Annotated in this window: 52 protein-coding genes and 2 pseudogenes (2 of these 54 running past the window's edge); 46 read left to right on the top strand and 8 right to left on the bottom strand. The window is 40.1% G+C overall.

What is annotated here, in order from left to right; translation table 11 throughout:
- From QKW49_RS11510 to QKW49_RS11460, 11 genes are all read left to right on the top strand, one after another.
- Window positions 1-246 carry the 3' portion of a Na+/H+ antiporter NhaC family protein gene (locus QKW49_RS11510; protein ID WP_282867676.1) on the top strand. It extends 1,083 nt beyond the left edge of the window, so the window shows 246 of its 1,329 coding nt (coding positions 1,084-1,329); its start codon lies beyond the left edge, outside the window; it ends in the stop codon at window positions 244-246.
- Window positions 247-309: 63 nt separating this feature from the next.
- Window positions 310-1,296 (top strand): zinc-binding dehydrogenase, encoded by a 987-nt coding sequence (locus QKW49_RS11505; protein ID WP_282867675.1) that lies wholly within the window; start codon window positions 310-312, stop codon window positions 1,294-1,296.
- A 265-nt stretch (window positions 1,297-1,561) separates the two neighbouring features.
- Window positions 1,562-2,467, top strand: a complete 906-nt coding sequence (locus tag QKW49_RS11500) for an AEC family transporter (RefSeq protein ID WP_282867674.1) — start codon at window positions 1,562-1,564, stop codon at window positions 2,465-2,467.
- A gap of 155 nt (window positions 2,468-2,622) precedes the next feature.
- Window positions 2,623-3,471, top strand: coding sequence for a sugar diacid recognition domain-containing protein (locus QKW49_RS11495; protein WP_282867673.1), 849 nt, complete (start codon window positions 2,623-2,625; stop codon window positions 3,469-3,471).
- A 116-nt stretch (window positions 3,472-3,587) separates the two neighbouring features.
- Window positions 3,588-3,857, top strand: coding sequence for an ACT domain-containing protein (locus QKW49_RS11490; protein WP_282867672.1), 270 nt, complete (start codon window positions 3,588-3,590; stop codon window positions 3,855-3,857).
- Window positions 3,858-3,870: 13 nt separating this feature from the next.
- Complete coding sequence (locus tag QKW49_RS11485; protein WP_282867671.1) at window positions 3,871-5,229, top strand: PFL family protein; 1,359 nt, start codon at window positions 3,871-3,873, stop codon at window positions 5,227-5,229.
- Window positions 5,230-5,304: 75 nt separating this feature from the next.
- Window positions 5,305-5,481, top strand: coding sequence for a hypothetical protein (locus QKW49_RS11480; RefSeq protein ID WP_282868243.1), 177 nt, complete (start codon window positions 5,305-5,307; stop codon window positions 5,479-5,481).
- 401 nt (window positions 5,482-5,882) lie between these two features.
- Entirely contained in the window at window positions 5,883-6,005 is a 123-nt protein-coding gene (locus tag QKW49_RS11475; RefSeq protein WP_282867670.1) for a hypothetical protein, read from the top strand.
- A gap of 168 nt (window positions 6,006-6,173) precedes the next feature.
- Entirely contained in the window at window positions 6,174-6,401 is a 228-nt protein-coding gene (locus tag QKW49_RS11470) for a hypothetical protein (RefSeq protein ID WP_282867669.1), read from the top strand.
- Window positions 6,402-6,514: 113 nt separating this feature from the next.
- Entirely contained in the window at window positions 6,515-6,853 is a 339-nt protein-coding gene (locus QKW49_RS11465; protein ID WP_282867668.1) for a P-II family nitrogen regulator, read from the top strand.
- Between the two features lie 82 nt (window positions 6,854-6,935).
- Window positions 6,936-8,243: a hemolysin family protein gene (locus QKW49_RS11460; RefSeq protein WP_282867667.1), complete on the top strand. Its 1,308-nt coding sequence runs from the start codon at window positions 6,936-6,938 to the stop codon at window positions 8,241-8,243.
- A gap of 75 nt (window positions 8,244-8,318) precedes the next feature.
- Here QKW49_RS11460 and metG read toward each other — a convergent pair.
- A pseudogene (gene metG / locus QKW49_RS11455) lies at window positions 8,319-9,944 on the bottom strand (methionine--tRNA ligase); the annotation flags it as partial.
- Between the two features lie 593 nt (window positions 9,945-10,537).
- Here metG and QKW49_RS11450 point away from each other — a divergent pair.
- The 4 genes from QKW49_RS11450 to QKW49_RS11435 all read left to right on the top strand — a co-directional run bounded on the left by QKW49_RS11450 (window position 10,538) and on the right by QKW49_RS11435 (window position 16,446).
- Window positions 10,538-12,685, top strand: a complete 2,148-nt coding sequence (locus QKW49_RS11450) for an ATP-dependent helicase (protein WP_282867664.1) — start codon at window positions 10,538-10,540, stop codon at window positions 12,683-12,685.
- On the top strand, window positions 12,679-13,278 hold the full coding sequence (locus QKW49_RS11445) for a rhomboid family intramembrane serine protease (RefSeq protein WP_282867663.1): 600 nt from the start codon (window positions 12,679-12,681) through the stop codon (window positions 13,276-13,278). Before QKW49_RS11450 ends, QKW49_RS11445 begins: the two co-directional genes overlap by 7 nt.
- Window positions 13,279-13,337: 59 nt before the next feature.
- Window positions 13,338-14,615, top strand: a complete 1,278-nt coding sequence (locus QKW49_RS11440; RefSeq protein WP_282867662.1) for a DEAD/DEAH box helicase — start codon at window positions 13,338-13,340, stop codon at window positions 14,613-14,615.
- A gap of 274 nt (window positions 14,616-14,889) precedes the next feature.
- A complete protein-coding gene (locus tag QKW49_RS11435) occupies window positions 14,890-16,446 on the top strand; it encodes an ABC-F family ATP-binding cassette domain-containing protein (RefSeq protein ID WP_282867661.1) in 1,557 nt (518 codons plus the stop codon).
- Window positions 16,447-16,505: 59 nt separating this feature from the next.
- Here the strand turns inward: QKW49_RS11435 and QKW49_RS11430 are convergent, their stop codons facing one another.
- Window positions 16,506-18,413 (bottom strand): ABC-F family ATP-binding cassette domain-containing protein, encoded by a 1,908-nt coding sequence (locus tag QKW49_RS11430; RefSeq protein WP_282867660.1) that lies wholly within the window; start codon window positions 18,411-18,413, stop codon window positions 16,506-16,508.
- 164 nt (window positions 18,414-18,577) lie between these two features.
- The gene (locus QKW49_RS11425; RefSeq protein WP_282867659.1) at window positions 18,578-19,501 is read right to left on the bottom strand and encodes a DMT family transporter; all 924 of its coding nucleotides are present in this window, start codon (window positions 19,499-19,501) and stop codon (window positions 18,578-18,580) included.
- A gap of 537 nt (window positions 19,502-20,038) precedes the next feature.
- Here QKW49_RS11425 and QKW49_RS11420 point away from each other — a divergent pair.
- The 31 genes and pseudogenes from QKW49_RS11420 (at window position 20,039) to QKW49_RS11270 (ending at window position 52,561) form a co-directional block, all read left to right on the top strand.
- Window positions 20,039-20,680, top strand: a complete 642-nt coding sequence (locus tag QKW49_RS11420) for a helix-turn-helix transcriptional regulator (protein WP_282867658.1) — start codon at window positions 20,039-20,041, stop codon at window positions 20,678-20,680.
- 20 nt (window positions 20,681-20,700) lie between these two features.
- Window positions 20,701-21,828, top strand: coding sequence for a M20/M25/M40 family metallo-hydrolase (locus QKW49_RS11415; protein ID WP_282867657.1), 1,128 nt, complete (start codon window positions 20,701-20,703; stop codon window positions 21,826-21,828).
- A gap of 256 nt (window positions 21,829-22,084) precedes the next feature.
- Complete coding sequence (locus tag QKW49_RS11410; RefSeq protein ID WP_282867656.1) at window positions 22,085-22,474, top strand: Rid family detoxifying hydrolase; 390 nt, start codon at window positions 22,085-22,087, stop codon at window positions 22,472-22,474.
- 72 nt (window positions 22,475-22,546) lie between these two features.
- Window positions 22,547-24,316 carry a M28 family peptidase gene (locus QKW49_RS11405; RefSeq protein WP_282867655.1) on the top strand — a complete coding sequence of 590 codons (1,770 nt, stop codon included), beginning with the start codon at window positions 22,547-22,549 and terminating at the stop codon, window positions 24,314-24,316.
- Window positions 24,317-24,691: 375 nt separating this feature from the next.
- On the top strand, window positions 24,692-25,900 hold the full coding sequence (locus tag QKW49_RS11400) for an ABC transporter substrate-binding protein (RefSeq protein WP_282867654.1): 1,209 nt from the start codon (window positions 24,692-24,694) through the stop codon (window positions 25,898-25,900).
- Between the two features lie 81 nt (window positions 25,901-25,981).
- Window positions 25,982-26,854, top strand: coding sequence for a branched-chain amino acid ABC transporter permease (locus QKW49_RS11395; protein ID WP_282867653.1), 873 nt, complete (start codon window positions 25,982-25,984; stop codon window positions 26,852-26,854).
- A gap of 11 nt (window positions 26,855-26,865) precedes the next feature.
- Window positions 26,866-27,741: a branched-chain amino acid ABC transporter permease gene (locus QKW49_RS11390; RefSeq protein ID WP_282867652.1), complete on the top strand. Its 876-nt coding sequence runs from the start codon at window positions 26,866-26,868 to the stop codon at window positions 27,739-27,741.
- Window positions 27,734-28,510 carry an ABC transporter ATP-binding protein gene (locus QKW49_RS11385; protein WP_282867651.1) on the top strand — a complete coding sequence of 259 codons (777 nt, stop codon included), beginning with the start codon at window positions 27,734-27,736 and terminating at the stop codon, window positions 28,508-28,510. Before QKW49_RS11390 ends, QKW49_RS11385 begins: the two co-directional genes overlap by 8 nt.
- Window positions 28,510-29,214, top strand: coding sequence for an ABC transporter ATP-binding protein (locus tag QKW49_RS11380; RefSeq protein WP_282867650.1), 705 nt, complete (start codon window positions 28,510-28,512; stop codon window positions 29,212-29,214). Before QKW49_RS11385 ends, QKW49_RS11380 begins: the two co-directional genes overlap by 1 nt.
- A 47-nt stretch (window positions 29,215-29,261) precedes the next feature.
- Entirely contained in the window at window positions 29,262-30,005 is a 744-nt protein-coding gene (locus tag QKW49_RS11375) for an SDR family oxidoreductase (RefSeq protein ID WP_282867649.1), read from the top strand.
- Window positions 30,006-30,038: 33 nt separating this feature from the next.
- Window positions 30,039-30,791 carry an SDR family NAD(P)-dependent oxidoreductase gene (locus QKW49_RS11370; RefSeq protein WP_282867648.1) on the top strand — a complete coding sequence of 251 codons (753 nt, stop codon included), beginning with the start codon at window positions 30,039-30,041 and terminating at the stop codon, window positions 30,789-30,791.
- 54 nt (window positions 30,792-30,845) lie between these two features.
- Window positions 30,846-31,598: an SDR family NAD(P)-dependent oxidoreductase gene (locus QKW49_RS11365; protein ID WP_282867647.1), complete on the top strand. Its 753-nt coding sequence runs from the start codon at window positions 30,846-30,848 to the stop codon at window positions 31,596-31,598.
- 654 nt (window positions 31,599-32,252) lie between these two features.
- Complete coding sequence (locus tag QKW49_RS11360) at window positions 32,253-32,897, top strand: helix-turn-helix transcriptional regulator (protein ID WP_282867646.1); 645 nt, start codon at window positions 32,253-32,255, stop codon at window positions 32,895-32,897.
- Between the two features lie 331 nt (window positions 32,898-33,228).
- Window positions 33,229-33,618, top strand: coding sequence for a Rid family detoxifying hydrolase (locus tag QKW49_RS11355; protein WP_282867645.1), 390 nt, complete (start codon window positions 33,229-33,231; stop codon window positions 33,616-33,618).
- Between the two features lie 337 nt (window positions 33,619-33,955).
- On the top strand, window positions 33,956-35,725 hold the full coding sequence (locus QKW49_RS11350; RefSeq protein WP_282867644.1) for a M28 family peptidase: 1,770 nt from the start codon (window positions 33,956-33,958) through the stop codon (window positions 35,723-35,725).
- A gap of 65 nt (window positions 35,726-35,790) precedes the next feature.
- Complete coding sequence (locus QKW49_RS11345) at window positions 35,791-36,963, top strand: ABC transporter substrate-binding protein (protein WP_282867643.1); 1,173 nt, start codon at window positions 35,791-35,793, stop codon at window positions 36,961-36,963.
- Between the two features lie 135 nt (window positions 36,964-37,098).
- Window positions 37,099-37,971 (top strand): branched-chain amino acid ABC transporter permease, encoded by an 873-nt coding sequence (locus QKW49_RS11340; RefSeq protein WP_282867642.1) that lies wholly within the window; start codon window positions 37,099-37,101, stop codon window positions 37,969-37,971.
- 12 nt (window positions 37,972-37,983) lie between these two features.
- Window positions 37,984-38,919 (top strand): branched-chain amino acid ABC transporter permease, encoded by a 936-nt coding sequence (locus QKW49_RS11335; RefSeq protein ID WP_282867641.1) that lies wholly within the window; start codon window positions 37,984-37,986, stop codon window positions 38,917-38,919.
- Entirely contained in the window at window positions 38,916-39,692 is a 777-nt protein-coding gene (locus tag QKW49_RS11330) for an ABC transporter ATP-binding protein (protein ID WP_282867640.1), read from the top strand. The genes QKW49_RS11335 and QKW49_RS11330 overlap by 4 nt, the downstream gene beginning before the upstream one ends.
- Window positions 39,692-40,402, top strand: coding sequence for an ABC transporter ATP-binding protein (locus QKW49_RS11325; protein WP_282867639.1), 711 nt, complete (start codon window positions 39,692-39,694; stop codon window positions 40,400-40,402). Before QKW49_RS11330 ends, QKW49_RS11325 begins: the two co-directional genes overlap by 1 nt.
- A 13-nt stretch (window positions 40,403-40,415) precedes the next feature.
- Complete coding sequence (locus tag QKW49_RS11320) at window positions 40,416-41,186, top strand: SDR family NAD(P)-dependent oxidoreductase (RefSeq protein ID WP_282867638.1); 771 nt, start codon at window positions 40,416-40,418, stop codon at window positions 41,184-41,186.
- A 1-nt stretch (window position 41,187) separates the two neighbouring features.
- Window positions 41,188-41,619: pseudogene (locus QKW49_RS11315) on the top strand (alanine dehydrogenase); the annotation flags it as partial.
- A gap of 13 nt (window positions 41,620-41,632) precedes the next feature.
- The gene (gene alr, locus QKW49_RS11310) at window positions 41,633-42,817 is read left to right on the top strand and encodes an alanine racemase (RefSeq protein WP_282867637.1); all 1,185 of its coding nucleotides are present in this window, start codon (window positions 41,633-41,635) and stop codon (window positions 42,815-42,817) included.
- A 101-nt stretch (window positions 42,818-42,918) separates the two neighbouring features.
- The gene (ord, locus tag QKW49_RS11305) at window positions 42,919-43,971 is read left to right on the top strand and encodes a 2,4-diaminopentanoate dehydrogenase (RefSeq protein WP_282867636.1); all 1,053 of its coding nucleotides are present in this window, start codon (window positions 42,919-42,921) and stop codon (window positions 43,969-43,971) included.
- A gap of 6 nt (window positions 43,972-43,977) precedes the next feature.
- Complete coding sequence (gene ortA, locus QKW49_RS11300) at window positions 43,978-44,286, top strand: 2-amino-4-oxopentanoate thiolase subunit OrtA (protein ID WP_282867635.1); 309 nt, start codon at window positions 43,978-43,980, stop codon at window positions 44,284-44,286.
- Window positions 44,279-45,730: a 2-amino-4-oxopentanoate thiolase subunit OrtB gene (gene ortB / locus QKW49_RS11295; RefSeq protein WP_282867634.1), complete on the top strand. Its 1,452-nt coding sequence runs from the start codon at window positions 44,279-44,281 to the stop codon at window positions 45,728-45,730. Before ortA ends, ortB begins: the two co-directional genes overlap by 8 nt.
- Window positions 45,727-46,092 (top strand): ornithine aminomutase subunit alpha, encoded by a 366-nt coding sequence (locus QKW49_RS11290; protein ID WP_282867633.1) that lies wholly within the window; start codon window positions 45,727-45,729, stop codon window positions 46,090-46,092. Before ortB ends, QKW49_RS11290 begins: the two co-directional genes overlap by 4 nt.
- A 2-nt stretch (window positions 46,093-46,094) precedes the next feature.
- Entirely contained in the window at window positions 46,095-48,296 is a 2,202-nt protein-coding gene (oraE, locus tag QKW49_RS11285; RefSeq protein WP_282867632.1) for a D-ornithine 4,5-aminomutase subunit OraE, read from the top strand.
- Window positions 48,286-49,638, top strand: coding sequence for a GlmL-related ornithine degradation protein (locus QKW49_RS11280; RefSeq protein WP_282867631.1), 1,353 nt, complete (start codon window positions 48,286-48,288; stop codon window positions 49,636-49,638). Before oraE ends, QKW49_RS11280 begins: the two co-directional genes overlap by 11 nt.
- A gap of 11 nt (window positions 49,639-49,649) precedes the next feature.
- Window positions 49,650-50,711 carry an ornithine racemase Orr gene (gene orr, locus QKW49_RS11275; protein WP_282867630.1) on the top strand — a complete coding sequence of 354 codons (1,062 nt, stop codon included), beginning with the start codon at window positions 49,650-49,652 and terminating at the stop codon, window positions 50,709-50,711.
- Between the two features lie 104 nt (window positions 50,712-50,815).
- The gene (locus tag QKW49_RS11270; RefSeq protein WP_282867629.1) at window positions 50,816-52,561 is read left to right on the top strand and encodes a HAMP domain-containing methyl-accepting chemotaxis protein; all 1,746 of its coding nucleotides are present in this window, start codon (window positions 50,816-50,818) and stop codon (window positions 52,559-52,561) included.
- Window positions 52,562-52,650: 89 nt separating this feature from the next.
- Here QKW49_RS11270 and QKW49_RS11265 read toward each other — a convergent pair whose 3' ends face one another.
- The 5 genes from QKW49_RS11265 to QKW49_RS11245 all read right to left on the bottom strand — a co-directional run.
- Window positions 52,651-53,457 (bottom strand): FCD domain-containing protein, encoded by an 807-nt coding sequence (locus tag QKW49_RS11265; protein WP_282867628.1) that lies wholly within the window; start codon window positions 53,455-53,457, stop codon window positions 52,651-52,653.
- Between the two features lie 234 nt (window positions 53,458-53,691).
- Window positions 53,692-54,741 carry a BMP family ABC transporter substrate-binding protein gene (locus QKW49_RS11260; protein WP_282867627.1) on the bottom strand — a complete coding sequence of 350 codons (1,050 nt, stop codon included), beginning with the start codon at window positions 54,739-54,741 and terminating at the stop codon, window positions 53,692-53,694.
- A gap of 39 nt (window positions 54,742-54,780) precedes the next feature.
- Window positions 54,781-55,704 carry an ABC transporter permease gene (locus tag QKW49_RS11255; protein ID WP_282867626.1) on the bottom strand — a complete coding sequence of 308 codons (924 nt, stop codon included), beginning with the start codon at window positions 55,702-55,704 and terminating at the stop codon, window positions 54,781-54,783.
- On the bottom strand, window positions 55,691-56,791 hold the full coding sequence (locus QKW49_RS11250; RefSeq protein WP_282867625.1) for an ABC transporter permease: 1,101 nt from the start codon (window positions 56,789-56,791) through the stop codon (window positions 55,691-55,693). The genes QKW49_RS11255 and QKW49_RS11250 overlap by 14 nt, the downstream gene beginning before the upstream one ends.
- Window positions 56,788-57,671 carry the 3' portion of an ABC transporter ATP-binding protein gene (locus QKW49_RS11245; protein WP_282867624.1) on the bottom strand. The gene runs 646 nt beyond the window's last position, so 884 of the gene's 1,530 nt are visible here — the last part of the coding sequence; the start codon falls outside the window, past its right edge — the gene reads right to left on this strand; the stop codon is at window positions 56,788-56,790. The genes QKW49_RS11250 and QKW49_RS11245 overlap by 4 nt, the downstream gene beginning before the upstream one ends.

The raw sequence follows: 57,671 nt of genomic DNA, 5'->3' as shown, positions 1-57,671 counted from the left end.
ACAGGAGCAGCCATTATGCAGCCATTGCTTCCAAACCTTGATATTTCAGCACTAGCAACATTTTTAGCATGTGCATCCGGTGCACAGATATTTAAACATACCAATAGCAGCGGATTTTGGGTGACTGCCAGTTTGTCCAATATGAACCTTCCGCAAGCATTAAGGTCTATAGGTGGAGCAACAGCAGCCAGTGGTATCGCATCATTTATTGCTGTGTTCATACTTAATATAATTGGTTTGATTTAATCAAACAACCTTTGGCTGTCTAAAAAAATGTTAATTTTTCGTAAGAAAAGAAAGGGGAAAATCATGTCAATAAAAACAAGAGCAGCACTATTAAAAGGAGCATATGATATTGGATTAATCGAAAAAGAATTGGTATGCGGGGAAGATGAGGTAATCGTAAAAAACCATTTAATGGGGATTTGCGGGTCCGATAAAAATTTTTACCGAGGGCAAATGCCTCCAAAAACGGCGGAATTCCGGCAAGAACCCAAATTTCCATTTTATTTGGGTCATGAAAGTGGAGGGACGATTGTAGAAGTAGGTTCCAAAGTTACAGAATATAAAGTGGGAGATCAAGTAATGGCTTTTGGTTGGAATAACAATTATGCCGATTACTTTGTATCAAAAACATGGCAGCTTCAACCGGTGCCTGAAGGTCTTGATATGGATATCGCAAGTCTGGGTGAACCTACTGCATGTGCAATGTATTCGGGTATGAATTCCGGGGTTCAGCTTGGTGATTTTGTTGTAGTCATGGGCGGAGGATTTGCGGGACAGATCATTGCGCAATGTGCCAAGAAAAAGGGAGCAGATAAGGTAGTTGTGGTTGATGTATTGGATGGAAAGCTGGAGTTGGCTAAAAAGCTAGGGACAGATATTACGATCAATCTCCAAAAAGAGGATCCTGTGGAAATCGTAAAAGAATTAACCAATGGTCGTGGTGCCGATGTGGTTGTTGAAGCGGCAGGCAGTGAAAGTTCTTTTAATGCCGCAACGGAAATGATTAAGCATAATGGAAAATTTGTATTCTATAGCTGGGTTACACAGCCCATTACTTTAAATATCAGCAGATGGCATGATGACGGATTGCAGTTTATCAATACATGTCTGGTGCACCATACTTGGAGGGAAAGACGCGTATGGACTCCGGAAACATTAAAACCGGTGATTCAAGGGCATATTGATGTTAAATCGCTGATTACCAATGAGTTTAAATTGAATGATATCAAAGAAGGCTTTGATCTGGCTGATAAAGATGACGCCGCTATTAAAATTGTGTTTAGACCATAAGAATATATAACGCATTAAAGAAATTACAGTAACGATAGGTTTGGGGCGGTGTGTGTTTCCGTAAGAGACCGTCCACTGTTTGAACGAAGTGAGTTTGGGCGCGTCTCTGAAGGACACATACACCGCCCCAAAACCGTTTGCCAATGTAAAAACTTTAATGCGTTATATATAGAACCAAATTATAAATGATTTTGAGTAATATTGCAATGTTGGAAATTATATGTTATAATTTCCAACATTGTTTATTATTATGGGGGATATGCTTATGGTACTTTTTAATGTAGTTTTTCCTGTTTTCGCTGTAATATTAATAGGATTTCTTTTTGGGCGCTTTACCGATCTGGATATAAAGCCTTCATCTAAATTAGCATTATATATATTTACACCGGCTCTCTATTTTAACTCTATGCTTACCGCGGAAGTAAACAATGATGAGATTGTGAAAATATTGGGTTACGCTGCTTTACTATTTGCTTTATTTGTAGCAATAGTATATCTTATCAGTACTTTTGTATTAAAATATCCTCCGCAGCTTAGAAGTGCTTTATTCTTAAGTACGGCATTTCCTAACAGCGGCAATTATGGTTTGCCCATTATTTTGTTTGCATTTCAGCAGGCCGGCTTTGAGCGTGCGATTATATTTTCGGTATTCCAATCATTTTTGATGAACTCAGCAGGAGTATATTTTGCATCAAACAGCAATAATAATTTTTTTGCATCTCTAAAAGATGTTATTAAAATGCCGGGTTTCATTGCATTATTGGTAGCAATGATCATGCGGTTTTTCAGCGTTGATCTTCCTGAAGCAGTATTGAGGCCGGTACAATTGATGGGCCAGGCGGCTATTCCGACATTGCTGGTCGTATTGGGTATACAATTGGGAAGGGTTAAAGCGGCGATAAATTGGAAATTTATCGGTACCGCAGTTTTTTTACGGCTGTTTGCCTACCCTTTAATTGGATTATCAATCATACCGCTATTTTTTCAAATGACAAGTTTGACAGCAAAAGTAATGATGATAGTATCTGCAGTACCTTCAGCCGCAACTACAACATTATTGGCAATCCAGTTTGATGCGAAACCGGAATTGGTGTCTACAGTGACTTTAGTGACAACAGTTATTAGCCTGGTAACCGTTTCATTAGCTTTATCGGTTATATTGGGATTGTGAATATATAAATTTATACATATTTATATTATAAAAGATGTAAAAAATCTATTTTTATAGTATAATACTTTATAGCACATTGCATAAAATTTGCTGTCGAAATACATTGCTGGAATTTGTGGGTTCAAAAATGTGTAATCTGTATAGGGGGGGTACATATGGAAAATATCTTATTACATCATATTGATTTTATCAAAGACCTAATATCTTCAATATCATCTGAAATCAATAGTAATATTAATATCATGGGGGATGGTGGAGAAATCATCGCGTCAACTTCTGTTGAACGTATTGGAACAATTCATGAAGGTGCCAAAAGAATCATGGCAGGAGAGGTTCCGGAAATTGCCATTTCACTAGAAGAAGCGCAAAGGCTTCAAGGAGCAAGGCCGGGATATAATACATCCGTTGTTTATGAAGATAGGGTCATTGGGGTTATAGGAATTAGTGGAGATCCCGCTATCGTAAGACCCATTGCTAAAATCGCTTGTTTTTTTATTGTTTCTCAAATTAAGCAATATATGCAAACGCAATTGATTAACAATACATCTGTGCAAGTTTTTTCCAGTATTCAGCAGGTAGCAGCGGCTGTTGAGCAGCTGACGGCAGTATCCCAGGAACAGGCATCCATATTGAACACATTGTCCGGTAACGCTGAAACAGTCAAGTCTAAGCTTAATAACACCAATGATATATTAAACTTCATAAAAAGGATTTCCGATCAAACAAACTTGTTGGGGCTTAATGCTGCTATTGAAGCGGCACGGTCAGGAGAGCATGGAAAAGGTTTTACTGTTGTCGCTAATGAAATAAGAAAATTGGCAAATGACAGCTCAAACTCGGTTACTCAAATTAATAATACCCTCAAAGATTTTCACAGCTATATTACGCAAATCATCAGCACCATCGTAGATATTTCGGATAACTCACATAGCATTTCTCAATCAATGGATAATATTGCAGAAGAAATTGAAAATATCAAAAAAAGTATGAGTGAGCTAGTATAATAGAATAATAAATAAGAGAAAAAATGAGGTTGTTTATCCAACCTTATTTTTTTGTGGAAAAAATAATTGTTTTGTAGTAGTATATATACATATACCATGAAGGAGGTTTGTACATTATGAGAGCAGTAATTACAGTATTAGGTAATGATAGAGTAGGAATTATTGCAGCGATTAGCAATATACTGGCTGATTGCAATGTTAACATATTAGATATATCCCAGACCATTATGCAAGATATTTTTACAATGATCATGTTGGTGGATATTTCTAGTATGGAAGTCGACTTTTCCAAGCTTTCGGATCAGTTGGAGAAAAAAGGGCGGGAGCTTGGCTTGTCAATCAGGATTCAGCACGAAGATATTTTTAACTCCATGCACCGTATATAAGAGGGGGTAAAGCATGATAAGTCCATTTGAAGTTATTGAAACTATAAAGATGATCCAGGAGGAAAACCTTGATATCAGAACCATTACCATGGGGATTTCCTTACGGGATTGCTGTCACTCCGAAGCAAAAATTGCCCGGGAAAAGATATATAACAAAATCACCCGCCTGGCTTCCAATTTGGTAAAGGTTGGGGAAGATATAGAAAAGGAATACGGTATTCCAATCATTAATAAAAGAATCTCAGTGACTCCCATATCTATGATTGCGGAATGCAGTGATGAAGAAAACTATGTTAAATTTGCCGAGATATTGGACAAGGCGGCGGATACGGTAGGTGTAAATTTCATCGGTGGTTTTTCGGCATTAGTACACAAGGGTTTTACTGAGGGGGACCATAGATTGATAAGGTCTATTCCCGAAGCGCTGAGCACTACCAAAAAAGTGTGTTCTTCTGTGAATGTGGCCACTACAAAAGCAGGCATCAATATGGATGCAGTAAGAGATATGGGTTTAATCATAAAAAAGACTGCGGATCTGACCGCTCAGGATGGCGGCCTGGGATGTGCCAAGTTGGTTGTGTTTGCCAATGTTCCGGAGGATAACCCGTTCATGGCAGGCGCATTTCATGGTGTTGGTGAACCGGAATGCGTTATTAATGTCGGAGTAAGCGGACCGGGTGTTGTAAAACATGCATTGGAAAAAGTGCGGGGTGCCGATTTCGGTACTGTAGCCGATACCATCAAGAAAACCGCTTTTAAGATTACCAGAATGGGTCAGTTAGTAGCCCAAGAGGCATCAAGACGGTTAGGAGTATCCTTTGGTATCATAGATTTGTCTTTGGCGCCCACTCCGGCTATTGGAGACAGCGTTGCATTGATATTGGAAGAGATGGGGCTGGAGGTATGCGGTGCGCATGGTACAACTGCTGCACTTGCGCTGTTAAATGATGCTGTTAAAAAAGGCGGTACCATGGCATCTTCTTATGTCGGTGGATTAAGTGGAGCCTTTATACCTGTGAGCGAAGATGCAGGCATGATTAATGCGGTACAGCAAGGGGCATTGTCCATTGAAAAGCTAGAAGCAATGACATGTGTATGCTCGGTAGGTCTGGATATGATCGTTGTGCCCGGCAGCACAAGCGCGGCAACCATATCTGCTATTATCGCTGATGAGGCGGCTATTGGTGTTATCAATAATAAGACAACCGCAGTCAGATTGATTCCCGCTCCCGGAAAAGATATCGGAGATATGGTGGAATTTGGAGGGCTGTTGGGCTCAGGACCGGTTATGAAGGTAAATCCGTTTAGCAGTGATGAATTTATCAAAAGAGGCGGAAGGATTCCTGCACCGATTCACAGTTTAAGAAATTAAGGAATGATGGGATAATAATACCCGATTTTCAAGCGAGGGACTTTTTGATAGTGCAAGGCGGCGGAGGTGAGTGGCGTGATGAACAGTCTTATAGGAGGAGTTTTATTTCTGCCTGTATTTCTATTATGGTTGGGAAGTATCGGATTAGGAATATACGCACTGATCTTGTTCATAAAGCTGGCGCATAGAGGTATTAGGGCGTTGGATATATATATTCGAAAAAATGAAAACAACGATCAGTGGGGACAATAAAGATGCCCATTGATGGCGGATAGTAAAATAAGTTATCAAATTGGAATACCCGTAAAAAGTATACGGTATCTTATGTTTGATCAAAAAAACCTTAACAAGCATCGGCAGTGATCCTTACGGATCGTTGCCGATAGATTTGTTAAGTTTTTTTTATGCGGACACATTTTATTACATGTCGAAGGATGTCGATGAAAAAATATCAAAAAAAGAAGGAAATAATATACATATGTAGAATTTTAATATAAATTATATTAATTATGGGTGATGTGACAAATCTACTATGGAAATGACAATAACCATAAGCAAGGTTAAGGGAGGGATGATCTATAAATCATAAAGATAAGGACTATCCTCTGGAAAGGCTGGAAGAGTATAAAAAAGAAATTATGTGGTGGGACCATGTGCATATTGGGTTCAAAGATATTGCAAGAAAACTATCCGTATATGGTTTGGAAGTCACCCCTAAAACAATTGGATATTGGATTAAATTACAGAGACAGAAAGCAAAAAACAGCAAAAAATAATGAATGAATCTTTTTTTATGTTAATTGATCCCATAGGTTGTATAGGTATAGATACAGCCTATGGGCATTTTATGTTTCTGCGTTATAAAATAAAGTTGATAATAATATTGCATTTATAATATACTTAGGTATATCATGGAATAAATAAATGGCAAAAGGAGAATATCAATGAAACTAACGGACAAGACAAAAACAATTATCATATTGATTATTGCTTTTATTATGATTGGGATGGGTTTAGTGCAAGGGGTTTTTGGGGTTGAATTAAACGAAGAAGTAGTGAATCAGATTTCTTTTGTTCTAATGATCATTGCAGCAGGCCTTTTCTTTAGCAGAAAAAGAGGTCAAAATGTCGAAGAGGCCGATGATTCTGATGAAAATAATAATAAAGAATAAATAAAGGAAAAATCAATAATTATAGGTAAAACGTTAGCAGTTTGCATTTTACGGCGGGAAGTTGGTTATCGATAACCCGTGAACTGTGAACTGATGCGATATTGGAGGTAACTATGAAAAAAGTTGAAGCAATTATAAGACCAGAGAAGCTGGAAGAGGTAAAAGATGGGTTGAAAGATTTCGGAATCTATGGGATGACCGTATCTCCGGTAATGGGATGCGGAATGCAGCAGGGTAAAGTGGAAATGTATAGAGGGCAGGAAGTAAAGATTGATTTGCTGCCTAAGATGAAAATCGAGATCGTGTTGGAGGATGAAAGGGTAGAGCCGCTCATTGATCTGATATGCGAAAAGGCCAAAACAGGTCGAATTGGAGATGGCAAGATATTTATTTATCCTGTTGAAGGAGCGGTAAGAATAAGAACATGGGAACGGAATGAAAAAGCGCTTTAATTAATTTATCTTTAAATTCCTTAAGATTGTATATACTAAAAGATATAATGATACATAAGATCACAAGGAGAGTCACATATTTATGAGTTATCAAACTTTGATACAGTTTTTTTTCATATTGGTGCTTATCGGATTTAATGGTTTTTTTGCGGCTTCAGAACTTGCTATCGTATCATTAAATGATCATAAAGTACGAAAGCTTGCAGAAGACGGAAATAAGTCTGCTAAGTTGATTATAAAATTTTTGGAGGAACCGAGTCGATTTTTATCCACTATACAGATAGGCATTACACTGGCGGGGTTTTTGGCGAGTGCTTCTGCGGCCGTAAGTATTTCAGAACTCCTCGCGGACATATTAAAGGCAACCGATATCAAAGTACTAGCGGCTTTTAGCGGACAAATCTCTCTCCTGTTGGTTACTCTTGTTTTATCCTACATTACATTGGTGTTTGGAGAGTTAGTACCAAAGAGAGTGGCCATGCAGAATGCGGAAAAGATAGCATTTGCTGTTGTGCGGCCGGTGGATATGTTATCTAAGATTACATATCCATTCATAAAAGTACTTACTTTTTCAACAAATGTAGTAGCTAAATTATTTGGCGTTACCGAGCAGAACAGCGGCGAAAGAGTTACGGAAGAAGAGATATTGCTGATGGTAGATGTCGGTCAAGAAAAAGGGTTGATCCATGAAACCGGAAAAAGAATGATCAATAGCATATTTGAGTTTGACGATACCACGGTAAGAGAAGTCATGACGCCAAGGACAAGCATGGTAGCTGTTGATAAAGCAAGCAAAATGGAAGATATTCTGGATGTTTTAATCTCTGAGCAGTTTTCAAGGATTCCGGTTTATGATGATAGTATAGATAACATCATCGGGATTTTTTATGTAAAAGATTTACTTCCCCTTTATAAAGACAAAGTGGTAAAAGATTTTGATATCGGGAAAAATATTCATCCTGCGTATTTTGTGCCGGAATCAAAGAAAATTGATGTATTGTTCAAAGAAATGCAGCTAAGAAAAATACATATGGCAATTGTAATTGATGAATACGGAGGGACTGCAGGACTAATTACAATTGAAGACTTGCTTGAAGAGATCGTGGGGAATATCTGGGATGAATATGATGAAGAGATTATTGATGTTGAAAAGATAGATGATAATACATATATGGTTGATGGTATGCTTAGTATAGATAAATTTAATGAGGCAATGAATGTTCGGCTGCCGGAAGAAGAATTCGAGACCATTGGAGGCTTTATGGTTGGTCAATTGGGGAAGATCCCTTCACCAAAGGATGAAGCCATCGTTGAATATGCGAATATGGTATTAAAAGCCGAAAAAGTAGCCAAAAAAAGAATAACCAAGGTAAAAGTCTATATTCCGTAAAGATAATAAAAGAAACGTTTTTAAATTACTGACCTAATAAAAATTGGGCGAAGGTTAAAGCCTTCGCCCGGGACATCATAGACCTAATCGTTGTACTTCGAGATCTATTATCTTTTTGTCGAGTCTTTCAAATAGTATTTCTGCTTTAGGAATTACAGTTCCAGATGGAACTGATTGTTGCTCCCATTTATCGGAAACGTTTAGCCATCCTTGGACCCTTTCGGAAGAAAAAGGCAGAAACGGTTTTAGCAGAATAGAAAGATTTGCAATGATCTGTATGCAATTAAATATTGTGTTGCTGCATATATCGGCAGCTATTATTCGGGTTTCCCAAGGTTTCTCGGTATCGAAATACTTGTTTGAAAATCGGATAAACTCGAATATCTCATCAATTGCCGCTTTAAATTCACCGCTTTCAATCTTTGTTCCTGTTTCTAAAAAAAGTGAGTTTATTCTATCGCCAATTTGGTTTTCTAGTTTTCCGGTGGGAACGATGCTATTATAATATTTGCTCACAAATACAAGAGTACGGTTAATAAAATTACCATATGCGCTCAAAAGTTCACTATTATGGCTATTTACAAATTCACGCCATGAAAAATCAGTATCTCTCTTTTCCGGGCCGTTTGTTATGAGGAAATAGCGGATAGAATCCGGATGATATCTGTTCACTATATCTTTAATCCATATTGCCCAGTTCTGGCTTGTGGATATTTTTCTGCTCTCGAGGGTAAGATATTCACTTGATATAATTCGGTCGGGCAGACGCCATCCTTTCCCATTTGCAAGCAAGAGCGACGGAAGAATAATGGTATGAAAGGGAATGTTGTCCTTGCCGTGTACATAATAGTGCTTTGCGTGCTCCCCCCATAAATCATCATAGTTTGCGCTTTTCTTATTTGCTACAATCCAACTCGCTGATAGATAACCAAGTACATTTTCTGCCCATATATAGATTTTCTTGTTCTCAAAACCATCTTTCGGCACAGCTATCCCCCAATCAAGGTCACGGGTAACAGCCCGGTCCCGAAGACCTTCATCGATATATCTTTTTGAAAGACGAATAGCATTCTTACGCCATTCAGGATGAGCATCAATAAAGTTTATAAGCTCCTCTTTCAGTTTTGTTATTGCAATATACAAATGATTTGTTTCCTTAAAAATCGGGGGTGTAGCACATAAAGAACATTTTGGCTCTGCAAGAGTTTCCGGCTCTAGAACTTTGCCGCACGCGTCACATTGGTCACCTCTTGCATTTTCGCCGCAATTAGGACATTTTCCTATAACAAATCTATCGGCAAGAAACTGGTTGCATTGCTGGCAATAAGCTTGGGGCACGGTTTTTTCATAAATATATTGACCGTCATACATTGTTTTATGGAAGTCTCTCACAAAGGTTTTATGCGCCTCACATGATGTTTTGCCATAGAGATCATAGCTGAAACCAAGCTTTTCAAAACACTCTGAAAATTCGTTGTGATAGAATTCGCTGATTTCAAAAGGCGTTTTGTTCTCCTGCTTTGCTCTAATAGTAACAGGAGTACCATGGCAATCGCTGCCGGATACGAAATAAACAGTATCGTCTTTGGCCCTATGGTATCTTGCTAATACATCGCCGGGCAATAGCGCTGCGATATGGCCAATATGCAGTGAGCCGTTTGCATAAGGCCATGCTCCACCAATTAATACATTCATTTTGTCTACCTCTTTTCGTTCAGATTTATTTACGTATTGTTATAAAAAAGAGCACTAAAAAACTCTCACCTCCGGAAAAATGATTTCCGGGGACGAGAGCAACAAAATGACGCTGCATCGCGGTACCACCCCAGTTTATCTGTATTTCGCAATACAGACCTCATCAAGTACGGGTAAGAACTGTACTTACCGATACTCTATCGCTGTAACGGGCGCTCCCGTCGCAGCCTTACACAAACGTGTTCGGTGCGCGACTCCAAGACCATGTTCAGCAAGTGCTATCTTTGTTCTCTCGCACCACAGGCAACCATAAAGTTATCAGGAGAACTTCTCTGTAAAAGTCGCAAATGCCTACTCTTCTTTTCTTCGTCTTTATATGGGTAATATTTTTCTTATTATATAGTATGGACAATTTAAATGTCAATATAAAATATGTTTGACTAAAAAAGTAATATGACATACTGCTTAGAGTGCAGGAAATGTAAAACTGTGCGTTTAGCGATGAGCAAGAGTTTTATATTGAATATATCAGGTTTTAGTGTAAATATGTTATAATAAAATATATTTTAAATAGACATAAAAAATGAAAAGGTGTTTCAATGGATTTTTTTACGCAACTGTCAAATCATTATAATATTAATCTCAATGTGCAGCAAAAGGAAGCAGTAATGCATGAAAGCGGGCCTGCACTTGTACTCGCGGGGCCGGGTTCGGGTAAAACAACTGTTATTACTGCCAGAGCGGCTTGTCTTATAGAAAAAGGAGTCAGGCCGGAGAATATACTTACCATGACATTTAACAGGGCTGCAAAGCATGAGATGGAGCAAAGATTTAATAGGATTTTCGGTTCCCATATAGGTGCTAGAGTCCACTTTTCTACTTTCCATAGTTTCTGTAATCTGATTGTCAGGGATTATGAAAGAAGGCAAGGAAGAAGACTCAAGAGAATTGAGGGTGAGAAGGAATTCCGGAATAGTAAGAAAAAAATTATCAGCAATATCTATCAGCAGATTAATGGGACAAGTATTCATGATGATGAATTGGAAAATGTGATCAACGAGATCGGTCTTGTTAAAAATAAGATGATAAAAGAATTCAGTGATATCAATATAAGCACCCGGAATTTTGCCGAAATATTTAAGACTTATGAAGAGTTTAAAAAGAACAATTTATATATGGACTTTGATGATATGCTTACCTATGCGTACAGTATTTTGGTAAAATGTCCGGATATCCGCAACTACTATCACAGTAAATATACCTTTATACAGGTAGATGAAGGACAGGACCTTTCCAAAATACAGTTTGAGATATTAAAGCTGTTGGTAAAGCGGGAGCATAACAATATATTCATTGTAGCGGATGATGACCAGTCCATCTATGGATTCAGGGGGGCAGAGCCCCAGTATATCCTGGATATTGAAAAGCAGTTTAGCACATGTAGATTTCTATTGTTGGAAAAAAACTACCGTTCCAGCAGCAATATTGTTGAAATAAGCAGTAAGTTTATAAAAAAGAATCAAGCAAGATTCGATAAAAGCCATAATACGGCCAATGCTCGGATGCATAATCCGTTTATCATACAGGTAAAGGATGATGCGGCACAGTTGGAATTTGTTATTAAAACGATAAAGGAGAAGCTATCAGAGCACAAGAACATGAGTATCGCCATTCTTTATAGGAATAATCTATCGTCTATTTCTATAGTGGATGTATTGGATAGAAACGGCATCGGCTTTAAGATTCAACAGAACAAGCTAATCTTTTTCAAGCATTGGATGGTACAGGATGTGCTGGCGTTTTTCAAATTTTCATTTGATCAATGTGATTACCAATCGTTATTACGGATTTACTATAAAATGAATCGTTATATTTCCAAAACGATGATGGAATATGCATTAACAACAGAATATGTTGATTCAGTGATAGATGGTATTTTAAAGAATAACGATATGAAATCGTATCAAAAGAGAACACTAATTGAACTGAAAGGTGAGTTTAAGCATTTAGCCAAAAAGCATCCTTTACTAGTTTTGGAATATATTGAGGGAAGTTTCAGGTATTTTGAGAGTGTAAAAGAGTATTGTGAAAATACCGGACAGCCCTTTGACTATCTGTATGGATTGTTTGGAATCTTAAGAAGTATCGCTCAAGAATGTCCTACCATTCCGATGTTCCTTCAACGTATGGATGAGCTTGAGCGTTTACTTGAAAAACCAAGATTGGTGCAGGAGTGGGATCCTGTTACGCTGACTACCATGCACTCTAGTAAAGGATCAGAATATGATTGTGTGATGATGGTGGATTTGAATAACCAAGAAATCCCAGGAAAAAGAACACTGGATGTCTTTGAAAAGGCTAACGATTGTTCGTTATTGGAGGAAGAACGACGTTTATTTTATGTTGGGATGACACGGGCAAAGCAATGTCTTTACATGGTTAATATACAGACGGTAAATGGCAGAAAATCGGCAAGGTCTATATTTGTGGATGAAGTGGTCAGTTGCATCAACAGAGAAGCACTTGATGAAATAGGGGAAGGTATTTGTCTTTATCATAAGAAATTTGGCCAAGGTATCATTGCTTCTGTATTGGAACAAGAGAAAGACCGTGTTATTCTTGAAATGGATTTTAAAGGGATAAGAAAAAAACTGGATTTTCTTACATGTATGGAAAGTGGATTGCTCAGTTTTAAAGATGTGAACGCTATCGACAAAAAAACGCACAAGGAGGAAGTTAAATGTTAAAACGTATACATTATAATTCGCCGGTGATTCTGACGCTGACACTCTTATCCCTTATATCACTGGTATTCGGATATGCTACCGATAAGGCTTCCACCATGCTGTTGTTTTCAGTCTATAGAGGAAGCTTGTCGGATATATTATTCTACTTCAGGTTATTTGGTCATGTACTGGGGCACGCCAATTGGGAACATTTTATAAATAATTTTCTTTTGATTCTTGTGCTGGGACCAATGTTGGAAGAAAAGTACGGTTCCAAACAGATGATTAAAATGATATTTATTACAGCCATTACAACGGGAGTTCTGAATATAGCGTTTTCTAATCATGCCCTACTGGGGGCAAGCGGTATTGTTTTTATGCTTATTTTATTGAGCTCATTTGCTAATCTTCAAAAGGGCAAAATACCGCTTACCGTTATTTTGATTGCCATTATCTATCTTGGGGAAGAAGTGGCAAATATTATTTTGGTAAAAGATAATATTTCTCAATTTACTCATATTGTCGGAGGAATCTGTGGGGGCTTTTTCGGCTATTTTTCAGGAGCACCTCACCAGACTAAAAAAAATTCTGACAAGAATCAAATGCAATTATGAAAGAATGAAGCCGGACATTAAAGCGAACAATAAAATAAAAACATAAGAGAGGTAATACAATGTCGACTGATTTTTTAACCCTTGGAATTACTAGTGAATTAAACCATATATTAAGCCAGAATGGTATTACGGAGCCGACACCGATACAGGTTCAGGCTATTCCTGTACTCTTGGAAGGAAAAGATATTATAGGACAGGCCCAAACCGGTACGGGGAAGACCCTTGCATTCAATCTGCCGATCATGGAGCAAATTGATGTGAATAGATCTGCTATACAGGCATTGGTTATCACACCTACCCGTGAATTGGCGCTTCAGATTACCGGGGAAGCTAAAAAACTTGCCTTGGTTAAGGGGGTAAATATACTTGCTGCTTATGGAGGTCAGGATGTAGAACAGCAGGTGCGCAAGCTGAAGGGCGCTATTCATATGGTAATCGGTACACCGGGACGCTTATTGGACCACCTACGACGTCAAACTATAAATTTCAGTCAGCTTGAAATGCTTGTACTAGATGAAGCGGATCAAATGCTTGATATGGGATTTTTAAAAGATGTAGAACAAATTATTAAACAAGTATCCAAAAAGCGCCAGACTATGCTATTTTCCGCAACAATGTCTAAGGAAATCCGTTCGTTGGCGAACAGATATATGCAAGACCCTGTTCAGGTACGTGTAAAAGGCAAGAAAATAACGCTTGATGAAATAAAACAGATGGTCATTGAAACAACCGACAGAGGAAAACAGGATGCCCTTTGTAAAATAATTGATGAATACAGACCGTTCATGGCGATTATCTTCTGCCGGACCAAGCGCCGAGCAAGTGCATTGAATGAAGCATTGCAAAGACGGGGATACAACTCGGATGAACTGCATGGTGACTTGACGCAGGCAAAGCGCGAGAAAGTAATGAAGGCATTCAGAAATGCGGAGTTACAACTTCTCGTGGCAACCGATGTTGCGGCACGGGGGCTGGATATAGAAGGGGTAACCCATGTGTTTAACTATGATATCCCGCAAGATGCAGAAAGCTATATCCACCGTATCGGACGTACGGGACGTGCCGGCCAGACAGGGATGGCTATCACTTTTGCTGCGCCGAAAGATCGGGATACGTTAAACATGATAGAGAAGGGGATAAATACATCTTTAGAAAGACAAAAGCTTGTTATAACAACTGAACAGAAATTTACCAGAGAAAAACAAAAGCAAAGTGACGGTAAGCACAGAATAGATAATAAAGGAAGAGCTCCGAGAAACTCAAATAGAAAATCGGGCGGACTTAAAAAAAGAGGAGTTTCAAAGGGAAGGACGCAGAAAAACGTCAGGCGGGGATGACATATGGATATGTACTTCACTTAGATGCAAATCTTTACTTTGACTTTTAATCATTTGATAAGCTATAATCAATGGCGTATAGGAGGATGTGAAAAAGTCAAATTTAGCACATAGAGGAAATCGGACATGGGCGGGGCCCTGGTCTGCTGTCAGGCCTGGTTTTTGGCCGGACTGCGGCCTTGTCCCCGTGTCAGATTTCCGACCAATTAAGCACTTTTTCACAATCTCCTATAGCGCTGAGCAGCAATAAATTTTAATGATATATGGGGGAAATATGAGTATTCTCAATGTTGAAGATGTAAGCCATGGCTTTGGTGCCAGAACAATACTGGAAGATGCTTCATTTCGTTTGTTAAAGGGTGAGCATGTGGGGTTGGTAGGAGCGAATGGAGAAGGAAAGTCCACGTTTTTAAATATAATCACCGGAAAGCTTGCGCCGGATGAAGGCAAAGTAGAGTGGTGTAGAAGAATTACTACAGGATATCTTGATCAACATACTCTTTTGACAAAAGGCAAAACCATCCGGGAAGTTTTAAGAGAAGCATTTCAGCATATGTTTGATCTTGAACAGGAAATGCTGCAGCTGTATGAAAAAATGTCCGAAGCTTCAGAGGATGAACTTGCAGTAATGATGGAGGACGTTGGAGAGATACAAAGCATGCTGGAATACAATGGTTTCTATATCATTGATTCTAAGATAGAAGAGGTAGCCAATGGACTAGGTTTGGGGGATATCGGCCTTGACCGCGATGTAAGTGATTTGAGCGGGGGACAGAGGTCAAAGGTGCTGCTCACGAAACTATTATTACAAAATCCAATGATTCTGATATTGGATGAGCCTACAAACTTTTTAGACGAGAATCATATCTATTGGCTCAAGAATTTTCTTAGGAATTATGAGAACAGCTTTATTCTGGTGTCTCATGACATTCCTTTCTTAAATGATGTGGTCAATGTTATTTATCATGTGGAAAATGCCGTGCTGACACGATATACGGGGAATTATGAACAGTTTCAGCAGATGTACCAGTTGAAGAAGGTTCAAAATCAACAGGCGTACGAGAAACAGCAGAAAGAGATTGAGAAGCTGGAAGACTTTATTGCAAGAAACAAAGCGAGAGTTGCTACTACCAATATGGCTAAAAGCCGTCAAAAGAAACTTGATAAGATGGATATCATAGAAAAGACGAGGGAGAAAGTTAAGCCTACTTTCAAATTCAGGGAAGCAAGAACTCCCGGAAAATATATATTTCAGGCTGAAAATCTGGTGATCGGTTATGGAGAACCCCTAACAAGGCCATTGAACCTGACTTTGGAAAGAGGAAAAAAAATAGCCATTAAAGGAGTAAATGGCCTGGGTAAATCAACATTGCTCAAAACCATTTTAGGAGCATTGAAGCCTATATCAGGAGAAATAGAGCTGGATGATTATCTTTTTCCCGGATACTTTGAGCAGGAGTCAAGCAGGGACAACAGCCATACAGCATTGGAAGAGATATGGAACCAGTATCCGAGTATGACCAATGGGGAAGTGCGTGCCGCTTTGGCTAAATGCGGACTAACGACGGAGCATATTACAAGCCAGATGATGGTGTTAAGCGGTGGTGAAAATGCGAAAGTAAGGCTGTGCAAATTAATGCTTCAAGATATTAACTGTCTGGTTTTGGATGAGCCTACTAATCATCTTGATGCAGATGCAAAAGATGAGTTAAAAAGAGCCCTGCAAGAATTTAAGGGCACAATAGTCTTGGTAAGCCATGAACCTGAGTTCTATGAAGATTGGGTAACGGATATATGGAATGTGGAAGAGTGGACTACTAAAATTGTATAAATCAAAAAGAGACATGGAATGATCCCCCTATGTCTCTTTTAATCTATCTAATTCTTTTATTACTGTTGTGCGCGTTCAATTTCTTCTACCAGTTCATTTAGATATGCCCAACGGTCTACAGCTTCTTCCAGTTGTTTTTCCAGCAGCAGCTGCTTGGCTGTAAGTTCCTGCAGAAGCGTATAGTCACTGGCAGCGGCATTGATTTCAATGCCAATATCACTTATCTTTTTTTCAAGGCCTTCGATAATTCCATCGATCTGCTCGTATTCTTTTTGTTCTTTATAGCTAAGTTTAAGCGGACGGTTCTTTTTATAATCTCTTTCGTTGATGTTTTTTTCTGCTTTGGGAGTCTCTTTTGTTTCTTGGGTAACGTGTTGTTCAAGATATTCCCGGTAATCGGAATAGTTTCCAATGGTTTGGCGTATTTTACCGCTGCCTTCGAAAGAAAATATCTTATCTACAACTCTATCCAAAAAGTATCTGTCATGAGAAACCACTATTACCGCACCGGGGAATTCGTCCAAGTAGCTTTCTAAAATAGTGAGCGTTTGAATGTCAAGGTCATTGGTCGGTTCATCCAATAATATGATATTAGGGGCGGACATAAGGACTCTGAGTAAATAAAGCCTTCTTTTTTCACCGCCCGAAAGCTTCGCAATAGGAGTCCATTGTACGGCGGGAGCAAATAAGAAGCGTTCAAGCATTTGGGAAGCACTGATGCTGCCGTCCGGGGTTTCCAAATATTCCGCTACTTCCCGAATATACTCGATTACGCGCAAGTTTTCATCCATTCCTTCGTTTTCTTGAGAGAAAAAGGCGATTTTAACAGTTTGGCCTCGTTCTACCTTTCCGCTGTCAGGTGCTATATTGCCTGCAATCATTTTTAATAAGGTTGACTTGCCACTTCCGTTAGGACCTATAATACCCACACGATCATTTCGTAAAAACGTATAACTAAAATCGGAAATGAGGAGTTTCTCACCAAATACCTTATCGATATCTATGAGATCAATAACTTTTTTTCCCAGGCGGCTCGAGCCTGCGGCAATTTCAATCTTACCGGATATAAATTCAGGTTGGGAGGACTGGAGTTTTTCGAATCTGTCAATGCGCGCTTTTTGTTTAGTAGAACGTGCTTTTGCACCACGCTTAATCCAGGCCAGTTCATTTCGTAAAAGATTCTGCCGCTTTCTTTCGGAAGCTTTCTCCAGTTCTTCACGCTCTAATTTCTTTTCGAGAAATAAGCTGTAGTTGCCTGTATAACTATAGAGATTTCCTCTATCCAGTTCTATGATTCTATTTGCAACTCTATCTAGAAAATATCTGTCATGTGTCACCATCAAGAGGGCACCCTTGCGGTTATTCAAATGTTCTTCCAGCCAATCAACAGTCTCATTGTCTATATGGTTGGTAGGCTCGTCTAAGATAAGCAAATCTGCAGGTGTGATTAAAGCACTTGCCATCGCCACTCTTTTTCGCTGTCCTCCCGATAGTGTTCCTACTTTTGTATCAAAATCGTGGATGCCAAGCCGGGTTAATATGGTTTTGGCATCACTTTCTATACGCCATCCATCTAATGCATCCATCTTTTGATTCAGGTTTACAAGTTTTTGCTGCAGGTGGGTATCATCCGGTGCATTATTTATTCTTTGCAGTGTTGATTCATATTCTCTTATCAATTCCATAATGGGAGAATTTCCTTTGAAAACCTGCTGCAATACGGTTGCATTATCAATGAAATTCGGATTTTGGGGGAGATATTCTATCCTTAAGCCATTAACGGTGGTGATATTCCCTTGATCAGCATACTCAATGCCGGCGAGGATTTTCAGAAAAGTAGATTTACCGGTACCGTTAATACCAATGACGCCTATCTTATCTCCTGCGCCAATACCCATAGAGATGTTGTCGAGAAGTATTTTTTCGCTATAGCTTTTTGAAATATTTTCAACTGTTAATAGATTCATCGCAATCTTTGTCCTTACTAATTATATTTATTATATTTTCTCTATTATACAACATTGCAGCACATATGTCACATAAGTAGTTAATGAACTCTAAAGATACGGGGGGATAAAGGTATATATTAAATATGATTCATATATTGTGTTTTCTTAAAAATTTTAATAACTTACAATCTCACCCTAGAAGAAATTTTGATTTGTGATAGTAGTATCCCTTCGAGTATAAGAATACAACCTATATATCCTCTAGTACTCATGCTCTCTCCAAGTAGAAGTGCACCACCTATAGCACCAAAGACGGATTCCATACTTAGGATGATAGCTGCATGGGATGGCTTAACATTTTTTTGCGCTGCCACTTGGAGAGTATATGCTACACCAACGGATAAGAGACCGCCATAAAGTATTGGAATTAAAGCGTTAAATATACCACTCATAGTAATCTGTTCAAATATTAAGGCTGTTATCAAGCTCAATATTGAACAAGTTGCAAATTGGATACATGATAATTTCAGAATTTCTATTTTAGTGGAGAAATAATCTTTAGTGGAGAAATAATCTATTGTTAAAATGTGTACAGCCCAAAATATGGATCCTATAACTTCAAGTAAGTCGCCATAACTTATACTGAAATTTTTATTTACGCTTAAGAGATATAGTCCAACAACTGCAACTCCTATACCGATCCATGAGTTTCTTTCGATTTTATGCTTTAAAAATACTCCGATAATTGGTACAAAAATCATATAAAGTCCTGTAATGAAGCTTGCTTTTCCGGCAGTTGTATATGCAAGTCCGATTTGTTGCAGCGTTGCAGCTATGTAGAGCACGATGCCAACTAATATTCCGGGTAAAATTGTTTTTTTTGTGCTTAATTCCATATCATTCGCATTACAAGTGCCATTTTTTTCAATTTTATAGTAATATAAAATCAAGGGTGTGAGAGAAACGCTTCCAAGAGCAAATCGGATTCCATTAAAGGTAAAGGCTCCCACGTGCTGAGAACCTACTCTTTGTGCGACGATTGCAAACCCCCATATAGCTGCGGTAAGCAATAAAAGCATACCGCCACATAATCTTTTATTATTCATATGAATCTCCTTCTTTTAAAATAATTACATGTTTTTACACTTTTTATATAATAAAAGGAATCCTAAATATTTCTGCGATTTTTTGGTGATTGATGTGTTGATCTTGGGATTAGGAAAGCAAAAAAGTAATCGCGAACTGCCATGTTGAACTAAGATTCTTTTTATTCAGGTGTCAGATAACCAATTCAAGAACGAATATGTTTTTTATTACATCTATCTTATACATATTCGATAACAACTTGGCTTTTTTGGATGTTTGTATATACATATGCTTGTGAGCAAATTTGCAGATTACATACGTACTATTTTGGAGAATAAGATTATAGTTTTTTCATGGACACATTTATTAGTGAATCCTCTAGGAAGACCATATTGATTATATAAAGGTTCTTAAATTTTGTCAATCACAATAGCATAATAATAAAAAAAATTTTTTGAAAAGTATTGATTGTTAAAACAAAAAGTAATATAATTATAACAAAATTAATGAAACGCTGGGATATGCAGTAAGAAAAAATTATGAGAATGGGGATATGAATGGAGACAATTCAAAGGGAAATGAATTTTTTACGAGCAATTATGACACTTATTGCCAAGCAGTTTGGAGATCGGTGCGAAGTTGTTTTGCATGATTGGTCAAAAGGTTATGAAAAAACAATTATTGCAATTGAAAATGGCCATGTTACAGGGCGTAAAGTAGGAGATTGTGGTAGTAATTTGGGATTAGAGGTATTGAGGGGCACATCTGATGGCATGAATCAATTTAACTATGTAACTAAAACAAAGACTGGGAAAACCTTGCGATCTTCTTCTATTTATATTAAGAATGAAAAAGGTGAACCTATAGGGGCGTTGTGTATTAATTATGATATCTCAGATATACTGAATATGCAAAGCTTTATAGAAACGCTGACGATGGTAAATAAAGATGTGGATGAGCATTTTGTAAATAATGTAGCTGAGTTGCTGGAATATTTAATATGTGAAAGTATCAAAAGTGTAGGTAAACCTGTAGAAGAGATGAAAAAAGAGGATAAAATCAAGGCTTTGAAATATCTGGATGAAAAAGGTGCATTTCATATTACAAAATCAGGTACAAAAGTTTGCAAGGTTTTTAATATTTCTAAGTTTACACTCTATAACTATTTGGATGAATTCCGCAGAGAAAAAAACGAATAAAGAGATAGGGGGTTGAAACCGTGAATTTTAAAGAAACCAACGTTTTTACTGAACACACTTTAAGGGAACTGATTGAAATTCCTTCCGTGTCTGGAAACGAAGGGACTATCGGGAATTATATCTTTGAGAGTCTGCAAAGCTTCGGAGTGGATAGTATCATCCGGCAGCATGTTGGACCGGGACGTTTCAATGTAGTGGCTACTTTGAAGGGTTCTAAACCGGGGCCGAGAATCTTGCTTACCGGACATATGGATACCGTACCGGCAGGAGAAGGGTGGGATACAGACCCTTTTGAAGCGGTTGTAAAGGATGACAGGATGTATGGACGTGGAGCTCTTGACATGAAAGGCGGTATTGCTGCGATATTAAATACTGTACGTATAGCAGCAAAACACAGAGATGAATTGCCCGGAGAATTGCTGATTGCTTTTGTGCCGGATGAAGAAGCTTTTTCTGCCGGAGTGAATAAGTTTATTGAGAGCGGAGTCACTGCTGATTTTGGTATTGCTGCTGAACCGGAATATAAAGCTGTTATCGGTAGTGTTGGAAAAATGCTGATACGGGCACAGGTGAAAGGTGTTGCCGCTCATGGCTGTGAGCCGGAACTTGGTATAAATGCAGTAGAAGAAAGTGCAAAGTTCCTTAGCGCACTGGGTACTATTCCTTTGCTTACACATCCGGTTATGAAAGAACAGCCGTATGTCACTCTAAAAATAGAGGGAGGCTTTAAAGAGTATTCCATTGTAGTGCCGGAAAACTGTGAATTCCTCATTAATAAGCATACGGTTCCGGCTGAAACGAAGGAATATGTACTGGGAGAGCTGGAAAAACTGGTGGAGCGTTTAAATGTAAAGGCACAGTTTGAATTTTCTATTCAGGAGCCTTACTATCCGGCGTTTGATCTTGGAGATAGCAATCCCTACCTTTCAAAACTGGGCGATATATATAAAGAAGTGATAGGTACACCCATGGAAATGCGTTATGGTACCGGTGTATCCGACAATAATCGTTTGGTTCCTCTTACGGGAATACCGGTTATCTGTTTAGGCGCTTATGGAGGTGGACTGCATTCTAAAAATGAATGGGTCAGCATTAGTGCTTTGCATCGAATGAGTTTGATTTACCAAAAGTTTATTTTTAACAATTGAAAATGTATAACGATGATCAAAAAATACTGCTCTTTATCCTTCTATAAGTTTAAAAGAAGGAATTAAGAGCAAAAAAATACATAGGCATCAAAAAAATAATAATTTTATTTTATATTAAATATCCCTAAATTTTGCATATCACTGTGAAAAAGTAAAACAATTTGTCATATATATTCTAATATTATCAGACATTTCAAAAAAATATAACAAAAAGTTTTAATTCATTAATAGTATCAACAACGAAAGGAACAGATTTATGAACAAAATCAAAGTTACAACATCAAAGGCACCAAACCCAGGTGGTTGGTATTCACAGGCATTTCGAGCAGGAGACATGATTTATACTGCAGGTGTAACAGCTGCCGATCCGGTTACACAACAGATAGTGGCTCCAGGCGACATTGTAAGACAGACGGAGCAAGTCCTTGAAAACATGGAAGAGATTTTGAAAGCAGCTGGCTCCGACTTGGAGCATGTTATAAAAACAACAGTATTTATTTCAGACTTAGATATGTTTGAAGAATATAACGAGACCTACAAAAAGTTTTTTCCGGTGGATCCGCCTGCACGCAGTACTATGGAAATCGGAAAGTTTAATAATGGAATGGTTATCGAAATTGAAGCTATTGCAATTGCTAAAGATTAAATGAGGGATAAATCCCATCGATAGTGAAACTCAGTACTTCCTAAAATATCAATTACGAGGAGAGATGGTAAGATGAATGATTTGTATAATATTTTAAAAAAAGAATTAAGTGCTGAAAAAAACTATGAGTATGCGCAGTATCTTACAGATCTTTTTCCAAGGCGCATTTCCGGAATGGGAGATGATCGAAAAGCTGCAGAGTGGATTGCATCTAAGTTTCGAGAATTTGGCCTGGAAGGTGAAGTGGTAGATTTTGAAGCGTATAACAGCAATCCTGTTTTTTCAGAAGTTAAAATCATCCGGCCTGAAACAATGATAATCGATAGCCGTCCTTGCTGTCACATAGCTTCAACGCCTCCGGAAGGCCTGGAGGTGGAAGTAATATATATAGCCGGTGGTGATTATCCTGATTATGAAGGTAAGGATGTGAAAGGGAAAGCGGTGTTGGCCGAAGTTTCTTTTGCGCCGGGAACGCCCGAAAAGGCACGTATTGCGGCTGAAATGGGTGCTAGTGTTATAATTTTAGCCAACAATGGGGAAGATGGCGCGAAGGATCAAGATTATGTTTGCGGGCGAGGTTTGAAAGCGGTTTGGGGCAATCCTACCCCGGATACATTTAAAGAAATTCCTCAGATTGTCGGTATTGGAATTACTCATGCTGCGGGTTTGCATATTAAAGAAATGTGTTTGAAGGGTGAAAAGGTTGTCGTAAGAGTGAAAGCGGAAGCCACTCGTAGTTGGGATATGCTGCCAATGCCGGTTGGTTATTTAAGAGGCAGTGAGGAACCGGATAAATACCTGATTGTGAATGGGCATCTTGATGCATGGGAACCGGGTGTGACCTGCAACGCGACAGGCGTTGGTACAATCCTTCATCTTGCTGAGTTGTTCGCAAAACATCGTGACTTGGTAAAGCGGAGCATTTACTTTATCAATTGGAACGGACATGAAATTGCAGAGTCTGCAGGTTCCACTTGGTATATTGATCAACATTGGGACGATCTGGAAGGAAATTGTATCGGAGGTATTAATATTGATTCTACCGGTATGATGGACGCAGTGGAATATAGGTGTACTGCATCTGGAGAGATTATGACATTTGTTAAAAACATGATTAAAGAAGTTTTAGATGAAGATATAGAGGTGCCTCAGTTAGATAAATACGGCGACATGTCCTTTTTGGGTATTGGCATTACATCAATAGTAGGCCGTATGAGCATGTCGGATGAATATAATGAAAGAACTCATGGTGCGATTCTGGGTTGGTGGGCTCACACCATTAAAGACGATATGGATAAAGTAGATAAAGCGAATCTGGCCAAAGACTTGATGATTGATTGTGCAATCATTTGCAGCTATGTCAATGATGCGATTTTGCCGTATGACTTTACCGCTACCTGCCGGGATATAGAGAATAAGCTGGTAGATATTATGAAAAAAGCAGATAAAAAAATTGAAATGCAAAGCATTTTAGACAATATTAAAAAACTGCACAAGTATAGTACGGAAATTAACAAAATACGTGCAAGGCTAGCGAACAGTTTAATCACTGATGAAAAAGTAAGACTTATAAATACCCTTTCTTTGAAACTTAGCCAATGTCTCACCTGGGCTTTTTATACCTTCTGTGACCGTTTTGAACAAAACTCCTATGCATATTCACCGGCAGCCAGACCCATTCCTTTTCTATATACTGCAATAGATTTGGCTAACATGGATCCGAATAGCTTGGAATATAAGCTGAAATATACCGAAGTAGTCAGAAATCGTAATCGTGTATCTACAGCTGTCCGGAATGCGTTGGAATATTGTAACCTGTATCTGTCTTTAATTAAAAATTAGTTTTATAAAATATATAAGGCCGTAGCAATTTTTCATCGGTGTTATTGATGTTGATAACGTTATGAATCAAGATTTGATAACGTGCATCAAACAGTATTTCGTGATACGATATATACTTATCATCTTCGGCAGAAGGTTGTCAATTAATGATACTCCTATTGAATACTGCAGGGAGGTGGTTGGCCGAATTGAAATTCAAGAGCCTGAATTAATATGAGATGGGGAGGTGGCAAATAAAAAAGATGTCTGAAGCTATTAGCTATGGAAATGGAATAGAGGTAGTCAGACTTGCATATTGAATGGGTCGAGCAGCAGCAGGTGTATTATAAACGTGGGACTTTAACAAATTAATAAGAGAAGAAAGAAGGAGTAATTATGAAAAAAATGAAAGGTATTCTAGTGGGGTTGCTAACTGTTGTACTAATATTATCGATGGTCGGTTGCGGAGGAGAGCAGACTAAAAGCGAAGGTGCTGCTGGGGAGAAAAAAACTGAAAGTAAAGATAATGGAGATATCGTAATTGGCTATATTGGACCACTTACAGGTGAGGGTGCGCTATGGGGTGCGATGGAGTTGAACACGGTCAAGATGTTGGTCGATGAGACCAACAAAAACGGTGGTGTCCTCGGTAGAAAAGTTGTACTTAAGTCGTATGATAATCGTATGGATGCGGTTGAAACGACGAATGCTGCCAATAAGGCTATTCTAAATGATAGGGTTGTTGCGATTATAGGTACAAATACTTCCGGTTGTGCCATAGCACTTGCTGAAGTATGTGAACAGAATATGGTTCCCCATTTAACAACAGTTGCAACAAATCCCAAAGTTACTCTTAAGGATGACGGCACGGTTCGTCCGTATACATTTCGTGTAAGTCAGAATGATAATCAGCTTGGTGCTGCGATTGCCAAATATGCATATGATAAAATGAATATTAAAACTGCGGCGGTATTAAATGAAATCAGCAGTGACTACTCTGTTGGTGTAACAGAGGTTTTTATCAAGACATTTTCGTCTTTAGGTGGTAAGGTTACTACAACAGAGTCATTTAAAACAGGGGATGTTGACTATAGGGCACAGCTTTCAAAAATTATTGCAACAAATCCGGATGCTTTATATCTCCCCGCAAATTACAAAGAGATGGGTCTTGCCTCAAATCAGGTTCGAGAATTAGGTTTTGAGGGAAAGATTATTGGTCCGGATTGCTGGCTGATGTATGAATTGTTTACAATTGCTACAGATTCTGTACAGGGTGCGACATTTGTAACTAGTGTTAATATCGCTGACCCTAGTTTTGAACCCTTTAGGCAAACTTATCATGAACTGTACAATAGGTATCCTGATTCCACAAATGCTTATTATGCACATGATGCCTATAATATGATCCTTTATGCAATAAATAAAACCGGTGAAGCAACATCGGAGAAGATCCGAGAAGGCTTGGAAACAGTGAAAGATCTTGATTTAATTACAGGTAAAGTAACGATGCCGGCCAGCCATAACCCTATAAGAGATGCATATATATCCGTAATCAACAATAAAAAGTTTGAATTCCCAGAAAAAATCAGAGTGGAAGAAGATTAATAGCCTCTCGTAGGCTGCTAGGTCCATTGGCATACAGATTTATGTATGCCGATGGATAATACTTGAGAGGAGAGGATTATATTGTTTTTGCAGCAGTTGGTTAATGGACTATCCATCGGTAGTATATATGCATTAATGGCTGTGGGGTATTCCTTAATATACAGTTTATTGAATTTCTCAAATTTTGCTCATAGCATAACCGTTGCGGTGGGTGCTTATATCACTTTAGGCTTCCTGCTTTTTATTTTTCAGGATATCAATGCGGCAATGATTGCTGCAGTGATACTTGGTGGCGGAATTGCTATGCTTATAGAGATTGTGGCATATCATCCGCTTCTAAAAAAGAATGCGAAAAGGATTTATTTACTTATTGCAGGCTTAGGTCTTTCCACTATTGGCGAGAATGTTCTTATTATCTTTTCAGGAGGCCGCTTCGAGGGGTATCCGGTCACTTTCCCGGTTAACCCAATAAAAATTGGCGGCGCGAATATAGGTTCTTTAGATTTAACTATTATGGCTTTGAGTATTGTTACTCTAATCATAGTTGAACTATTTATTAAGAAAACCCGTGCGGGTCTTGCGATTCGAAGTGCGGCATTTGATTTGAACACTACAGCGTTAATGGGTGTAAATGTTCAGGGACTTATTTTGATAGCGTTTTTAATTGCAGGTGTTTTAGCCGGACTTGCAGGTACGTTTTTGGGGGCAAAATACACTGTTTATCCAACTATCGGCGCGATGACGACAAAGGCATTTATTTGTTCGGTTTTAGGCGGATTAGGGAGTATTCCGGGTGCTATGCTGGGTGCCATTACATTAGGTGTAACCGAGGCGATGATTGCTGGTTACCTTTCATCTTCCTTACGCGACCTTTTTTCATTTGCCGTTCTTGTAATTGTTCTTATTATTCGTCCAACAGGTTTTATGGGTAAAGTCACGGATGATAAAGCATAGGAGATGATGTTATGAGTTACTGGATAGGTGTTTTGACAGTTACCGGTATATATCTTATCGCCATTCTTGGTGTTTCCATATTAACGGGATTTACCGGACTCTTTTCCATGGGTCATGCAGGGTTTATGGCTATAGGAGCATATACCTCTGCGTTGATAGTAAAAATTTTTCATGTCCCAGTTCCGGTCGGCATAGTTTTTGGCGGACTGGCTGCAATGATAGTAGGTTTTTTGATTGGGTATCCAACGCTTAAACTTAAAGGAGACTATTTTGTCATTGCCACTCTTGGTATAGGTGAATCTGTCAAGCTTTTGGTTGAAAATTTAACTATAACCGGTGGGGCCCGTGGTCTTTCGGGAGTCATAGGGTGGACAAACGTATGGAATGTATGGGGTATGGTCATTATTGTTGTAATTCTTCTTGTCAACTTTTTGAATTCAAAGTATGGACGGAATTGTATTGCGTTACGTGAGGATGAATTGGCTGCAAGCTCTGTAGGAATTGATATTGTTAAGTACAAAATGCTTGGTATGTGCATCAGCTGTGTGTTATGTGGCTTATCGGGGGCTTTGCTCGCACACTACATGAGATTTTTGCATACAACTATGTTTACCATGGCGATATCGAATTTATTGATTGTGACAGTCATTCTAGGGGGTTGTGGAAGCCTGACCGGAACTATCATTTCGGCCTTGGTACTTGTTCCGTTGCCGGAATTTCTTCGTATTGAATCAGGGCAAGCATGGCGTATGGTGATATACGGACTTCTGGTAGTAATTGTAATTATATGCAGACCGTCCGGACTGATGGGCACAAATGAATTTAGAATCAGTAGTGTGAAAAAAAGTTTTAAAAGGATAGTAAGCAGGGGGAAGGTAAATGGATGATGCAAATATCGCACTGAAGCTTGAAGAGATATCTAAAAATTTTGGAGGGATAAAAGCTTCAAATGAAATAAATATTAATATTCCCCAAAATATGATTTATGGAATTATCGGTCCTAACGGGGCAGGGAAAACGACACTGTTTAATATGATTACGGGAGTTTACACTCCTACAAAGGGCGATATAAAATTTTTTGGAAAGTCAATTATCGGGAAAAAAACTCATGAAATAGCCACCCTTGGTATTGCGCGTACATTTCAGAATATCAGACTTTTTGGTGACTTGACAGTATATGAAAATGTCCTTATTGCCTGTCAAAAAAATATTACCTATAATTTTTGGCAGAGCCTGTTGAAAACATCTGAATGCCGTAGGCAGGAAAAAACGATGGCGGACATTTGTGAGACTGCGCTAAAAAATGTTGGTCTTTCTGAACATAAAGACCAACGTGCTAAGAACTTACCTTACGGCATGCAGCGCAGATTGGAAATAGCTCGCGGATTGGTAACCAACCCAAAGATTATTTTACTAGATGAGCCGGCTGCTGGGATGAATGAAGATGAATCTAAACAGTTGGCTGGATTTATTAAAGAGATTCTCAATGGGTTTGGTATTACAATTATAATTATTGATCATCATATGGATGTTATTATGAGTATCTGTGATAGAATTTCAGTATTAAATTTTGGCAAATTGCTTGCAGAGGGAACACCTGACGAAATACAAAATAACCAAGAAGTGATAGAGGCATATCTGGGAGTGGATGAATAATGCTAAAAGTAGAGAATCTGTGTTTTGCCTATGGTAAAATTAGGGCCGTCAACGGCGTAAGTTTTGAGCTTAAGAAAGGCGAATTATTAGCAATAATAGGTGCGAATGGTGCAGGCAAATCTTCATTAATGAAATGCATTGCAGGTGTTTTAAAAGCACAAAGTGGAGACATTTATCTGAATAATAAAAAGATTCCATCCTCGACACATAAGATAGTAAGAAGTGGTATTGCACTCGTACCGGAAGGACGTTGGATTTTCCCTAATCTTACAGTTGAGGAAAACCTTTTTATGGGGGGATATATCGTAAAAGACCGAAAAGCAGGAATAAATCGGTCATATCGAATGTTCCCAAGGCTTGAGGAAAGAAAGACTCAGCGTGCAGGAACTTTGTCTGGAGGGGAACAGCAAATGTTGGCTATTGCCCGCGGTCTAATGTCTAATCCCCAGGTGCTTTTATTGGATGAACCTTCACTTGGAATAGCACCGTTAATTGTTAATGACATTATGTCTATAATAAAAGAAATTAATGAAGAAGGTGTTTCGGTGCTCTTAGTAGAACAGAACGCCCGAAAAGCATTAGGAATAGCGCATTATGCTTGCGTTCTTGAACGTGGTTCTATTGTTAAGACCGGAACAGGCAGGGAGTTGGCTCAAGATGAAAGCATTATTGCGGCTTATCTTGGAGGAGTCAAAGGAAAATAACGGATATTTTTAAGTTCTAAATATCTTATACTTTGGGGGTATAACTTATGCAATACTATAGTTTAGCAGGTCGCGCGGCCATTGTAACGGGAGCTGGTCATGGAATCGGAAGAGCTGCCGCTATTAGGTTAGCGGAGCTGGGGGCGAAAGTCACTGTGTGCGATATAGATGGAGAAAGTGCCGAAGCTGTCGCAAAAGAAATTATCGAACAAGGACAACGGGCTATTGCTTCAAAATGTAATGTATGCTTTCTTGAGGATATACAGAAAACCGTTGTACAAACAGCAGATGCATTTGGCAGAGTAGATATTCTTGTTAATAATGCTGCCGGAGGTGGCGGTGGAATGCAACTTTCAGAAGTTGGCTATAAAGAGTGGGACCGCCTTATTCTGCTGGATCTTACCAGTGCATATATGTTTTCGAAAGAAGCGCTGCCATATATGATGGAGCAAAACTACGGGAAAATTGTTAATATAAGCTCTGGTGCGGGAATTGTAGGAGATGGAACAGATATCCATTATGCAACTGCAAAAGCAGGACTTATCGGAATGACAAAATCGATGGCGCAGCAAGTTGCAAAATATCATATAAATGTGAATGCTCTTGGAGTAGGTCTTACCGATACGAGAATGTCCAGACGGAGAGGCCTTGAAGAGCAGATTCCTTCAATTTTATGGCCTAGAATAGGGAAGCCGGAAGACCAAGCGAATGCAATCGCATTTTTGGTTTCTGATGCTGCAGAATACATTACAGGTCAGGTGGTTTGTCCTAACGGCGGGTCCTGGATGTAAAAAGAGAAATAGGAAATGAGGAGGGAGAAGAGTATGGATTATTTGAAACTTAGAGGTAAATCTGCAATTGTTACCGGAGGTGCACATGGGATTGGCCGTGCAACAGCTTTGTCTTTATCAGATTTCGGGGCGCAGGTTATAGTTTGTGACATTGATGATAAATATGGAGAAGCAGTCACCAAAGAAGTTGCTGATAAGGGTGGGACAGCTATTTACTGTCACTGCGATATTTCGGTGCTTGATGATGTTAAAAAGGTAGTGACAATGGCTTTGGATGCATTTGGGAAAATCGACATTCTTGTAAATAATGCCGCCATTGGCAGTAAAAAAATTCCCTTTTGGGATATAAGCTATGAGGAATGGGATCATATGTTGAAAGTTGATCTTAAAGGCCCATATATGTTCATGCATGAGATCATTCCCCACATGATAGAGCGGCGCTATGGTAAGGTGGTAAATTTGTGCTCCGGTGCAGCCATCATCGGCTTGGCGGATAACACGCATTATGCTGCTGCAACGACAGGTTTGTTAGGAATTACACAGTCAATTGCAAAGGAAGTTGCCGAATATCAAGTGAATGTTAACGCGATTGCTGTTGACCTGACTAACACCCGGATGGCGAAAGAATGCGGATATATTGATGGTAAGCCTACAGATATTCCGATGAAGAGATACGCAGAGCCCGAAGATGTTGCTAATATGATTTTATACTTGGCTTCTGATAGGTCTTCATATGTAACTGGACAGGTTATGGCGCCTAATGGAGGACGAAGGACTCCGGTCTAAGATTTTGTTTGAGATGAATAAAGGTTTGATTTATATAACAGGGAGGACGGAACAATGGACTATCTTAAGGTGAAAGGAAAGTCTGCTATTATAACTGGTGGCGGAAGTGGGATCGGTGAAGGCATTGCGGTTGAATTTGCTAAATATGGCATTAAGCTTATGCTTTGTGATATAAATGATGAGAATGGACAAAGGGTTGTTGAGAAAATCAATTCGCAAGGTGGTACGGCAATTTATTGTCACGCGGATGTATCTAAGTTGGAGGATGTTAAAAATCTGGTTAGTGAAACGATTAAAAATTTCAATGTAATTGATATTCTTGTTAACAATGCCGGAATCGGAAGTAAGGCGGTCCCTTTTTGGACAATCAGCTATGAAGAATGGGATAGAATGATTCAAGTGGATCTCACCAGCGCATTTATGTGTACGAAGGAAGTCTTTCCTAATATGAAAGAGCGCAATTACGGTAAGATAATTAATATTTCATCGGGGTCAGGCCTTATCGGTGGAGAATGGAATACACACTATACAGCTGCAAAAGCTGGAATGAATGGTATGACAAGATCTATAGCTCGGGAAGTTGCAAAATATAAGATTAATGTCAATGCAATTTCTGTGAATACCACCCTTACTCCCCTCGCAAAAGCAACAGGATGGAATGATTTTGTTCCGCCTGATATTCCTTGGGGAAGATTGGCTACTCCGCTAGATGTAGCAAATGTAGCTCTGTACTTGGCATCAGATTCTTCCGAATACATGACCGGGCAGCTACTTGCTCCTTGCGGCGGCAGAAGAACACCCATTTAATGGGATGCGAGACCATGAAGATATGCATAAATAAAGGAGCAAAACAATGTAGTAATAAGCATAAAATCATAGTGGTAAAATGATAGTAAAAGTTCTAAAAGAAATCCGGAAAAATAAAAACAGAGTTGCAATAATACCGTTAGAGGTGCTATTGCAACTCTGTTAAAAGTCTATTTATGACAATTGAAGATGTATAACGATGATTAAGAAAATACTGCTCTTTCTTCTTCTATAAGTCTTAGGGAGGAATTAAGAGCAAAAAAGTATATGAATATCAAAAAAAAATTAATTTTATTTTCTGTAGAATATTCAGTGGGGCTGGTTATGATGGATTTTGCGGAGTATATATGTACTGATTTTCTGTGAATAAGACCATAGCTTTTTACAGAGGCATTTATTGGTTAATCTCTTGTGGAGACCATGCTTGCCTATGGTTTCGCTTGCATTATACAAAGTTTCTTGGTTTGGCTACATTATTACCTAGATAAGAGTGGTATCTTATTTTAATTTAGATTATCAATTAAAATTATTATAATTATAAAAAATATTTTTTTGATAACTATTGATAATTAAAACAAAAAGTAATATAATTATAATCAAGTTAATAAAGTACTGTGGTATGCAGTGAAAAAGACTATCAAATCGGGGGTATAAATGGAGACAATCCAAAATGAAATCAATTTTTTGCAAGCGGCTATGACACTGATTGTGAAGCAGTTTGGGGATAAGTGCGAGGTGGTGTTGCACGATTGGTCCGGAGGATATGAAAAGGCTATCATTTCCATAAAAAACGGACATGTGACAGGGCGCAAAGTTGGAGATTGTGGCAGCAATTTGGGATTTACAGTAATGAGAGGCGCGTCGGAAGGGAGAAACAATTTTAATTATATAACAAAAACGAAAGACGGCAAGATTATCCGTTCATCTACTGTCTATATTACAGACAATGATGGCAGGCCTCTTGGTGCGCTGTGCATTAACTATGACATTTCAGAGATGATGCAATTCCAAAATTTTGTAGAGTCCTTTAATATGGTAAACAAAGAAGTAGAAGAGATTTTTTTCAGTGATGTGAATGAACTGCTAGATTATTTTCTGCAGGAGAGTTTAAGTATTGTTGGTAAGCCTAAAGCGGATATGAATAAAGAAGATAAGATGCGGATTTTAAAATATTTGGATGAAAAGGGCGTGTTTTTAATTACAAAATCCGGCAATAAAATCTGCAAGTTTTTTAATATTTCTAAATTCACTTTATACAGCTATCTGAATGAAATTCGCAACGGTACTGATAGTATTTAAAAGGGAAGGAGCCAAAAATGCAGTTTGAGCAGGATAAGAACCTTGTGAAAAATTGCCATTCCGACGGATAAGTGTATATTCAGTATTAGCAGCGGAGAAAAGATTGGAAATTATATTTTTGTTCTGATATAGAACATGGAGAAGGTGTGGTGATTCGGCAATTGGTTCCGGAATGTCTCTTTACTGTGATGGCTACGGTAAAGGATAAAAAAATCAAGTCCTAAAATTTTACCAAAATAAAGTATATTTATATAGTTTTAATTATAAGTAAATACGTATAAGAAATTACAAGGTTTTGCCTTAAAACCAAAATTCAGAAAAGGAGAATATTATGGACAAAATTAAAATTACAACGGAGAAAGCACCCAGACCCGGCGGATGGTATTCGCAAGCATTTCGTGTAGGTGATATAGTTTATACAGCAGGTATTACGCCCAATGATCCTATTACCCAGGAGCTGGTCGCGCCAGGCGACATTGTCGGTCAAACTGAGCAGATTTTAAAAAATATGAGCGAGATTTTAAAAGCTTCCGGCTCGGATATGGAGCATGTTTTCAAAACTCTGGTTTTTGTGTCAGATATTGATGAATTCCATAAATTTAATGAAGTTTACAAAAAATATTTCCCGCAAGATCCACCTGCACGCAGTACAGTTCAAATTGGTAAGTTTAATAATGGCATGGTAATTGAGATTGAGGCCATAGCTATTGCAATAAGATAAAATACCCTCTGTTTTTAACTTTATGAACAACTAATATTACAAAAGTTTCTATTGTTAGCATATTAGTTAGTTTCTTTGTACTATTGAGGTTCTTATCTGATTTAATACCAAGGTTTACTAACTTGACTCTTGGACTATTCTTTGTGGTATCACCAACTTTCATTAGATCATATATAAAAAAAGTAGCGTAGGATCATTGCTTAATTACAATGAGTAAACATCCATACGCTGCTTATTGAATTAAATTTCCATATGTCTTTAGTATAATACAGCTAATTAGGCTACTGAGGTCGAGTTGAAACTGACAAGCAAATATATTGTATGTGGAGGTAAAAAGATGGAAAAATTGTTTCAACAAATCCGTGGGAAGCTTTCCGCGGATAAAAACTATGAATATTCTAACTGGCTTACCATCAATACTCCTCGGCGGATTTCCGGTATGGGGGATGATCGCAAAGCAGCTGAATGGATAAGCAAAAAATTTGTAGAGTTTGGGTTGGAATCTAAAGTAATTGATTTTGAAACGTATAACAGTAATCCGATATATTCCGAAGTGAAGGTTCTTGAGCCGGAGACAAGGCTGTTGGACAGTTTACCCTGCTGCCACATTGCTTCTACACCGCCCGACGGCTTGAACTTGGAGCTTCTATATCTTGGTGCCGGCGACTACCGCGATTACGAAGGTAAGGATGTAAAAGGAAAAGCAGTGCTGATAGAAGTTTCGTATAGTCCCGCTACTCCCGAAAAAGCCCGTATTGCTGCTGAGAAGGGAGCAAGGGCAATGGTTTGCGCGAACTGGGGTGAAGATAGTAATAAAGAGCAAGACTATATCTGCGGACGTGGGTTGAAATCTGTTTGGGGTAATCCCACTCCGGATACCTTTGGAAGTATTCCGCAGATCGCCGGTGTTAGCGTTACCCATAGCGGCGGTTTATATTTAAAGGATCTGTGCTTGAGCCATAAGAAGGTTGTTCTTAACATAAAAGCAGAGGCTACACGCACTTGGGATAAGTTGCCTATGCCGGTTGGCTATTTAAGAGGCAGTGAAGAACCGGATAAATACCTTTTGGTGAACGGGCATATCGATGCATGGGAACCGGGCGTTACCTGCAACGCTACCGGTAATGGAACTATTCTTACTATTGCGGAGCTGCTTGCTAAACATAGGGACCAAGTAAAACGCAGCATCTACTTCATCTGCTGGAATGGGCATGAAATTGCTGAATCTGCCGGATCTACCTGGTATGTGGATCATCATTGGGATGACCTTGAAAAAAACTGCATCGGTGGTATCAACATAGATTCTACCGGTATGCTGCATGCAGTACAGTATGAATGTACTGCCTCCCGTGAAGTAATGGATTTTACAAAAGATTTGATAAAACAGGTGTTGCAGGAAGACACAAATGTGCAGCCGTTGAATAAATTCGGTGATCAGTCTTTCTTTGGGATAGGTATCACCTCTATCGTTGGACGTATGGGCATGTCCGATGAATACATAGAAAAAACCCACGGTGCGAATCTCGGATGGTGGAACCATACTATTAAAGATGGCATGGACAAAGTAGATAAGGAAAACCTGAAAAAGGATCTGGCGATTAATGCTGCCACTATATGCAATTATGTAAATAATGCAGTTTTACCATATGACTTTACCATTACATGCCAGGATGTTGAAAAAAAGCTTGCATATATAATAGAAAAAGCTGATAAAAAAATTGAGCTACAGAGTATCTTAGATAATATTAAAAAGCTGCAAAAATATGTCGTCAAAATTAACGAAGTACGTGTGACCCTGTCAGATAGACCAATCACCGATGAAAAAGTAAGACTGATAAATGCTCTTTCTTTAAAGCTCAGCCGCTGTCTTACCTGGGCATTCTATACCTTTTGCGATCGTTTTGAACAAAACTCTTATGCTTATACCCCTGCGACCCGTCCCATTCCTCTGCTGTATACTGCAATAGACTTATCCAATATGGATCCTGATAGCCTGGAATACAAACTAAAATACACTAGCGTGGTTAGAAATCGGAATCGCGTATCCAGTGCTGTTTGCAATGCTTTGGAATATTGCGAGTTATATCTCGCTTTAATCGAAGAATAGTACTACTCAATGTCATTTAAAGGTACTTGAGTCCTTTAAAATAAAATGAGAAAGAAGGAGTAAAAATGAAAAGATTAAAAAAATTAACCGTCTTCCTTTTGGCTTTGCTCATGCTTACTTCCATGTTCACTGCGTGCAGTGCTAAAAGCAAATCCGAAAAAATCGTCATGGGATACATCGGCCCTATCACAGGAGAGATGGCGCTGTATGGCGAAGTTGAATCCAATACTTTAAAGATGCTGGTGGAGGAGACAAATGCCAAAGGTGGTATCTTGGGAAAACAAATTGAGTTGAAGATCTATGACAACCGGGGTGATGCGATAGAGACCACCAATGCAGCTCGGAAAGCAGTGCAGAACGACCATGTAGTAGCTTTTATAGGCTGTAACACATCTTCTGCTTCTTTAACTCTGGCAGAGGTGTGTGAGGAATATAAAATTCCAATGATCACCACCACCGCTACCAACTATTCTGTTACTCAGCGGGATGACGGGAGTGTGCGCGATTATGTCTTCCGCGTCGTGCTTTCCGACCCCCAGCTGGGACAAGTGATGGCATCCTATACATATAACAAACTGAACATTAAAAAGGTGGCTATCTTGTATGAGGTGAGCAGCGATTACTCGGTGGGTTTGTTGCAGAACTTTACTACCGCCTTTAAGGATATCGGTGGTCAGATAACGGTAGAGGAGGCCTATAAGACCGGTGATGTAGATTTTCGTGCTCAGCTTTCTAAGATCAAACAGGCAGGCAACTATGAGGCGATCTTTATTCCTGCCCTCTATAAAGAACTTGGCTTAATTGCAAACCAAGCCCGCAGCCTGGGTATCACTGAGCAGTTTATCGGTCCTGATTGTTGGATGATGGAAGATTTGTTTACTATTGCTACCGACTCCATGCAAGGGGGTGTCTTCCCCTGTGCTATGGATGTGAATGCTGATAGTTTAAAGGAATTTAAAGACGCCTATCAGAAGAAGTACAATAGCAATCCCGGTCAAGGCGGAACCAACGCGTTTTTCGCTTATGATTCGTTCTTATTACTGAAGCACGCCATTGAGGCCGCCGGTGAGGTGGATTCTACCAAGATCCGTGATGCTATCGAGAATACCACTGATCTAAAGGGCCTAACCAGTACAATTAATATGAAGAAAGATACTCACAATCCCATACGAGAGGCAACTATCTTTAAGATCGACAATGGTAAATTCGTAGCTATCGACAGCTATGCCGTAGAATGATGACGTACAAGAACAATCGAATCTCCGGCTCATTAAGCCGGTGTAATAGGCATAACTTGTAAACAAACAGTACGGTAAAGTCTGTCCTTGTGCTATACTTTACCGTGCTGTTTGACTTTGATAGGAGGAATTAAATTGTTTTTTCAACAGTTGATTAATGGCTTGTCCATCGGCAGCGTATACGCACTGATGGCTGTGGGTTATTCGCTCATCTACAGTCTTTTGAATTTTACCAATTTCGCACATAGTATCACCGTGACTATCGGTGCTTTCACCGCATTTTTCTTTCTTTCATTAGTATTGAAGAATCTTTACCTAGCTATTTTAATTGCAGTTCTTATTGCAGGTGCGTTGGCCATGCTTATCGAGATAACAACATACCGGCCCCTACTTCAAAAAAACGCCCGCCGCATCTATCTACTCATTGCAGGCCTTGGTATCTCTACGATGGGAGAAAATCTGGTCATTATCTTGTTTGGCGGACGATTCCGTGCCTATCCAGTGACCTTCTCCAATGAACCTGTAGATATTTTCCATGCAAGTGTAGGCCAGGTGGACCTAATCATTCTCATGGTCAGCATGCTGGCACTTATCCTTGTAGAGGTATTCATCCAGAAGTCACGCTCGGGACTTGCAATCCGAAGTGCATCCTTTGATTTGGACACCACCTCTCTTATGGGTGTCAATGTACAGAAACTGATTCTAATTGTATTTATGGTGGCTGGGGGGTTAGCCGGCCTTGCGGGTGTTTTTCTAGGTGTAAAATATACAGCCTATCCTACCATTGGTGCGCTCACAAACAAAGCCTTCATTAGCTCGGTGTTTGGCGGACTTGGCAGTATTCCCGGTGCAGTGCTGGGTGCCCTAATTCTCGGCGTGGGTGAGACGATGATATCTGGCTATGTCTCATCCTCTTTGCGGGATGTGTTCTCGTTCTCTGTTCTTGTAATCATTCTCATCGTCCGACCTGCTGGCCTAATGGGCAAGGTGTCGGAAGATAAGGCATAAGGGGGGGATAATATGAATTATTGGATTGGTGTAGCAACGTTAACCGGCATCTATATGATTGCTATTTTAGGAGTTTCTATTTTAACCGGTTTTACCGGCCTATTTTCCATGGGACATGCAGGCTTTATGGCAATCGGCGCATATACCTCCGCAATTATTACCAGAGCTTTTGGGGCACCGATTATTGTTGGGATCTTAGCCGGTATGTTGTCAGCAATGTTAATAGGCATTCTTATTGGTTATCCCACTCTGAGGCTTAAGGGAGACTATTTCGTCATAGCCACCCTCGGTATCGGTGAAGTGGTTAAGTTGGCCGTAGAAAACCTTCCGGCCATTACCGGCGGTGCCCGTGGTCTGTCCGATGTGCCTAGAGGTACCAACATCGTACTGGTTTGGGCAATTGTCGTTGTGAGTATTCTGTTGATAAAGAACTTTCTGCGTTCCAAACACGGGCGAAACTGTGTGGCAATACGTGAACAGGAGTTGGCTGCCACCTCGGTGGGTGTCAACGCTCTTCATTACAAATTGCTGGCAATGGCGATCAGTTGCGCTCTGTGTGGTATCTCAGGGGCGCTGCTCGGCCATTATATGCATTATCTGCACCCCAATATGTTTAATATGTTAAAGTCTAACGAACTGATTATGACTGTTATTCTCGGTGGTCGCGGCAGCCTTACGGGAACTATCATTGCCTCGTTGGTATTGGTGCCTCTGCCGGAGATCCTCCGTGTGGACGGCGGTGTACAGGAGTGGCGTATGGTGTTCTATGGTTTACTGGTAGTCGTAGTTATCGTTTTCAGGCCTTCCGGCTTGATGGGCAAAAAAGAACTTACTTTTAAAGATATTAGAACTTTTTATAATCAATTCTTAAATAGAAAAAAAAGAACTTATTTTGAAAGAAGTCAAGGCCTTTTACAACAAGTTCAGAAAAAAGGGGGAGAAAAATGACTAACCCCAATTATATGTTGCAGCTGCAAAATGTAACCAAGCGGTTTGGAGGTATTACGGCTGCCAATAACATCAGTATACAAGTTGCGGAGCATGAAATTTACGGCGTCATCGGTCCTAATGGCGCCGGTAAAACTACTACATTTAACATAATTACTGGCGTATATAATGCTACGGAGGGGGATGTGATATTTGACGGTAAAAGAATCAATGGTCTGAAAACTCATGAGATTGCAACCCTAGGAATTGCTCGTACTTTTCAAAATATTCGATTATTTAATGATTTAACAGTTTACGATAACCTGCTTACTTCTTGCCAGAAAAATATTTCCTACAATTTCTTTCAAGGTATATTTGCTACCAAGAAATGCCGGCAGCAGGAACAAGAAATGGCTGTAGTTTGCAATAAGGCACTGGAAGATGTGGGACTCACCGCCCAGAAGAATATGCAGGCTAATAACCTGCCCTATGGTATGCAGCGCCGATTGGAAATTGCTCGTGCACTCATTACCAATCCCAAGCTATTGCTTCTGGATGAGCCGGCCGCGGGTATGAATGAGGAGGAGTCTGCCCAGCTTTCTGCTTTCATTAGGGAGATACGGGCCAAAAACGATATCACTATCATCATCATCGACCACCATATGGATGTGATCATGAGCATCTGCGATCGTATGTCGGTGCTGAACTTTGGAACTCTGTTAGCCGAGGGCACGCCAGGAGAGATCCAAAGTAATAATGACGTTATTACTGCATATCTGGGGGTGGATGAATAATGTTGAAAATAGAAAATCTCAGTTTTTCCTATGGCAAGATCCAAGCCATTAAAAATGTCAGCTTTGAGTTGAAAAAGGGCGAGATCATGGCTATTGTGGGTGCTAATGGTGCAGGAAAATCCTCACTCATGAAATGCATAGCCGGACTGCTCAAACCTCAGAACGGTACCATCTACTGCGGTGACACTCTACTGGAGCCCATACCTTTTAAAGTGGTAGAAAATAAAGTTGTTTTGGTACCGGAGGGGCGATGGATATTTCCCAACCTGACGGTGGAAGAAAACCTGATGATGGGGGGATACACCGTTAACGACCGAAGCCCTGGTATTCAGCATGCATATCGGATGTTCCCGCGGCTGGAAGAGCGAAAACAGCAGCGGGCAGGCACCATGTCCGGTGGTGAACAGCAGATGCTGGCTATCGCTCGAGGCCTGATGGCCAACCCGAAGGTTCTGCTGCTAGATGAACCTTCGCTGGGGCTCGCTCCTCTTATCGTTAATGATATCATGTCTATCATCCAGGAAATAAACCGAGAGGGTATCTCGGTATTGTTGGTGGAACAAAATGCCCGCAAAGCGCTTGGCATTGCCCATCATGGCTGTGTATTGGAGCAAGGCGTGATTGTGAAGACTGGTACAGGTGCAGAGTTGGCGCAGGATGAGAGCATCATCGCCGCATATCTAGGCGGCACAAAGAAAAAAGAGCAATAAGGAGGCGATATTAATGAGAGAGAATACAGCTAAAGCTACGTTGGATTTTTTTCAGTTAGAGGGCCAGTCGGCAATCGTTACCGGTGCCGGTAATGGAATCGGGCGTTCTGTAGCCTTGATATTGGCTGGTCTAGGTGCGAAAGTTGCCGTCTGTGATATCGAGGCGGATAGTGCAGTTGCAGTTGTACGTGAGATTGAGGAGAAGGGTGGTACAGCCATCGCATGTCCGTGCAATGTATGTCTGCTGGAGGATGTTAAAAAGACTGTAGAGGCCACAGTCAATGCATTCGGGACTGTCGACATTTTGGTAAACAACGCAGGTGGTGGTGGCGGTGGAAAACGGCTGGAAGATATGACCTATCCCGAATGGGATAGGCTGATCCAACTCAATCTGACCAGCGCATATATGTTTTCCATGGAGGTCTTGCCCTGTATGCGTAAACAGAAGCGGGGGAAAATCTGTAATGTAAGCTCAGGTGCGGGTATTGTAGGCGATTTCTCCGATGTGCACTACGCAGCATCAAAGGCAGGTATGTTGGGGATGACAAAAGAGATGGCACGGGAACTTGCCAAAGACCACATAAATGTAAATGCGCTTGGAACCGGTCTTACTGATACACGTATGTCCCGCAGGAGAGGCCTTGAGCAGGCATCAAAAGAAATTCTTTGGCCACGGGTTGGAACACCGGAAGATCAGGCCTACTCTATTGTCTTTCTTGTGTCGGAAGCAGCGGAATATCTCACGGGTCAGATGATCTGCCCCAACGGCGGATCATGGATGTAAATCAGGAGTTTTACTAGGAGGGGTGCCAGGGGTACTTCCGGGTGAAGTGCTTATTATAGGAGACGGTATTGTAGGTTTCAATGCAGCAAAGATGGCTGTTGGATGGAGCTAAGGTTACTGTTGCGGATGTAAATAAGAGCAGGCTGTCGTATCTTGATGATATTTTTAATGGAAAAGTATGGAGTAATCCATTACTCAATAGCCAATATGCCGGGAGCAGTTCCTAAAACTTCCACTTTTGCTTTGACAGGAGTTACTTTACCATATTTGCTGGAGATAGCAAACAAGGGTGCTGAAAAAGCAACGCTTGATGATAGAACATTGGCATTAGGACTTTAATACGTATGATGGTTTTGTCACTTGTAAGGCTGTAGCTGAAAGCTTGAACTTAAAATATATCGCAACAAAGGAATTATTGAATTCGATAAATTGAGAAGGGATATGAAATGTTCTATAGGATGAACAGAACTTGGGTGGAAATAAATTTGGATAACATTGTACACAATTACAGAGAATTTGTACAAATTTTATCGGTTCATCAACCACAAAAGAAAGTAAAAATCATGGGTGTTGTGAAAGCAAATGCCTATGGGCATGGAGCAGTTACGGTATCCCGTACGTTATTAGACGCAGGAGCTGATTATCTGGCGGTTGCTTCATTAGATGAGGCAACCGAACTGAGAAAAGCAGGTATTCAAGCACCTTTATTACTATTGAATCATATTGGTATCGACCAATGTGATTCAGCGGTGCAATATGGGTTAACACAAACAGTATATGACCAACGCCAAGCAGATGCTGTTTCAGAAGCTGCTATACATAGCAAAAAGCGAGCTAAAGTACATGTAAAAATAGATACGGGTATGACACGAGTAGGCTTGAAGTGGGATGAAGCGGTGAATGAGATTTTAAAATATGCAAGGATGCCGGGTATTGAATTGGAGGGAATATTTACTCATTTTGCATCAGCAGATGAATTAGATAGCACATATACAAAAATGCAGTTTGAGAGGTATCTGTGGCTGATTGAGAAGTTGAAAATGAAGGGACTGGAGATACCGCTTAAGCATGTATGCAACAGTGCGGCAGCTATCCGATATCCGCAAATGCATCTTGACATGATAAGATCCGGTATTGCACTGTATGGCTGCTATCCCTCGGACGAGGTCGAAAGAAGCAGCATATCACTTAAACCTGTGATGGCATTTAAAACAAAAGTAATCCGAATCAATGAGGTAGATGCAGGTGCCAGTGTAAGCTATGGCAGGATATTCACTTCCAAGACTAGAACAAGGATTGCCACAGTGCCGGCAGGGTATGCCGACGGATACAACAGATTGCTGACAGGTAAGGCAAAGGTATTGATCAACGGGCAAATAGCTCGGGTAATAGGGAAGATTTGCATGGATCAATGTATGATTGATATAACAGGCATCTCAGGAAATGTTGAAGTTGGGGATGACGTGGTGCTGTTTGGAAAGCAAAAGGATATGGAAATTCTATCGGATGACTTAGCAAGTCTCATAGGAACGATTAACTATGAAATTATTAGTTCGGTGGCAAGAAGGGTACCCAGGTATTATATACGGGATGGAAAGATTGTAAGTAGTGAGAATTACTTAGTAAGGTAGGCATTCATTTAAATGTTTTAAAAATATATTGTTATCCAATCAGTTAAATTATAAAGAATTTAGATTTATTTAACATCAAACTACATGAAAGGGGCGTATGTATGAGAAATGTAAGAGTTGCAATTTGGGGGTTTGGTGCAATGGGAAGCGGGATGGCAAGAATGCTCCTGAAAAAAAAAGGAGTGGAGATTGCCGGTGTTTGTGACAGAAATCCATCCATTGTCGGAAAGGATATGTATGAAGTACTAAGTATAGATCGGAAAGGACGCATGCCGGTTTGCATAAAAAGCAATGAAAAAGAAGTAATCACGGAAGGGTCGTGCGATATTGTACTTGTTGCAACAGACTCTCATGTAAAAAAGGCCTATGATAGATTAGAATATTGTCTGAAACAAAAAGCAAATGTGATCTGCACTGCAGAGGAAATGGCATATCCAAAGGTGCAATCTCCGGAACTTTCCGAACAACTAGATACAATTGCAAAATCAAATGGAGTCACATTGCTTGGTACCGGTATAAACCCAGGGTTTGTAATGGACTATTTAATCCTTGCTCTTACAGGAACTTGTGAAAATATAGAATCCATAAAGGCTACCAGAGTCAATGATCTATCTCCATTCGGCAGTGCCGTGATGCAGGAACAAGGGGTAGGAATATCCGTGGAAGAATTTAATAAAAGAAATGCTGATGGTACTCTTGCCGGACATATTGGCTTTCCGGAATCCATTTCTATGGTGGCGGAAGGTTTGGGTATTTGCCTTGACAAAATAGAACAGACGAAAGAACCTATTATATCAAATACATACAGAAAGACAGAATATGCGAAAATTGAACCTGGAAGTCTTTCAGGTATTCGCCAAAGAGGGTTCGGATATTTTGGCGGAAAGATATTTATAGAAATGGATCATCCGCAGCAGATACAACCTCATGTTGAGAATGTTACGACAGGTGATTTTATTGGAATCAAAGGGACTCCTGATATTAATCTTAATATCAACCCTGAAATACCCGGTGGGATAGGCACCGTTGCGATGTGCGTGAACATGATTCCGCATGTTATCAACGCTGATCCGGGTTTGAAAACCATGCTTGACCTTCCTGTCCCTAGAGCAATGATGGGAGATATGAGAGAACTAATCAAATTTAAGGAGTGATGGACAATGGCTGTAAATAAGGGGGAATGGGTTCAAATTTGCAATGTAATTTTAAATCCTGGTGAAAGAGCACCGCATTTGCCTGATGATACGAAAAATGTCCCATTAAAGATGTGGGCAAAGGGATATCTTATACATTCTGCTGAGATAGGCGAATTTGTTGAAATAGAAACGGTCACGGGAAGACGGATTAAAGGGATGCTAGAGGAAGTAAATCCCGGATATATACACACTTTTGGCAAATACATTCCTGAGCTGTCGCAAGTACGTGACCAGGTTAAAAGTTTGATTTTGGGGGGTGAGGAAAATGAGTAAGGACATGACTTATAAAGGTGTGATTTCGCGCAAAAATGAGATTATGAAGAAAGCCGTCGGGATTGATTATTCGGCTTTTGAATCAGGATCGATTGCTTTTGATTATGAAAAAATGATGAAATGCGGGTATACACTTGAAGAAAATATTAGCATACAGAAAGAAGGAAATGTAGGGAATACACCGATTATTGAGTTGAAAAATTTGACCTCACTTGCGCGTAAACTTGCGGGAAAAGGAAAAGGGGCAAGGATTTTTATCAAGGATGAAGCGTGCAATTCTTCAGGAAGTTTTAAGGCAAGACGTGCCGCCAGTGCATTATATCATGCGAAAAGGCTCGGATACAAAGGTGTTATTGCTGCAACCAGCGGAAACTATGGTGCTGCCGTTGCAAGTCAAGCTGCAATGCAGGGATTGAAATGCATCGTGCTTCAGGAATGCTTTGACAGTCGGAAAGTTGGACAGCCGGAAATTCTGGAGAAACAGAGGGCATGTGAAGCGATGGGCGCAGAGGTTATGCAGCTCACGGTTGGGCCTGAACTCTTCTATACCTTCCTATGTCTGCTTGAAGAAACCGGTTATTTCAATGCGTCACTTTATACTCCGTTCGGCATCGCAGGAATAGAAACTTTAGGGTATGAAATAGCCTGCCAATTTACTAACAACTATGGCCGTTTTCCCGATGCAGTTGTAATTACTCATGCCGGAGGCGGCAATGTTACCGGTACGGCAAGAGGACTCAATAAGGCTAATGCAAACGACGTAAAAATTATAGCTGCCAGTGTTGATCTTTCGGGTCTTCACATGGCATCGGATAATGCATTTAACCGCAAGTCCTTTACTACCGGACATACAGGGTTTGGCATTCCGTTTGCGACGTGGCCCGACCGCTCTGATGTACCCCGCAATGCTGCCAGGGCATTACGCCATATTGATCGCTATGTACTTGTGAAACAGGGTGAAGTATTTTATATGACTGAAGCGCTTGCAGCACTGGAAGGTTTGGAAAGGGGACCGGCAGGGAACACATCTCTTACTGCGGCATTTGCACTCGCCCAGGAAATGGATCAGGACAAGATGATTGTGGTTCAAGAAACGGAATATACAGGGGCCGGCAAACATCCCATGCCGCAGCTTTCGTTTGCAAAAGAGAATGGAATTGATGTACGTTTCGGAAATCCCGACGAAGAAATACCGGGGACGAATATCATCCTTCCGAAGCACCCTTCTCTCATTAGAGCACGTGATTTCAACCTCGCGCAGGCGAGGAAATCTTATATTAAAAACTGCATAAATCATTATCAGTTGGAAGCCATCGGGCAAGAGGACTTTAGTTTTCTTATCGAGGATACAAAATCTGATGCCGGCTTTGTAAGTGAATGTTTGAATGAATTAGGTATAACAGTATTAGGTTTGTCAGTCTTACATGGAGGTACGGTAATATGAAGAGACAGGATGATTTTAAAAAAAGAAGTGAACATTTGAAAAATCTAACAGATGAACAGATTGATAATAGATTTTGGAGCTTAGCAGAAAAAATCGTTCAGCCTATGTTGGATTTGGGCTATTGTAATACCACACCGGCTATTGAAAGAAGTATCCTTCTACGTATGGGTTTCTCAAGCATAGAAATTAAGCCCATAGTAGAAGGGGTAATGAAAAAAGGTTTAATGGGTAAGGGGTGCGGAAATGTGGTATGGCGTCTTTCGCAAAAAAAGGGGATCAGCATACGCGCTGCGGGACTTGCGCTGTGTGAAGAGAAATACTGGGATGATGTGGATGATCTTTTTGAAAAGAAAGGAAGATGACTATGCGCTTAGAAGTGGATAAGAAAATTAATATAAAAGAAATCCTCAAGGACCTTGCCGATTATACGCCTAAACGCCGGGGCTGGCACTGGAGGGACGGCGTGAATAAAACGCATAGGGTTGGTGATTTTGAGTATCATGAAGCCTCGGAACCATTGAAAAATTATGTACCTTTACCCGGAAGCAGAGGTTTTGAATATATCGATCCGCAACCTGATTGTGTCATTACTACCGAAATAGCATCAGGCAGATTTGAGGATGATATCAGGAGAATGAGAATGGCGGCATGGAATGGGGCAGACCATATCATGGTTATCAGGACTGCCGGCCAGTCACACATGGATTCTCTTATTGAAGGGACTCCTCAGGGCATCGGGGGGATTCCTGTTACTAGAAAACAAGTGCGCGCCACTAGGAAAGCTCTTGATTTAATCGAAGAAGAAGTAGGACGGCCGATAAACTTTCATTCATATATCTCCGGTGTGGCAGGCCCTGATATTGCCGTAATGTTTGCGGAAGAGGGAGTAAATGGTGTCCATCAAGATCCCCAGTACAATATTTTGTATAGGAATATTAATATGGTAAGAAGCTTTGTAGATGCATGTGAAGTAAAAAAAATTATTGCATGGGCGGGTATGCTTCAAATTGATGGTGCCCACAATGCCAATGCAACTGCCATGAAAGCCTGGAAGGTATATCCGGAGCTTATGGTACAGCATGCTATCAACAGTATTTTTTCAAGAAAGATAGGCATCAAACCGGAAAATATTGCGTTATCTACAGTTCCGCCAACAGCGCCGCCGGCTCCCTGCATGCGGCTTGATCTTCCGTATGCTGTTGCCTTGAGGGATTTGTTTCGCGGCTATAAAATGCGTGCACAGCAGAATACTAAATACATGGAGTCCGATATGCGTGAAGCAACAGTGACGCATACATTGAACATGGTTATTTCCAGACTCACCAGTGCGGACATCCAATCAACCATTACCCCTGACGAAGGACGGAATGTACCATGGCATTATAACAATATTGCTGCAGTCAATACCGCAAAGCAAGCGTTAGTCGGAATGGATGGATTGCGGGAAATGGTAAAAATCGATAGGGGCGGGATATTGGGCAAAGACGTTAGAGAACTCAAGGAAAGAGCTATTCTGCTTATGGAGGAGATCCTTGAAGTCGGAGGCTATTTTAATGCTGTTGAGCAGGGCTTTTTCATAGACAGTGGATTTTATCCCGAACGGAATGGAGATGGCATTCCAAGAAAGATAAATGACGGGACAGGGGCCGGGATGATCTTTGAGCGGGATCAAGATTACTTTGCTCCTGTATCGGTACATTACGGGTACAACAATATTCCTCCGGAATTTAAGAAGGCAACGGAGGCTATTGGAGGAGATACGTTTGAAGACCATTCAAAAATTATATTTATTGACGAATTAGATGAGAACGATAATGTGACGACTAGATTAAAAGAAGCGGAAAAATACTATGACACGAGTTTAATAAAACCGGAGGTTGAATGGCGGGCAGACGGGATAGTGGTAACAACCATTTTTCTGCCGGTGGATGAACGGACGGCAGAGTTTGCAGCTATAAAATGTGGAGAAGAGATGGGGTTGGAAGATGTTGCAGTGATCCATAAACAAATGCTGCACCCTTCAGAAGGTACGCTTGTAGAAATTAAAGGCAAGATAAAATTCGATATTAATTTAAATAAATTAGTGATACCTGAGAAAATTCCTGTATTATCTGAAAATGAAATCAGGAAGGATATTATGGAAAAGCCTATGACGGTGGTAGCTGCAACTGTAGGGGAAGATGAACACTCGGTAGGTCTTAAGGAGACACTGGATATCAAGCATGGAGGTATAGAAAAGTTTGGGATTAAGTATCATTACCTGGGTACATCCTGTCCGGTTGAAAAACTTGTAGATGCAGCTATTGAAACCAATTCAGACGCAATTTTGGCTTCGACGATTATCACCCATGATAATATTCATATTAAAAATATGCGGAAAATACATGAACTTTGTATTGAAAAAGGTATACGAGATCGAATTATACTGATTTCCGGCGGTACACAAGTAACACACGAATCTGCCAGAGAAGCCGGTATGGATGCAGGGTTTGGAAGAGGCTCAAAAGGAATCGATGTAGCTAGCTTTCTTGTGCGAAAAAGAAGGGAAATGAAGAATGAACATTGATGTGTTGGTAGCGGAAATTGGAAGTACGACTACGAAGGTAAATGCTTTTAATGATATTCATTCCGGGTGCCCGAAATTTCTTGGACAAGGGCAAGCACCAACTAGTGTGAATGATGGAGATGTTAATATCGGTCTTAAGAATGCTGTAAATAAGCTCCAACAAATCTTAGGCACACATAATCTAACCTGGAGTGAAATGCTGGCGACAAGCTCTGCTGCCGGGGGCCTGCGAATGAGTGTCCACGGCCTGGTATATGATATGACTGCCAGGGCAGCCAAAGAGGCTGCTCTCGGAGCCGGCGGAATCATCAAGATTGTAACTGCAGGAAAACTGAAAAGAACAGATATTGCTAAAATTAAAGAGATCAGTCCTAATGTCATTTTGATAGCCGGTGGAGTAGATTATGGGGAAAGAGATACTGGAATTTATAATTTTGAAGTGCTCGCGAAAGCATGTTCGAATATCCCCATGATATATGCCGGCAATATTCAAAATCAAGATGAGATCAGATTTACTGCTGCTGAAACGGGTGTGCATTTATATATAGCTGATAATGTTTATCCGAAAGTGGATATGCTTAACGTCGAGCCTACTCGGAAAATTATACAGGATGTATTTGAAGAACATATAATACATGCGCCAGGAATGACAAGTGTACGTACTATGGTAAACGGGCCTATAATGCCTACGCCTGGAGCTGTAATGGAAAGTGCCAAATTGTTATATGAAGTATTGGGGGATTTGGCTGTTTTTGATGTTGGAGGTGCAACAACAGACCTCTACTCTGTTACAGAAGGATCCAATGAGATCAATAGTATTCTTATAAGTCCGGAACCGATTGCAAAACGTACGGTAGAAGGGGATCTTGGAGTATATGTTAATATTCCTCATATAGTACAAAAGGTTGGATTGGAAGTACTAAAGAAGGAATTTCCTGACGCAGAGAGAAGGATTGCTAAAGCTATTCCGATTCCCCAAACTTCCGAGGGAAAGCGTTTTATAGAATATTTAACTTTAGCGGCTGTTCAAACTGCCTTGGAGAGGCATGCCGGGAAAGTCACTGAAACTTATGGTCCTTCTGGGAAACAGACCGTTGCTTGTGGGAAGGATTTAACTGCAGTTAAGTATATTATCGGGACTGGCGGTGCACTTACGCGTTTGCCAAAGAGAATGGAAATTTTGAGAGAAATCATATCAAAAGAAAAAGGTAATCACCTCTACCCTAAAAGAAGTACAAATATTTTAATAGATAATTTGTACATTATGGCTTCTTTAGGTGTTTTATCTACCAGGTACAAAGAAGCTGCAACTGTTTTGCTTAAACAAAGTCTTGCGATTTGAGGAATGAGAATATGAGACATCCAGTATTAATTATAGACAAAGAAAAGCTTAAATATAATACAAAATCAATTTTAAAGATGTGTAAAGAAGTAAATATTGAAGTCACGGCAGTAACAAAAGCTTGTTGTGGAAATCCGGAGATAGCTGAAATTTTTGTTGACTGTGGAGTACGGATTCTTGCTGATTCCAAGATTGAAAACCTGGAAAGGCTATCTAAATTTCAAGTTACTAAAATGCTGCTGCGCATCCCGATGCTTTCAGAAGTGGAAGATGTCGTAAGGTGTGCGGATATCAGCTTAAATTCCGAATTAAAAACCATGAAAGCATTGTCGGATGTAGCGCAAAAGACAGGGAAGAAGCACAACATTATCCTTATGATTGAGATGGGAGACCTCAGGGAAGGAATACTTGCGGAGGATGCATTGGAGTATGCGGAAAGGATATTACGGTTTGAAGGGATTAATTTATTGGGTGTAGGTACAAATCTAAACTGTTATGGCGGAATTATCCCGGATGAATATAATCTTTCACGGCTGGCTTCAGTAGCCGATTCTATTGAAGAGGCATATGGCATTCAACTGCAAATCGTTTCAGGAGGGAATTCGGGGTCTTTATATCTACTAAGGGATAAAAAAATGCCTTCCCGAGTCAATCATTTAAGAATAGGAGAAGCCATTTTACGTGGGATTGAAACTTCATTTCACAAAAAGATTGGCAATCTTCACTCCGATGTTTTTAGTTTGCGGACGGAAATTGTGGAGCTAAAAGACAAACCATCTGTTCCTTTCGGGAGCGCAGGGTTTAATGCCTTTGGGGAGAAAAAAAATTTTATGGACAAAGGGATCCTCAAGCGGGCAATTGTTGCTTGTGGAAGGCAGGATGTGCTTTGCGAACAAATTATTCCGCAAGATACAGGAATTGAAATAATAGGAGCATCCAGCGATCATCTTATACTTAATATTACGTGTGCCAATAGGCAATATGAAGTAGGAGATACTATTGATTTTTCTTTATCTTATGGGGCACTCGTAGCTGCATTTACCTCAGAGTATGTTCATAAAGTATTTTTCTAGTGTTTGAAATAAATTTGAGGTATTAATATTTGAAAGTTGTAAGGTTAGTTGCAAGGAACTCTAAAGCACAACTGATTACCTTGTATGTTAAAATGGAGGGGAAAATGTTTTTAAATCCACAAAAAAAACAGCATAATAGCACGCACCAAAACTCTGGCAGAAAGGGCCGAAGGGTTAAGCTATCAATTAAGGCTAAAATTATTTTTACGTTTATTGTTGTTACAATAGTGACAGCATGTTTAAATATTTCACTAATGGTTAATTCGGCAGATTTTAATAAACAGTATGATACCGTTCTTACGAATATTATCTATTCGAATTATATTTATGATCGTGTTGGTGAGATTAGTAATATGCTTGAAAAAGTTATTTTAGGAGATGTGGAATTAGAACAGGCGGGGCATAATCAAGCAATTAGTGAAATTCAGCAGTATACTCAAGCCATATATAACAATTTGGATGATGAGCAGGGAAAGGGTAAGATTGATTCAGTGGGAAGGCTGATAGGGACACTTAAAGAGAAAGTCTCCAAAGTAGAAGAGATGATCAAGAAAAATGAAGTTGCGCAATCCTTGCAATACAAAAATGAGGTTAAGAATATATCAAGCTTCGTTCGCAGTAATATCCAGCAACTCATATTGATTGAGTTGAAAGTAAGTGATGTAATGAAGGGAAATATTAATGCTAAATTTAAAAAGACAATAATAGCAAATATTATTATACTCATTTTAGTATTGATCTTTTCGATGATGAGTGTATGGGTGATATCTTCCAATATCGCAAAGCCTATAAAGGCTTTAAGTTTATATGCAAGGATGGTTGCTTCAGGAAATTTGAATATCCAGAAATTTCAGGTAAACACAAATGATGAAGTCACGGAATTAACAGAATCATTTAACCAAATGGTAGACAATCTCAAGAATATTATTCAAAAAGTATATGATATAAGCAGTATGGTGTATTCGGCGTCTGAACAGCTTAGTGATAGTGTACTGCAAAACAGTAAAGGGGCAGAGGAAATATCGGCTTCCGTTCAGCAGATGGCAGCCGGAATACATATGCAGAACGATGAGATTCGGAATACCGTTAAAGTGATGGGAAATATGCAGCAAACTTCTCTTGGTATAGCATCGGGTTCCGATAAGATTTTAAAGAATGCAAATCAATCTGTACAACTTGCCGGAGAGGGAAATATATGTATTAACCGATTCGTTTCTCAGTTTGGATTTGTTAATAAGGTTATTAAGGATGCATCAGATGCTACTGAGAGAATGCAAATCAGTTCGCAAGAAATGAATAAGATTCTAAATACTATGTCTTCTATATCGTCGCAAACCAATTTGCTATCGCTGAACGCATCAATAGAAGCGGCAAGAGCAGGTGAGGCTGGGAGAGGATTCGCGGTTGTTGCGGATGAAATTCGGAAGTTGGCAGAAGAATCTATTGCATCTTCTAAAAGAATTGGTGATATCATCAAAAGTGTACAATTAGAATCAGGGAGTATAAATAATAAAATGCATGAAAGTTTACAAGAGATATTAGCGGCAAATGAGATCGCTCAGAAAGCTAAGAATTATTTTGAGTCTATTGAACAATCAAATCAGGTGGTAAATAACGATATCCAGACTATCAATGTGGAACTAAAAAATTTATTGCAAGAGATTGAACATATTAATCAAAGTATGTCTCAGATAGGACAAATTGTCAGTATAAATGTTGCAGCCAGCGAAAACATATCTTCTATTGTCGAACAACAGACAGCAAGTCTTGAGGAAGTATCCTCTTCTGCTGCAATGTTATCGGATATGTCTGAAGAAATGAGTGTTGCAGTTAAAAAGTTTAAAATATAAGTAGTAGAATAACAAAAAGTGCGTTCTCAAAACTGAAGAACGCACTTTTTGCATATTATTACTGGTTGATTATCTTTTCAAAACAATCTTCAGGTTTTCATGCCGGTCGGGCCGTAAAACTCCTCCAATTCATGCACCTGTTCTTTTACTGCAGAAAGAATTGCTTCTAGATGCATCTGCATCAAATCTGCGGCGTGCTGCGGATTTCTAGCCTCTAACGCACTTGTAATTTTATCATGCTCTATAACATAAATACTTCCTCGTTCCCTGGTGAGTAAAGTTTCCATAGAAGACTCGATCTGTTTTTCTTCAAAAATCAGCATACTCAGCATAGCTTTGATGAATTTATTATGGCTGATTTCAGATACAATAGCATGGAATTCCAAAGCCGGATCGACCGGGTCACGGTTTTCGGCAACATAACTGTAATGCTGCTCAATCGATTTGCGTAAAGTAGCAATTTCTTCATCGGTGGCATACAGAGCCGCCAAACGAGCAGCTTCTATTTCAATTGCCTTACGTGCACGCAAGAGATCAATCAAATCAGCATATTCATTTACTTTGATGTTCTGTGCAGCCTCGTTTCGCATCTGTGCACGAGCAAGCCTCTCATCCATCATATTCAGCCAAGCCACTCCACCAGGAGTAAGTACACGTCCCTGATTGCTGCATAAAAGTGTATATTCCTTTGTATCCAAAAGCTTCAAATAGCGTCCGATAGTGGCAGTACTACAATCAATACCACAGGTGTCGAGTTCAGCCTTTAGAGCCCAAGAACCCACCGGTTTTTCCTTTTGACTAATTGATTTTGCTAAAAGATAAGTGAGCATATCGCTCTGCGTTTTAAACACACCTGTCTGCATCATTCTATTTTTTTTATTTGCTCCATTTTTCATACTGCTATCACCACGGTTTCATTATACAAAATCAAATTATTTTTTAGTATATTATTTTTTTTTGAATAATCATATCATACAGGCAGGAAATATTCAACCACATTATAAAAGCCGGTGTATGTCCTGCAATTCTTATATTTTGATTCTATTCCTAAACTTAAAAATATCATTTTATTTTGATGGGAAGCTACGCATGAGCAAACCTGCTAGTGCGTAGCTTCTTACAGCTATAAATTAATTCTTAATCTCTGAGGGAGGTACGATCTCACCATTGATTATCTTTTGCTTGTAACTTTCTACAATATCTTTGATTTCCTGCGGCACAGCCATCACACTGTCATCCGCAAAAACACAGTCTACAGCATCCTCGGCAAGACCTTGACTGATAACACCGGTTTCGAATTTGCCTCCGGCAACTTCTTTCATGGTATTGTAAAACCAGCTGCGATAGTTAGTGAAGTTAGAGCAGGGAACCTGGCCTGGAATAGCCATGCTCTCATCAACACAATTGCCAATCATGTATGTGGTACCGCCTTTTGCTTTGATAGCTTCGCGAATTCCCATGGAAGAAGAGGCACAAACCTCCAGAATGATATCATAGTTGTCGTTCAGCAGTGTAGTAGCAAGCTCTTTACCTTTGGTAGGATCCTCAAAAGAACCTACATATAGATGTGTTGCTGTGATGTTTGGATCTGCCTCACGGGCGCCGGCCTCGAAACCTGCGATGTTGCGAATGTTATCGCCAACCTCTGCGCCTCCAATAACAGCAACTTTACCTGTTTTAGTCATTTTAGCAGCAACGATGCCACTTAGGAAAGAGGCCTCCTGATCTTTGAAGTTCAGTGTCTTGACATTATCCATATCCAAGTCGCCGAGGATTTGAACAAAGTGCACATCAGGGTATTCGGGTGCAACACGTGACAAAGCATCCTGCATTTGAGAGAAGATGGTGAAAATGAGCGTGTAACCCTCATCACACATGGCACGGATACTGTCCTCGTATTCACCGGATTCCGGCTCAAGCACTTTGATCTCATAGCCAAAATCTTTACCACCCTCTTGGAGGCCGGCATAGCAAGCGTCGATTGGGCCGTTATCACCCAGCTTCTGAGGAGTGATCATGGCAGCTTTTAGCACAGGGGCCTTAGCCGTATTGTTCTCGGCAGGCGCAGGAGGTGCAGCATCGGAATTTGCCCCAGGATTGCTGGAACCGCACCCGGAGAAGATTGCCATGATTGATGCAATTACAACAACAAGGCTGATCAGTTTTACAAATGTTTTCATTTCATAACCCTTCTTTCTTTTATATTTCCAAATCCTACATTAATTAGCCTGCTCGGAAACATCTTTCACTATTTTTATTCTTTTAAAGTGATCGACGCGTATTAGAGTCAGGATAACTACTGCAAGATATGGTAGCATAAGTACAAGTTCTGAGGGGAACTGCATAAGCTGAACTTTGTTGGATATAGCTTCAGCCGTCCCAAAGAACAAGGTAATGGCGATAAGACGCAGAGGATTACCGCGAGCGAAAATAACAGAACCCAGCGCTATAAAGCCGCGGCCAACGGTCATCCCCTGCGTGAACAGATTTAAAAATCCCAACGAGATTTGTGTGCCTGCAAGGCCGCAAAGCGCGCCATTGATGAGATTGCAGATAAATCGTATTCTATTTACGTTGATACCGACTGTGGCAGCTGCTTGGGGTTTTTCTCCGCATGCAAGAATTTTTAGTCCAAACGGAGTGTGATACAGCACAATATAGGTCAGTATCGCGCAAATAAAAGAGAAATAGACGATCCATGTTTGGTTATTCAAAAGGTCGCCAATCACAGGTATCGAGGCAAGCATCTGTGATTTGATAAGAGGAATACCTGCGATCTTATCCGATACGATAGAGCCTGAACGATGAAAGATCTGTTTGAGCAGGAAAATGGAAAGTCCGTCAATTAGAACGTTCATGGCAAAGCCAACAACCAATTCGTCACCGCCTAGAACAGAAGTAGCCAGGTAAAATATTAGAGAAACAATGATTCCTACTGCAATGCCTATAATTACACTGAGCACCCAGTTGTGCGTAAAATAGCTGCATACAACAGAGAAGAAGGCACTCAACAACATAGAACCCTCAAGAGTGATGTTTGTTACACCGGCGCGGTCGTTGTATAGTGCACCGGTACCAGCCAATAGGATTGGAGCTGTCATACGAATGATGGCACCCAAGATCAATAGTTCAGGCATTCTCATCACCGTCCTTCCTTGAGTTTGGAAAGAGTTTCCTCAGTTTTTCATTAATCTTATCTAAGCCAACATATTTCGAAATCAGGCGAGCAGAGATAAAGCAGATGATAGTGCCTTGGATAACAGTCGCCAGTGCACGAGATATATCTGTGTAGCGTTCGACAGCAAGAGAGCCGGCTTTCAGCGCACCCATGAACAATGTTCCGGCAAGCGTGCCAAATGGAGTGCTGCTGCCCAATAGGGCGCAGAGAATGCCATCGTTGCCAAAGGAAGGAGCGAAGCCGGATTCAAAACGCCAGCGCATAGCCATAATTTCAATTGCACCACCCAGACCGGCTAAAGCACCGCTTATGAGCATGACAAGGATGCGCGTTTTATCTACATTTATACCACCATAACGTGCGAATTCAGGATTCATGCCACTCATTGAAATGTTGTAGCCAAATTTACTTTTTTTCATCATAAGGTAGAATAACAATATAACGGCAAGGCCAATAAGGATTGCACCGGTAAGTTGATAGCCTTTGAAGAGATTTGGGAATTGTGCTTGCTGGGCAATGCGTTCTGTCTTCAGACTATCGCCGTTTGTGCCGCTGGCTAAAAAATAATAGTGAACGATATAGTCGGTAATATAGATACCAACGTAGTTCAGCATAAGTGCAGGTACGATCTCGCTTCCGCCAAGGCGTACTTTGATGAATACCGGGATAAAAGCCCACATCGCGCCAAAGATCATGCTGACAATCATCATAACCGGTATAAGGATCATAGCAGGAAGGTTTACACAGGTAACACCGACGATAGTCGCTGCAAGACTCCCTACATAGAGCTGGCCATCGAGGCCAAAATTGAACATGCCCCCACGGAAGCTGAGTGCCGCGGCAACACCGGTAAACATCAATGGGGTTGCCCAACGCAGACTGGTCACGATTGATTTTGGTGTTCCGAATGCACCCCTAAACAGCGTACCAAATACATGAAAGGGGTCATATCCAAAGGAAATCACCATGATAAAGCCGATGATTACACCCAAAATAACAGCAGCAAAGGCTGTTTTAAGGCCAATGGGTTTTTGCTGGAATTCAAAGTTCATACATGATTCACCTCTTTTCTGATACCGGCCATCATCAGACCGATATCTTCTTCAGTGCTTTCTTGGGGAGTAGTTTCGCCCACAATCGTGCCTTTATACATTACAAGGATACGGTCGCTCAGAGACATGATCTCAGAAAGTTCGCTCGAGACAAGAATAATTGCTTTACCATTATCTCGCATTTTGATTAATTTCTCATGGATGAACATGGTGGCACCGATATCGACACCGCGGCTGGGTTGCGCAGCAATTAACACTTGTGGGTCACGGTATATCTCGCGGGCAACGATGGCTTTCTGCAAATTGCCGCCAGAGAGAGAGCCGGCCGAACTATTCAACCCGGAAAAGCGGACATCGAATAGTTTGTACTGCTCTTCAGCTATCTTCCCGGCCTTTTTATAGTTGATCAGTCCATGAGAAGTGTAGCTCGCATCGTCAAGGCCACCCATAATGAAGTTTTCCAGCAATGATGCGCCAAGTGCAGCTCCCATTGTCTGACGGTCTTCCGGTATATGCGCAAGGCCATATTGCCGGCGCATAAGGGGTGATTTTTTGTTATCAACAGTCTGCCCGCAAAGAGTGATGCTGCCGGTATATTGATTGCATATTCCTGAGAGTACCTCGATAAGCTCCGTTTGTCCATTGCCCTGGACACCTGCAATACCCACGATTTCACCTTTGCGTACATTAAAGGTTACATCATCAAGTGCCAACACACCGAACTTATTACGATAGCATAGATGTTCTGCAGATAGTACCGCATCCGTAGGATGTGCCTCTACTTTAGGAACCTCAAATTCAATCTCCTTGCCCACCATCATGGCTGCGATTTTCTTCTCGTTAACCTCACTGGTCTTTACCTGACCGACCATAGTGCCGT

This window comes from Petroclostridium sp. X23 (genome assembly GCF_030013905.1).
GTDB lineage: Bacteria > Bacillota > Clostridia > SK-Y3 > SK-Y3 > X23.
Note: the sequence above shows the minus strand (reverse complement) of the source record. Positions and strands in the feature narration are given on the sequence as shown.

Coding starts and splice junctions, on each gene's coding strand:
- ord (WP_282867636.1), top strand. CDS start 42,919: ATGAGAAATGTAAGAGTTGCAATTTGGGGGTTTGGTGCAATGGGAAGC.
- QKW49_RS11270 (WP_282867629.1), top strand. CDS start 50,816: ATGTTTTTAAATCCACAAAAAAAACAGCATAATAGCACGCACCAAAAC.
- QKW49_RS11470 (WP_282867669.1), top strand. CDS start 6,174: ATGAAACTAACGGACAAGACAAAAACAATTATCATATTGATTATTGCT.
- QKW49_RS11260 (WP_282867627.1), bottom strand. CDS start 54,741: ATGAAAACATTTGTAAAACTGATCAGCCTTGTTGTTGTAATTGCATCA.
- QKW49_RS11370 (WP_282867648.1), top strand. CDS start 30,039: ATGGATTATTTGAAACTTAGAGGTAAATCTGCAATTGTTACCGGAGGT.
- orr (WP_282867630.1), top strand. CDS start 49,650: ATGAGACATCCAGTATTAATTATAGACAAAGAAAAGCTTAAATATAAT.
- QKW49_RS11335 (WP_282867641.1), top strand. CDS start 37,984: ATGAATTATTGGATTGGTGTAGCAACGTTAACCGGCATCTATATGATT.
- QKW49_RS11420 (WP_282867658.1), top strand. CDS start 20,039: ATGGAGACAATTCAAAGGGAAATGAATTTTTTACGAGCAATTATGACA.
- QKW49_RS11355 (WP_282867645.1), top strand. CDS start 33,229: ATGGACAAAATTAAAATTACAACGGAGAAAGCACCCAGACCCGGCGGA.
- ortA (WP_282867635.1), top strand. CDS start 43,978: ATGGCTGTAAATAAGGGGGAATGGGTTCAAATTTGCAATGTAATTTTA.
- QKW49_RS11375 (WP_282867649.1), top strand. CDS start 29,262: ATGCAATACTATAGTTTAGCAGGTCGCGCGGCCATTGTAACGGGAGCT.
- QKW49_RS11290 (WP_282867633.1), top strand. CDS start 45,727: ATGAAGAGACAGGATGATTTTAAAAAAAGAAGTGAACATTTGAAAAAT.
- QKW49_RS11265 (WP_282867628.1), bottom strand. CDS start 53,457: ATGAAAAATGGAGCAAATAAAAAAAATAGAATGATGCAGACAGGTGTG.
- QKW49_RS11250 (WP_282867625.1), bottom strand. CDS start 56,791: ATGAACTTTGAATTCCAGCAAAAACCCATTGGCCTTAAAACAGCCTTT.
- alr (WP_282867637.1), top strand. CDS start 41,633: ATGTTCTATAGGATGAACAGAACTTGGGTGGAAATAAATTTGGATAAC.
- QKW49_RS11320 (WP_282867638.1), top strand. CDS start 40,416: ATGAGAGAGAATACAGCTAAAGCTACGTTGGATTTTTTTCAGTTAGAG.
- QKW49_RS11390 (WP_282867652.1), top strand. CDS start 26,866: ATGAGTTACTGGATAGGTGTTTTGACAGTTACCGGTATATATCTTATC.
- QKW49_RS11350 (WP_282867644.1), top strand. CDS start 33,956: ATGGAAAAATTGTTTCAACAAATCCGTGGGAAGCTTTCCGCGGATAAA.
- QKW49_RS11385 (WP_282867651.1), top strand. CDS start 27,734: ATGGATGATGCAAATATCGCACTGAAGCTTGAAGAGATATCTAAAAAT.
- QKW49_RS11405 (WP_282867655.1), top strand. CDS start 22,547: ATGAATGATTTGTATAATATTTTAAAAAAAGAATTAAGTGCTGAAAAA.
- QKW49_RS11255 (WP_282867626.1), bottom strand. CDS start 55,704: ATGAGAATGCCTGAACTATTGATCTTGGGTGCCATCATTCGTATGACA.
- QKW49_RS11435 (WP_282867661.1), top strand. CDS start 14,890: ATGAGTATTCTCAATGTTGAAGATGTAAGCCATGGCTTTGGTGCCAGA.
- QKW49_RS11345 (WP_282867643.1), top strand. CDS start 35,791: ATGAAAAGATTAAAAAAATTAACCGTCTTCCTTTTGGCTTTGCTCATG.
- QKW49_RS11400 (WP_282867654.1), top strand. CDS start 24,692: ATGAAAAAAATGAAAGGTATTCTAGTGGGGTTGCTAACTGTTGTACTA.
- QKW49_RS11380 (WP_282867650.1), top strand. CDS start 28,510: ATGCTAAAAGTAGAGAATCTGTGTTTTGCCTATGGTAAAATTAGGGCC.
- QKW49_RS11440 (WP_282867662.1), top strand. CDS start 13,338: ATGTCGACTGATTTTTTAACCCTTGGAATTACTAGTGAATTAAACCAT.
- QKW49_RS11365 (WP_282867647.1), top strand. CDS start 30,846: ATGGACTATCTTAAGGTGAAAGGAAAGTCTGCTATTATAACTGGTGGC.
- QKW49_RS11445 (WP_282867663.1), top strand. CDS start 12,679: ATGTTAAAACGTATACATTATAATTCGCCGGTGATTCTGACGCTGACA.
- QKW49_RS11505 (WP_282867675.1), top strand. CDS start 310: ATGTCAATAAAAACAAGAGCAGCACTATTAAAAGGAGCATATGATATT.
- QKW49_RS11410 (WP_282867656.1), top strand. CDS start 22,085: ATGAACAAAATCAAAGTTACAACATCAAAGGCACCAAACCCAGGTGGT.
- QKW49_RS11465 (WP_282867668.1), top strand. CDS start 6,515: ATGAAAAAAGTTGAAGCAATTATAAGACCAGAGAAGCTGGAAGAGGTA.
- QKW49_RS11450 (WP_282867664.1), top strand. CDS start 10,538: ATGGATTTTTTTACGCAACTGTCAAATCATTATAATATTAATCTCAAT.
- QKW49_RS11360 (WP_282867646.1), top strand. CDS start 32,253: ATGGAGACAATCCAAAATGAAATCAATTTTTTGCAAGCGGCTATGACA.
- QKW49_RS11500 (WP_282867674.1), top strand. CDS start 1,562: ATGGTACTTTTTAATGTAGTTTTTCCTGTTTTCGCTGTAATATTAATA.
- QKW49_RS11280 (WP_282867631.1), top strand. CDS start 48,286: ATGAACATTGATGTGTTGGTAGCGGAAATTGGAAGTACGACTACGAAG.
- QKW49_RS11485 (WP_282867671.1), top strand. CDS start 3,871: ATGATAAGTCCATTTGAAGTTATTGAAACTATAAAGATGATCCAGGAG.
- QKW49_RS11325 (WP_282867639.1), top strand. CDS start 39,692: ATGTTGAAAATAGAAAATCTCAGTTTTTCCTATGGCAAGATCCAAGCC.
- ortB (WP_282867634.1), top strand. CDS start 44,279: ATGAGTAAGGACATGACTTATAAAGGTGTGATTTCGCGCAAAAATGAG.
- QKW49_RS11495 (WP_282867673.1), top strand. CDS start 2,623: ATGGAAAATATCTTATTACATCATATTGATTTTATCAAAGACCTAATA.
- QKW49_RS11460 (WP_282867667.1), top strand. CDS start 6,936: ATGAGTTATCAAACTTTGATACAGTTTTTTTTCATATTGGTGCTTATC.
- QKW49_RS11490 (WP_282867672.1), top strand. CDS start 3,588: ATGAGAGCAGTAATTACAGTATTAGGTAATGATAGAGTAGGAATTATT.
- QKW49_RS11430 (WP_282867660.1), bottom strand. CDS start 18,413: ATGAATCTATTAACAGTTGAAAATATTTCAAAAAGCTATAGCGAAAAA.
- QKW49_RS11330 (WP_282867640.1), top strand. CDS start 38,916: ATGACTAACCCCAATTATATGTTGCAGCTGCAAAATGTAACCAAGCGG.
- QKW49_RS11425 (WP_282867659.1), bottom strand. CDS start 19,501: ATGAATAATAAAAGATTATGTGGCGGTATGCTTTTATTGCTTACCGCA.
- oraE (WP_282867632.1), top strand. CDS start 46,095: ATGCGCTTAGAAGTGGATAAGAAAATTAATATAAAAGAAATCCTCAAG.